The sequence below is a fragment of the Cereibacter azotoformans genome (assembly GCF_021391315.1).
Taxonomy (GTDB): Bacteria; Pseudomonadota; Alphaproteobacteria; order Rhodobacterales; family Rhodobacteraceae; genus Cereibacter_A; species Cereibacter_A azotoformans.
On record NZ_CP090023.1, the window covers coordinates 56,913 to 100,000 of the forward strand.

Consider the following 43,088-nt stretch of genomic DNA (forward strand, 5'->3'; position numbering starts at 1 on the left):
GAAGAGATCTACGAGCGCGCCGAGTTCGCGAAAGAGATCGGCACGCCCATCATCATGTCGGACTATCTGACGGTGGGCTGGTCGGCGCACACGAGCCTCTCGCGCTGGTGCCGCAAGAACGGGATGCTGCTGCATGTCCACCGCGCCATGCATGCCGTGATGGACCGCAACCCGAACCACGGCATCAACTTCCGGGTGCTGGCCAAGATCCTGCGGCTGATGGGGGGCGATCACCTGCATTCCGGCACCGTCGTCGGCAAGCTGGAAGGCGACCGGGAGGCCACGATCGGCTGGATCAACCTGCTGCGCGACCGCTTCATCAAGGCCGACCGTTCCCGCGGGATCTTCTTCGATCAGGACTGGGGGCCGCAGCCGGGCCTGTTCCCGGTCGCCTCGGGCGGCATCCATGTCTGGCACATGCCGGCGCTGGTCTCGATCTTCGGCAATGACTCGGTCCTGCAGTTCGGCGGCGGGACGCTCGGCCACCCCTGGGGCAACGCCGCCGGCGCCTGCGCCAACCGCGTCGCGCTCGAGGCCTGCGTTCAGGCCCGCAACGACGGCCGCAACCTCGAGAAGGAAGGCAAGGAGATCCTGACCAGGGCCTCCCGGACCAGCCCCGAGCTGCGCATGGCGATGGAGACCTGGAAGGAAATCCGGTTCGAGTTCGACACCGTCGACAAGCTCGACGTGCAGCACCGCTGAGGCAGAGGAGACAGGAAATGAGCGTTCAGGATTACAAGTCGCGGCTGTCGGACCCCGCGAGCCGCAAGATGGGCACCTTCTCCTATCTGCCGCCGATGACTGAGGACGAGATCCGCCGGCAGGTCGAGTGGATCGTGAAGAACGGCTGGAACCCGGCGATCGAGCACACCGAGCCGGAGTTCGCCTCGGGCACCTACTGGTACATGTGGAAGCTGCCGATGTTCGGCGAGACGGACGTGGACACGATCCTTGGCGAGCTGAAGGCCTGCCACGAGGCGAACCCCGACAACCACGTCCGCCTGATCGGCTACGACAACTTCACCCAGAGCCAGGGCGCCAACATGGTCGTCTATCGCGGCGCCGCCGTCTGAGACCGCCGCCCGCCACCCCTCCCGGTGGCGGGCCGCTTGCCCGCCGCATCCTCCCCGCGGCGGGCCCCTTCCCCCGAGGTCATCATGGACGCCATCACCCACCCGTTCCGCATCCCGGCCGAGCCCTGGTATCGCCCCGTCTCTGACGAGATCGCGCTGTTCGAGGCCGCCCACGCCGCGCGCATGCCCGTCATGCTGAAAGGCCCCACCGGCTGCGGCAAGACCCGCTTTGTCGAGCACATGGCCTGGCGGCTGGGCAAGCCCTTGGTCACCGTCGCCTGCAACGAGGACATGACGGCCTCGGATCTCGTGGGCCGCTTCCTTCTGGATGCCGACGGCACGCGCTGGCAGGACGGGCCCTTGACCTTCGCCGCCCGCCACGGCGCGATCTGCTATCTCGATGAGGTGGTCGAGGCGCGGCAGGACACGACCGTGGTGATCCACCCGCTGACCGACAACCGCCGCGTGCTGCCGCTGGAAAAGAAGGGCGAACTCCTGCGCGCGCACCCCGACTTCCAGCTCGTGATCAGCTACAACCCCGGCTACCAGGGCCTGATGAAGGATCTGAAGCAATCCACCAGGCAACGGTTCGGCGCGCTGGATTTCACCTGGCCCGAACATGGGGTGGAGGTGGATATCGTGGCCCACGAGGCGGGCGTGGACCGCGCGCTGGCCGACAAGCTGGTCGCCATCGCGGAACGCGCGCGCAACCTCAAGGGCCACGGGCTCGACGAGGGGATCTCGACCCGGATGCTGGTCCATGCCGGCCACCTGATCGCGCAGGGCGTGGCGCCGGTCGCGGCCTGCCGGATGGCGCTGGTGCGGCCGATCACCGACGATCCCGACATGCGCGACGCGCTCGACGCCGCCGTCACCACCTATTTCTAGGGGGATGCCATGACGCTCCTCGCCCCGATCCACGACCTGTCCGAGGCCGCAAGCGCGCGCCTGGCCGAGCTTGCGCCCGAGGCCGCCCGCCGCCTCTCGCCCCGCGGCCTCGAGGTCTGGCGCGAGGGGGCGGCGGCGCTGACCCGGATCGGGCGCGGAGAGGGACCGGTCTGCGCCTGGATCGAGGCCGCGCCCCCGCTTGCGCGCGAGCTGGGCGAGGATGTGCTGCCGGATCTGGCGCAGGAATGCCTGGGCCTTGCCTCGCGCACCTCGGGCGCGGTGATCGCGCAGGTTCTGGCGACGGCACCCTTGGCCGCGCGGCGGCTGGGGGATGCGGATCTGTTCCGCGCCTATCTCGGCTTCCTGAACGTGCTGCTGGCGCAGGCGCCGCGGGGGCTGCGGCCGATGCTCGACCATCTTGACGAGCTTCTGGGCGTCCTGACCCTTGGCGGCCTGCGCCGCTGGGCGCTGTGGGGGGCCGAGGCGCACCGCACCAATTACGCCGAACAGGCGCGCTACTTCGCGCTGGAAAGCGCCGAGGCCAAGGCGATCCTGCAACGCGAGCGCAAGGGGGTGCTCTTCGTCGACATCCACCGCCGGATCGGCGTCTATCTGCGCGCGCTCTGGGGCCGCGATTTCGCGATGCGCCCGACCTCGGGCGACTATGAGGCGCGCGAGGGGCTCAGGCCCTTCATTGAGGCCGGTAGGCTGCATCTGCCCGATGCCTGGGGCGACTGGCAGGGGGTGGCGGGGCTTGACCTCTACCGCGCCGCCGCCGCCCATGCCGCGGCGCATCTGGTGGCCCGGCGCGGGCCGATCGGGATGGACGGCCTCTCGCCCCTCCAGCGCGCCTGCATCGGCCTTTTCGAGGATGCCCGCGCCGAGGCGCTGGCCATCGCTCGCTTCCCCCGCCTGCGCGACCTCTGGGCGCGGTTCCACACCGGGGACGGCCCCTTGGACCGCATCGCCCGCGCGCTGCTGCTGGATGAGGCGACCAGCAACCCCCACGCCCTCTGGGCCCGCGCGGCCCTCGCGGGGGCGGACCCGTCCCAAGCCACCTCGCGCAGCTTGGGTCTTGCGCTCGCCGAGCGTCTGGGCGCCCTGCCCCCGCCCGTCGCCGCCCCCTACCGCGACGACAACCGCGCGCTGTGGGAGACGGACGAGGCCGAGTGGGACATGAGCCCCACCCCCGAACAGCGGCGGCTTTACGTCTCGGTCTCCGAGATGGTGAACGAGGTCGAGGTCGAGACCGCCGGTGAGGATGCACAGGAGGTCTGGGTCTGCGCCAGCGCGTTCTTCGACGACGACGGCACCAGCTTCAACGCCCGCGAGGGGCGCGAGCCGGTCGCCCCGCCCCGCACCTACCCCGAGTTCGACCATCGCATCGGCCTCTACCGCCCCGACTGGGCGACCGTGCTGGAAAAGCGCCCGAAGCCGGGCGATCCACAGGTAGCCGAGGCGATCCTGACCGAGAACCGCGCGATCCTCTCGCGAATGCGCCGGGTGCTCGAGGCGATGCAGCCGCAGGGCGTGCAGCGCCTGCGCCGGCTGGAGGAGGGCGACGATCTCGACCTGAACGCCGCCATCGCCGCGCGGCTCGACCTGCGGCTGGGCCGCCAGCCCGACCCGCGGGTGATGATGCGGCAGGTCCGTCGCACGCGCGACGTGGCGGTGATGCTGCTGCTGGATCTGTCGGAATCCACCAACGATCCCGCAGGCGCCGAGGGCCGCCGCCTGATCGACGTGACGCGCGAGGCGACGGTGCTCTTGGCCGAGGCCGTCCATCGCGTGGGCGACCCGTTCGCACTGCACGGCTTCTGCTCGGACGGGCGGCACAATGTCTTCTACCAGCGGTTCAAGGACTTCGGCGAGGACTGGGGGCCGATGGCCAGGGCGCGGCTGGCGGGGATGGAGGGGCGGCTCTCCACCCGGATGGGCGCCGCGATCCGCCACGCAGGCTGGCATCTCGGCCAGCAGCGCGCCGCACGGAAGCTGCTTCTGGTGCTGACCGACGGCGCGCCCGCCGACATCGACGTGCGCGACCCCGCCCATCTGCGCCACGACGCCCGTGCCGCGGTGGACGAGGTGACGCGGCAGGGCGTGCAGCCCTTCTGCCTGACGCTCGACCCGCAGGCCGACAGCTATGTCGCGCAGATCTTCGGCCCGCGCTGCTATCAGATCCTCAATCGCATCGACCGCCTGCCCGAGCGCCTGCCAAGGCTCTACGCCGGGCTCGCCCGCTGACCGGAGCCGCCGGCCGCAAGGTCTTGCCCCGGATCATCCGACGGCCATGAAGACCGACCCGGCCCCCGGCGGGCCGGGCGGCAAGGCCCTGCCGGGGCTTCGGCACCCGGGCCCTCATGCCCCGTGCGACATGTCCGCGGGCGGCGGGGCCATTGGCATCCTGCCGCAGGAGCGGCCCTGCGGGGACGGGCCGCGGCGGAAGATCCAAAGGAGTAGTCCCATGGGAGGATGACCTTCTGAATTGTTGCCGCAGGCCCTCCGCCGCTGGCACCGTTGCCAAAATTTTGCCGCATTGATCAACCCGGTCCCGACACAGGCCCCGATCCCGGCACGAGGAGCATCGTGGTGACTTACAGTCTGAACGGATCGCTGGACGACTGGACAAGCGAGAAGCAGCTCGGCACAGCCGCCATCGACGGATCGACTTACGCACTCTATGGCGATCTGGCGGGCGACAGCTTCGTCTTCGCCCTTTCGACCGATGGGGTGCCGATCGGCCAGGGCACGACGCTCTGGCTCGACACCGACATCGACCGCAGCACCGGCTACCAGATCTGGGGCTTCACCGGCGGGACCGAATACAACATCAACATCGGCCCCGACGGGATCCCGCGCCTCTACAGCGGGGCGGCCGGCGAGACTCTGGTGGCCGAGCTTCCCCACGCCACCAACGCCGACCGCACGACGCTCGAGATTGCCGTGCCGCGCGCGCTGCTGGCGGGGGCGCCCGGGGCCCTGCGGGTCTATGCCGATGTCAACGACAGCGTCTTCATCCCCTCGAGCTACGACACGATGAACCTGATCGTGGGCGGTGCCGAGACGGTCGGATCGCTGACGATCGACGGCTCGCTCGCCGACTGGGACAGCGGCAAGAGGCTCGATTCCGAGGCGACGGGCAGCCCGGGCTTCGCCCTCTACGGCGATGTGCAGGAGGACAGCTTCGTCTTCGCCATCACCAGCGACGGCATCCCCATCGGGGCGAACACGACCATCTGGCTCGACACCGACCTCTCCCCGGCCACCGGCTACCAGATTTGGGGGTTTGCCGGCGGGGCCGAATACAACATCAACTTCGGGGCGGACGGCATCCCGCGCCTCTACACCGGCGCGGCCGGCGAGACGCTGGTGGGCACGCTCACCCATGCCACCAACGCCGCGGGCACCGTGGTCGAGATCGTGGTGCCGCGATCGCAGCTGGCGGGATCGCCGCAGGCGGTGCGGGTGCTGGCCGACGTGAACGACGGCATCTTCATTCCGAACAGCTATTCGGTAAGCAACATCGTCCTCGGGAAATCGGTCGGCACGCTGACGCTCGACGGCTCGCTGGCCGACTGGACCGAGGCGCAGCGCCTCGACACGCCCGCGACCGGGGCCGAGGGCGATGCCCTCTACGGCACCGAGGAGGCGGGGCATTTCGTCTTCGCGATCTCATCGACCGCGGCGCCGATCGGGGCGAACACGACGATCTGGCTGGACACCGACCTGAACCGCGGCACCGGCTACCAGATCTGGGGATTTGCCGGCGGGGCGGACTACAACATCAACATCGGGGCCGACGGCATCCCGCGCCTCTACACCGGCGCGGCCGGCAAGAGTTTCGTCGCCGACCTCGACTTCGTGCGCAGCGGCGATGGACGGATCCTCGAGGTCGCGGTGCCGCAGGGCCTTCTCGGCGATGCGTCGGCGGTGCGGGTGCTGGCCGATGTGAACGACAGCGTCTTCATCCCGAACGACTATGCCAGTTCCAACATCATCGTCGGACAGGACCCGGTCACGGTAGGGACCGTCACGCTCGACGGTGCGCTCGACGACTGGACCGGGGCCACCCGGCTCGACACGCCCGCGACGGGTGCCGCGGGCTACGCCTTTCACGGCGACCTTCAGGGCGAGAGCTTCCTGTTCGCGATCGCCTCGGACGGGACGCCGATCGGGGCGAACACGACGATCTGGCTGGACACCGACCTGAATACCGCCACCGGCTACCAGATCTGGGGGGTCGTCGGCGGGGCGGACTACAACATCAACCTCGGCGCCGACGGGGTCGCCCGGCTCTATTCCGGGGCCGCCGGCGAGACGCTGGTCGCGGAACTGCGCTACGGCACCAATGCGGCCCGCACCGCCATCGAGATCGAGGTGCCGCGCGCCCTGATCGGCGCGCCCGGCCAGGTGCGGGTGCTGGCCGACGTGAACGACAGCACCTTCCTGCCGAACGACTATGCCAGCGCGAACCTCGTGGTCGGCGCGCCGCCGCCGACCGCCGGGCCGAACGGCCAGATGCGGGTGGCGATCGTCTATTCCGAGACGACAGCCGCCAATTTCTACGACCTGACCGCCTATGGCCAGCTGTTCATGGCGATGCAGAACCAGGCCATGCAGGCGGGCGTGCCCTTCGACATCCTGAGCGAGGCCGACCTGAAGGACGCGGCCCTGCTGGGCCAGTATGGGGCGATCGTCTTCCCCGGCCTCTCGCATGTGAAGCTCGAGGATCTGGATGCGATCACCTCGGCGCTGCAGGCGGCCAAGGCGAGCGGCGTGGGGCTGATCGCGGCCGGCAACTTCCTGACCAACGCCGCCGACGGCTCGGCCATCGCGGGCGACAGCTATGCGCGGATGAAGTCGCTGCTCGGCGTGACGCTCGATGCCTACGGCAGCACCGAGGGGCTGGTGCTGAAGGCGGCCGGCGGATCGAACCCGGTGCTCGAGGGCTATGCCCCGGGCGAGGTCGTGGGCCAGTACGGCAACATCTCCTATCTCACCTTCCGCGACGTGACCGGCACCGGCCAGACCCTGTTCGAGGAGGTCGTCACCAACGGCGGCACCAGTTCGAGCCATGCCGCGGTGATCGCCACCGGCGCCGGCGGCGGGCCACGCAACGTGCATTTCGGGACCGATGCCATCATCGGCAACAACAACATTCTGGGCGAGGTGGTCGACTGGGTGATCCAGGGCGACGGGATCGACGTCTCGCTTCAGCTGACGCGGGGGACATCGCTCTTCCATTCGCGCAACGACATGGACCAGTCGCAGGAAATCTGGGACGTGGTCGAGCAGGATCCCGGCATCTACGACGCGATGCTGCCCATCATCGAGGACTGGTACGAGCGGTTCGGCTTCGTCGGCTCCTATTATGTGAACATTGGCACCGAGCCGCCCGACCAGCAGACCAACTGGGCGGTCTCGCTGCCCTATTACCAGCGGATCCTGGCGCTCGAGAGCGAGATCGGCGTCCATTCCACCACCCATCCGCACGACACCAACGAGCTTCTGGCCGATACGCCCGAGATCCTCGCGCTCTTTGCCCGCGTCGATCCGCGCAATCCGGGGGCGGTCGATCCCGCCTCGCTGACCGCGGCCGAGCGGCAGCTTCTCTACAGTTCGCACATCTTCCAGTTCGAATATTCGCGCCTCCTGCTCGAGCAGAAGCTGGGGATCGACATCCCGGGCGCCGCGGTGCCGGGCGCGCCGGAGAAGCTTGCCACCTCGCGCGAGATCATCCGCTTCTTCGACTATCTGAGCGGCGGCTATTCCGGGGTCGGCGCGGGCTATCCGGGCGCCTTCGGCTATCTCACCCCCGAGGACCGGGGCGGGGTCTATTTGGCGCCGAACATGTCCTTCGACTTCTCGCTGATCGGCTTCCGCGACATGACGCCGGAACAGGCGACGGCGGTCTGGGCGGCGGAATATGCCCGGATCGCGAGCCATGCGACGACGCCGATCTTCCTCTTTCCCTGGCATGACTACGGGCCGACCAACTGGAATATCGGCGATCCCAGCCAGGTCTATACGCTCGAGATGTTCGAGAGCGTGATCGCGCGGGCGGCGGCCGACGGGGCGGAATTCGTGACCGGGGCGGATCTCGCCCGTCGGATCGCCAGCTTCGAGGCGAGCGACCTGCAGGTCTCGGTCTCGGGCAACACGGTCACCGCCACGGTCACCTCGAACGATGCGGGCCGCTTCGCGCTGGATTTCGACGGCAAGACCATCGCCTCGGCCGGCAACTGGTACGCCTGGAACGGCGACAGCCTGCTGGTGGTGCGCAACGGCGGCAGCTTCACCGTCACGCTGGGGACGGCGCCCGCCGACGTGACCCGCCTGGCTGAGCTGCCGCAGCGGGCCGAATTGGTCTCGGTGTCGGGCGACGGCTCGGATCTGGGCTTCACGATGGAAGGGGTCGGGACGGCGCGTGTGGTGCTGCAGGCGCAGGGGGGCGGGGCGGTCGTGGTGACGGGCGCCGACAGCGGCGCGGTCGCGGGGCAGAACCTCTCGCTCGGCTTTGCCGCGGTGGGCAGCCATTCGGTCACCGTGGATTACCGCGCCGGCGGGCTGGTGGCGGGCACGGCCGCGGCCGAGATCCTGCTGGGCGGCGCGCTGGCCGATAGCCTGCGCGGCGCCAGGGGCAACGACACGCTCTCGGGCGGGGGCGGCGCGGACGATTTCGTCTTCGCCTCGGGCGGTGGCCGGGACACGGTGCTCGATTTCGCCTCGGGCAGCGACCGGCTGGTGTTCAGCCAGTCGCTGGGAGGCTCGGCGGCCGAGATCCTGGCGCGGTTCCAGACCACCGCCGACGGGCTGCTGGCCACCTTCACCGGCGGCGAGCGGGTGCTGCTGGCCGGTCTGACCACGGGCGACCTTCAGCTGGGGGACATCTACGTCGATACGCTGCTGGCCTGACGGGCCGGACATTTTCGAGGGCGGATTTTCATCAAGAGGCACTTCATGACCAACCCGATTCACAGCCTTCGGAGAAGGCCGGGACCGGCGGGCGGCACGCCCCGGCCCCGGCCCGTCCTGCCGGATGCCGCCCCGCCCCGGCCATGCCCGGCGCCCGAAGGCCCGTCCTCCGTTCCTCGTTGGTGAAAGAGCAGCCCCATGTGTGGAATCGTCGGAATCCTCGGCCAGCGACCGGCCGCCCCCGTGATCCTCGACTCGCTGCGCCGCCTCGAATACCGCGGCTATGACAGCGCCGGCATCGTCGCGCTGGACGGCGGCGTGATGGACCGGCGGCGCAGCAGCGGAAAGCTCTCGGCCCTGGCCGAACTGCTCGAGGCGCAGCCGCTGCCCGGCAACAGCGGGCTTGGCCATACCCGCTGGGCGACGCATGGCAGGCCGGTCGAGGCCAACGCCCATCCCCATCGCGCGGGGCCCGTCGCGGTCGTGCACAACGGCATCATCGAGAATTACCTCGACCTGCGCCGCCAGCTCGAGGCCGAGGGCTGGAGCTTCGGCTCCGAGACCGACAGCGAGGTGATCGCCACGCTCTGCGCGGCCTTCCTGCGGCGGGGCCTTGCGCCCGAGGATGCGGCCGCGGCCACCCTCGCGCGGCTGCGCGGGGCCTACGCGCTCTGCCTGATGTTCGACGGGGCGGACGATCTGATGATCTGCGCCCGCCGCGGCTCGCCCCTCGTGATCGGCCATGGCGAGGGCGAGATGTTCGTGGGCTCCGACGCGCTGGCGCTGGCGCCGCTGACCGGGCGGCTGACCTATCTCGAAGAGGGCGACTGGGCGGTGCTGACCCGGCGCTCGATGGTCATCCACGACGCCGAGGGACGGCGAGCGAACCGGCCGCTGCACCAGCTCGAGGCCGGGGATTTCCTCGCCGAAAAGGGCCCCCATCCACACTTCATGCTGAAGGAGATCCACGAGCAGCCGGGCGTCGCCGCGCGGGTGCTGGGCAGCTGGACGGCGCGGGGCGACGGCTCCGTGACCTGCGACTCGGCCGGCCTCGACTGGGCGCGGGTGCCGCGCCTGACCATCGCCGCCTGCGGCACCGCCTGCTTGGCCGGCCAAGTCGGCAAGATCTGGCTGGAGCGGATCGCCCGCCTGCCGGTCGAGATCGAGATCGCCTCGGAGTTCCGTTACCGCGAGCCGCCGCTGCCCGAGGGCGGGGTGACGCTGGTCATCAGCCAGTCGGGCGAGACGGCCGACACGCTGGCGGCGCTGCGCTACGCGAAAGAGGCCGGGCAGCGGACGCTGGGGCTGGTCAACGTGCCCACCTCGACCATCGCGCGTGAGGTCGATGTGGCGCTCGCCACCCATGCCGGTCCCGAGATCGGCGTGGCCTCGACCAAGGCCTTCACGGCGCAGCTTCTGTGCCTGCTGGGCTTTACCGTCATGGTGGCGCGCCAGCGCGGGTTGCTGGACGAAGCGGGTGAGCGGCGCTGGATCGGCGCGCTCTCGAGCGTGCCGCGCCTAATCGCCGAGACGCTGGCGGCCGAGCCCGCCATCGCCGCCGCCGCGGGCGCGCTGGCGGAAGCGTCGGACGCGATCTTCGTCGGGCGGGGGCTGATGTATCCGCTGGCGCTCGAGGGGGCGCTGAAGCTCAAGGAGATCACCTACATCCACGCTGAGGGCTATGCGGCGGGCGAGCTGAAGCACGGGCCGATCGCCCTCGTGGATGCGACGGTGCCGGTGGTGGCGCTGGCCCCCTCGGACAGGCTGTTCGACAAGCTTGAATCCAACATCCGCGAGATCATGGCGCGCGACGGCCGGGTGCTTCTGCTGACCGATGCCGCGGGCGCGGCCCGGCTAGGCGGCGACGCCTGGCGGACCATCGTGCTGCCCGACTGCGAGCCGCTTCTGCAGCCCTTCGTCCAAGCGGTCGCGATCCAGTTGCTCGCCTATCACTGCGCGCTGGCCCGCGGCACCGACATTGATCAGCCGCGCAACCTCGCCAAGTCCGTCACGGTCGAATGACAGGCCAGAACAAGGAGAAATCCCATGTCTGACAGCGTCCTCCTCGCCGGCGGAGCCGGTTACATCGGCTCGCATGTGGTTACGGCGCTCGCCTCGGCCGGCTGGCGCCCGGTCATCCTGGACAACTTCGACAATTCTGAACCCGAGGTCGTGGAGCGGATCGAGGAGATCACCGGCTGCCGCGTGCCGCTGATCGAGGGCGACGTGCGCGACCGGGCGCTGGTCGAGCGCGCGCTGCGCCGGCACCGGATCGGGGCGGTGGTCCATCTGGCGGGGCGCAAGTCGGTGAATGAGTCGGCCGAGGATCCGCTGCTCTATTTCGCCGAGAACCTCAGCGGGGCGGTCTCGCTGATGACGGCGATGCGCAACTGCGGCGTGTCGCGGCTGGTCTTTTCCTCCTCGGCCACGGTCTATGGCGCGGCCGAGAAGCTGCCGGTGGACGAGACGGCGCCGACGCGGGTGACCAGCCCCTACGGCCGCACCAAGCTGATGATCGAGGAGATGATCGACGATTGCGTGGCCGCGGTGCCGGAGTTCTCGGCGATCTCGCTGCGCTACTTCAACCCGGTGGGCGCCCATCGCAGCGGCCTGATCGGCGAGGTGCCGCGCGGCCTGCCGAACAACCTCTTTCCCTATGTGGTGCGGGCCGCGACAGGCGAGCTGCCCTTCGTGCGGGTGTTCGGCGACGATTATCCGACGCCCGACGGCACGGGCCTGCGCGACTACATCCATGTGGAGGATCTCGCCCGCGGCCATGTGGCGGCGCTGCGCGTTCAGCGCGAAGGGCCGGGCCTGCCTGCCCGTCACCAGCGGATCAATCTTGGCACCGGGCGGGGCCATACCGTGCTCGAGGTGCTCGACGCCTTCGGCCGGGCCTGCGGCTTCCGCATCCCGCGCCGGATCGTGGGGCGGCGGCCGGGCGACGTGGCCGCCTCGGTGGCCGATCCGGGGCTCGCGCAGCGGCTGCTCGGCTGGCAGGCGCGGCACGGGCTCGACGAGATGTGCGAGAGCCAGTGGAATTTCCAGCAGCGCCATGCCGAGCGGCTGGAGAGGGCCCCGGCCCTGCCGCCCCTGCCGGTTGCGGCCTATATGGCCCCGGCGCATCCTGCGGAGTAGGCCCCTGATGCGATGGAGACAGGCCCTGCGGGGCATCGTCCGCACCCCCGCCCTCCTGCTGATCGCGGGACTGCCGCCGGGCCTTGCGGGGGCGCTTCCTCCGGCGCAGGCCGCCCCCTGCGCCGAGGCACCCCGGGCGGCCGAGGCACACCGCGACCGGCTGGCGGCCGCGCTGCGCGACGGGTTCGGCGTCCAGTACTGGGGCGCCGCCTATGACGCCGAGGGACTGGCCGCCGCACCACACGGGCTGCTGATCGTCGAGGCGACCCGCGTGGGCGCCGACCGCAGCGCCGACGGGCGCGAGCAGCATTTCACCCCTGCCGAGATCGCCCGGATCGGCCAGGACGGCCGCCGCCCGGTGATCGCCTATCTGAACCTGGCCGAGATCGAGAGCTACCGCCACTACCACGCCCGCACCTCGCGCGAGGAGCAGCGCTGGCATGGCCCGACCAGCGCCTCGGGCGAGCGGCTCGCGGCCTACTGGCGGCCCGAATGGCATGCGGTGCTGCGCGAGCGGGTGGACGAGCTGATGCGACTGGGCTTCGACGGGCTCTTTCTTGACGATGTGCTGCATTACTACACCCATGCTGCGGGCGAGACCCAGCCGACGCCGGGCTATGACGCCAGCGACGCGCCCGGCGATGCGCCGGCCCATGCGCGGGCGATGATGGCGCTGGTGGTCGATCTGGCCGAGCATGCGCGGCGCCAGCGCTGCGACGCGATCGTGGTGGTGAACAACGGCGCCTTCATCGGGCGCGACGCCGGCCCCGATCCGGCCACGGCGGAATCCCCCGGCCCCTTCGCGCGCTACCGCAGCGCGATCAGCGCGATCCTGGCTGAAAGCGTGTTCGACACTAACAACCGCCAGCCCACGATCGACGCCCTGCGCGAGGATTTCCTCGACCGGGGCGTCCAGGTCATGTCGATCGACTTCAAGACCCATTTCGTCGGACCCGGCGGCGAGAGCTACCGCGAGCTGGTGCGGCGGCGCGCCGCGAAGGCGGGCTTTGCGGCCTATGTCGCCGACGACGAGGCCTTCAACCGCCTCTACGAGCCGATCAGGGCCCCGGCAATCCGCTGACGGGGCTGCGCCAGGTCGAGAGCAGCGCCGCCGGCAGGTCCGGGTTGGCGCCGGGGCGGGCCATGAGATCGGCGTGGCCGGCCGTGCCGCGGAGCGATCCGGCCAGCGACAGCCAGAGCGTCCGGTCCCATTCCGACAGCGGCCGCGCGGCGGCGAGGGCGAGCAGGCGGTGGACCTCCTCGGGTCGGCCCTGCAGCCCCATGAAGGCCGCCCCCACCAGCGGCTCGGCCCGGACCAGATCCGGCGTCATCCGGTCCTGCCAGGGCAGCAGCGCCGACGGCCCCTGAAAGCGCAGGAACTGCAGCAGCGCCCGGCCGGCGATCTCCGGCTCGAGCCCCGGACCGGAGCGTTCGAGCGCGCCGCGCAGGCCGCGCAGGCCGCGCAGGTCGCCGGTGATCTCGGTGACGGTGAGCAGCGTCCGCCAGCCGCGTGCATCCATCTCCGGGGTTTCCGCGATCCAGCGCGCCTGCAGGTCGAAGGTCATCGCCCGGTGGCCGCCGCGCGCAAAGAGGGGCAGCAGCCGGTGGGCGGCCGCCGGCTCGCGCTCGAGCGCCGAACGCGCCAGCGCATAAGCCTCGGCCAGCGCGCCCCGGTTGATCAGGACCGGCAGGGCCGCCTCGAGCGGGTCGGTGTTTCCGGCGGCGGCGCACCAGGCGAGGGCGAGCGGCACCACCTCGTCGCGGCGCCCCGTTTCGAGCAGGACATCGAGCAGGCGCGGCCGCATCGCCCCGGCCAGCGGGTCCGGCCCCTCTGCGGCCGCGCGCAACAGCCATTCGACCTCCTCGGCCCGGCCCGCCCGCACCAGAAGCTGCGCGAGCCGCCCCGCCTCCCAGGGCTGGAGCTGCACCGTCGGCACGCCGGCCAGCAGCTCGAGTTCGGCCGGCTCGTCGCCCAGCAGGCGCAGCCAGTAGCCGAGCCTGTGGCGCCGCCCGGCATCCGGTTTCAGCTCCTGGGCCCGTTGCAGGTGGCGCACCGCCGCCTCGAGATCGCCGGCCATGCGCGCGATCTCGGCCAGCCGGTCGGCCAGCACGGCCTCGGCCCCCGCCCCCGCCTCCTGCGGCCGGTCCCCGGCCAGCGCCCGCTCGGCGGCGGCCGGATGGCCGGCCCTGAGCGCCAGGTCGGCCTGCACGAGGCGCAGGTTGTCGGTCAGCTCCACCCGTCCCGCCATGGCCTCGAGCCGGGCCATCGCCGCCTCGGTCGTCATCGAGCCAAGCTCGCCCTCGAGCCGGACGGTCTCGGCGGGCCGCAGCGCCAGCACCGCGAAAAGCGCCATCAGGCCGCCGCCGCCCAGCATCAGGATCCTGTCGCGCATTCGCCGCTCCTTTCAGCAGTCGCCGTCAAGTGTCACGTCGAGATCCGCGCCCTGCGGATCGGGGATCTGGATCGACAGCCGCCCCTCGGGATCGGCGATGGCGCTGCCCACGGCGTAGGACTTGCCGAGCCGCCGGACATCGATCGCGAAGCGCGTTCCGGGCCGGGCCTGCCAGTCCATCACGCCCGGCGCCCACCCCTGCAGCCGCAGGGCGATCCGGCAGCGTCCGGCCTCGAAGTCCAAGACCCGGAAGCGGCTGGAGACGAGGGCCGGACGGTCCAGGCCGCGCATTCCCAGCGGAGCGGGATCCTCGGCCAGCGCCACCAGCGGCTCGGGGTCTGACGGGTTCAGCGCGATGTAGAGCCTGTCCTCTTCGCGCACCGCCCCCAGCACGCCGCGGCTGGCCGCCAGATCGAGCGCAAGCCCCGCCGCCCGCTCGACCCGCAGGGTCTGCAACGCGCCCCGGTTCGTGATGCGCCAGGCTCGCTCGCCCTCGCGCCGCAGTCGGGCCGAGTGGAAGCCCTCGACGATGCGGACGTAATCGGCGGCGGCCACAGGCAGGACCGGCGAGGCGCGCGCCAGCCCGAGCGCCGACTCGACCGCCGTCCGCGTGCCGAAGGACAGAGCCGAACTGGCGGCAAAGCTCAGCTGGAACGGGCGCAGGCGCCGGGGGCTTCCGGTCGCCCGGACCGTGTCGGCAAAGGCGTGGAACCCGTGCTCGGGCGTGGTCCAGAAGCCGGTGTAGGCCTCGTCACCCGACAGGGCGTTGTAGACCTGCAGCTGCCCGCCCTCGCGGACGGCATAGGCCGAGAGGTTCGACAGCGCCGGGGCGAAGCGGTTGTAGATCCCGCCTCCACCCCCCAGCCCCGCCGCCCCGGCCCCGGCCACGGCCGCGAGCGCATCGGCGTGGGGGCTCGCATCCCCCGTCCAGAGATGGAAGCCCGCCGGGCGGCCCCCGGCCAGCTCGGACACCTCGGCCAGGGCGCCGGCCGTCTCGCGCCAGAGGTCGAACGGATCGCGCATGTAGCGCCGCGGCGCCTCGGCCATCCGGCCGGCGGCCACCGGCGCAGGCAGGGGCAGCGCCAGTTCCAGCGTGCGGACCGCCGCCCCGATCAGCCCCGCCGCCCCGGGATCGGCCGTCCCGCGCAGCTCGCGCAGCAGTTGCGCCTCGCGCGCGGGGTCATACCCGTCGAAGAAGGCCCAGGTCCGCACCAAGCTGTGGCCCGCGGTGCCGGGCCGGACCTGCGGCAGGGCAAGGAGCGCGCGCGCCGCGACACGCCCGCGCGGCGCCTCGGGCCCGGCGAGGGTGGCATCGAGATCCCCGGTCAGCACGCCGATGCTGACCGGAAGGTCGGGATAGGGCGCCACCAGCCGGTCGAGCAGCAGTTCCGAGCCGATGCGCGTCTCCTGCCCGAAGCGGAGCGCGGGCTCGGCCACCAGCCAGCCTTCGGGGCGCACGACCGAGAAGAAGAGCCGCCGCCCGCCCTCGGTCGTCACGTCCGGGACCGGGGCCGGCGGCTGGCCGAGCGCGGCCTCGAAGAAGGCGAAGGGATCGAGCACCCAGAAGGACAGGCCGCCCCGCGCATCGTGGCGCAGCGTGGCCGAACTGTCGGCAAAGGCGCCGCGCGGCCCCAGCACCACCAGATCGAAGGCGGGCGCGCCGGGCGCGGCCTCGACCCGGAGCAGGCTGCGCGCGGGCGGGACCGCCTCGAGCGCGGCATGGCGGCCCGGCTCGATGTCGAAGGGCGTCTCGTGGCCGATCATCGCCGCATCCATCGTCACCGTGCGCGACAGCACGCCAAGCGCGGTCTCGCCCCCCGACACCCTCAGCCCCAGCCGCGACAGATAGGCGTCGCGCTGCCCGTCATAGGCCAGTTCGGGGCGGATCCCGACATGGTCGAACGCGATCATCCGCAGGCCGCCGCAGTCGCGCTCGACCGAGGCCGCCCAGCGGGCGAAGTCCGCATCCCGCGCCAGGGGAGCGTCGAACCACGAGAGAGTCGCCGCCACCTCCGCCGGCAGGAGGGGCGGCGGCGGTCCGGCCGCCACGTCGTGATAATCGAGGACATACCCCATATGGTTCAGGATCATTTCCGCCGCCCGATGAAGGCGGGTCTGGCGCACCCCGCCTTCCCGGCCGCCGTCGTGCAGCGCGAGGATGATGCGCGGCACCAGCCGCGCGGTGTCCTCATCGCACGCTAGGGCCGGACTTGCGGAAAATCCGCCGGTCAGAAGAGCAAGGGCAACAACAAGGGCCGCGGAGGCGCCCCGGACCGGCCTTGTCGGATCGAGGAGGGCTGATCTCATGATGCAATCCAGATAATCCGGAGTCACGCCGAGGGTTTCAAGCTTATAATCCTTGAGTGGTAATACTTTCGGGTTTCACATTCCGCCGATGCCGCGATTGCCGGGCCCGGATTTTTAGCCTTAGACTGGCTTCAATATCTCGATTGGATTCTCGTCGATTACCAGAATTATTTTCGGCACTGCCGGACAGTGACAGCAGAGAGAAAGCGAAGCCATGATGCCTGAAGGTTCTCGCCGCCTTTCCACCAGCCGTCTTCTGCGCGTGGCAGCCCTCGTGGCCGGAGGTTTTGTCCTTGTCGTGGGCGCGACCCGGTTCGCCGACGAAGGGTTCCTCCAGCGCCTGCGGGCGGATTATCCACTCGTCTTCGGCCGGGTCGAGACGCTCCTCGACACGCGGCGGGCGGCCGGACCCGTCGAGCCCGCGATCCGCCCCGAGGAGGTGGTGGCGCTGACGGTCGAGCGGCCGGGCCTGCCCGCCAACTGCCTCGAGCCCGGCCCGGCCCGGGCCTCGCTCGCCGTGCCGGGCGACAGGCTTCGGATCCGCTACTTCGAGAAGGGCGGCTTCTCGACCGGCGAGGGCGGCGGAGCGGGCGCGGCGCAGACCCTCGTCTTCGAGCGGCTCGACCTGTCCGGCACCTACGAGGTGGCCTCGGACGGCAGCCTTGCCCTGCCGCTTCTAGGGCGGCTGCCCGTGCAGGGGCGCGAGCTGGTCTGCATCGAGGCGGCCCTGGCCGACGGTTACATCGGGATCCTGAACGCGCCTCTCGATGCCACGGTCAGTTTCGAGAGCCGCCCGCCGGTGGTCCTGCGCGGCCCGGTGCGCGCGCCCGGCACCTATGGCTGGACCGAGGGGCTGACGGTGGCCCGGCTGATCGCCTCGGCCGGGTCGGCGGCGATGGGCGGCTACGACAGCCTCGGCCGCCGGGTCGAGCTGGAGGCGCGGGTGCGCGAGCTGCGCGACCGGATGCTGGGCGTTGCGCTGGAACGGGCCCGGACCGAGGCCGCGATCGAGCGGCAGCGGGCGCTGAAGCTGCCGGCCTCGGAGCTTGACTACATGGGTGTGGAGCTTGGCCTGCGGCGGATCGAGGGCGAGACGCAGGCCCTCGTGGCCGAACTCGACGCCTTCGAGGCGATCGAGAGCCGCTGGCAGACCGAGGTGGCCGACCTCGGGCGCCGCCTTGCCGAGATGCGGCGCCACCACCAGATCGCGCAGGAGCAGCTCGAGGTGCTGCGCCAGCGGCGCGAGGAACTGTCGGATCTCAGCGGGCGCGGCGTGACGACCGCGGCGCGGCTCGACGCAGCCACGCTGAACCTGATGGGCAGCGAGCGCGCCATGCTCGAGACCTTCGACGCCCTGCTCGCGCTGGAATCGCAGCTGAACATCGCCCGGCTATCGCTGGAGCAGGCCCGCACCGACCGGAGCCGGCGCCTCGCGGCCGAACTGCGCGAAGAGGCCGAGGAGGAGAACCTGCTCAAGGGCCAGCTGCGCGCGGTGCAGGCCGAGATCGCCCGGGTCGATCTGGGCGACGGGCTGGTGGAGGGCTTCGTGCCCGTCGTCGAGATCGAGCGGCCGGGCCCCGAGGGCGTCCGCCGGATCCAGGCCGCGCCCGAGGACGAGGTCTTTCCGGCCGATCTGGTCACGATCTCGATCCCCGGCCGTGATCTCGTGATGCCGGTCCGCTCGTCGGAGGACGACGGCCGGTCCAGCCTGCTGCGGTAGCCCATGCAGCCCCTGAATCTTGCCCCCGCCCCCCTGCGCGGCTCTGCCGCCGAGATGCGCCTGCTCGCGCGGAACCTGATCGAGAGCGCGGCCCTTCTGATCGCGCTGACGGTGACCGAGCGGCTGCTGTTCGGCCCGGGCTTCTATGCCGGCCTCGTGCAGCATCCGTTCTGGATCGTCGTGCTGCTGGCCGCGGTCCAGGGCGGGCTCTATCCCGGCGTGGGCGCCGCAGCGCTGGCCATCCTGATGCTGGACCAGCCGCCGCGGCCCGTCGGCATGGACATCACCCAGCATTACATCCAGTCGGCGCTGCTGCCGATGCAGTGGCTGGCGACCAGCCTGTGCATCGGGCTCTACCGGCAGCTCCAGATCGAGCGCGAGCGCCACCTGCGCGAGGAGAACGCCCGGCTGCGCGAGACGGCGGACCTGCTGGCGGAGGAGCTGACGCGCACCGATGTGGCGCTCGGCGCGGCCGAGCTGCGGCTGATCGTGGCGGATCCCGAGCCGGTCCCGGGCGCGGGCCTCGCGGCCCGGACCAGGGCCGGCAGCGGCACCGGGAAGGACGGCCCATGACCGCCGCCCCGGCCCTGGCCCCTCCGACCGCCGCCGCCCCACACGCCGTCGGGCTTCTGGCGCCGGTGGCCCTGGTTGACGTGGCGCTGGCGCTCGTCTGGGGGATGGGGCTTGTCACCTCGACCGACACCATCCTTATCCATGCCGGCGTGGTGGCGGCCGCCGCCGCCGCAGGGCTGGTCTTCCGCCCCGGCCTCGGGGCCGAGATCGCCCTGCGCGCGGCGCTTCTGTTGCTGCTCGGGCCGCTCGGGGGCCTCGTCCTGCTGATCGCGGGGGCGGGACCGGCCCGGATCGCGCCCGAGGGCCTGCAGGACGAGAGCCTCACGGCCCCGCCGCGGCGGGCTGAGGCGCTGGCCGACGCGATCCGGCAGGGACGGCGGCGCCAGCCCCTGCCCGAGCCGCCCCGGCCCTTCGCGCCGCTCTTCCGCGAGGGGCCGCTCGACCGGCAGTTCCGCGCCATCTCGGTGATCTCGCGCCACTACCGGCCCGACATGCTGCCGGCCCTGCGGGTGGCCCTCGCCTCGCCCGTCCCCGGCCTGCGGGTGCAGGCCGCGGCCATCTTCGCACGGCTGCGGGGCCATTACGGCGAGATGGCAAAGGAGCTGCTGGCAGCACCGGCCGCGCCGCCCGCCCCGGCCGAGGCGCGCCGCCTTGCCGGCCGCTGCGCCGAGGCCGCGGCCTCGGGCTTCGTGGACGAGGCCGTGGCGGCGCGGCTCCGGGCGCGGCAGGCCGAGCTGCTGGATCTGGCCGGGCCGGAGGCGCCCGGCGAGGCGGCCGACCCGCCGCCCGAGGCCTCCGGAACGGCCCGCGACCCCGGCCGCCCCCTCAAGCGCCATTCCTGCGGAGGCATCGCGTGACCCCCCCAGCCGAGCCGGTGGATGTCTGCATCGTGGTCGAGGGCTGCTATCCCTATGTGGCCGGAGGGGTCTCGTCCTGGCTCGACTGGCTGATCCGCAAGCAGCCCGACCTCAGCTTCGGCGTCGTGGCCGTCACCGCCGACGACCGCCCGCGCGAGCCGAAATACCGGGTGGCGCCGAACGTCCGTTTCCTGCAGCGGCTGGCGCTGGCGCCCGACGAGCACGGCGAGGCCGAGCCCCGCCCGATCCTTGACCCCGAACCGCTCGCCGAGCTGCTCTGCCACATCCTGCGGGACGGCGACGCGGCCGCCTTTGCCGGCCTGCTGGCCCTGGCCGGGCGGCCGGTCCGGCGGGGCGGCCCCCTGTCGCGGCGCGCGCCCGCACCGCCCACCCGCGCCGATTTCATCCACAGCCGCCCGGCCTGGCAGGCGCTGACCCGCAGCTACGACCGGCTGGCGCCCCAGGCCTCGTTCACGGATTTCTTCTGGGCCTGGCAGAGCCTTGTCGGGGGGCTGATGTCGGTGGTCTTCGCCCCCCTGCCGCGGGCGCGCTGCTATCACGCGATCTCGACCGGCTATGCGGGCCTTTACGCCGCGCGGGCGGCGCTGGCGACCGGGCGGCCCTGCGCGATCACCGAACATGGCATCTACACCAACGAGCGCCGCATCGACTTGGTCATGGCCGACTGGATCACCGACCGGATCGAGTCCGGGCTGCTCGGGCTCGACCAGCGGATGGATGTGCGCGACTTCTGGATCCGCAGCTTCGAATCCTACGCGTCGATCGCCTATGCCGCCTCGAGCCGCATCACCACGCTCTATGGCGCGAACCAGACGCTGCAGCGGCCGATGGGGGCGCGGGACGAGCAGATGGAGGTGATCCCGAACGGGATCGAGATCGAGCGGTTCGGCACGCTCGGCCGCCTGCCCCATCCCCGCCCGACCGTGGCGCTGATCGGCCGCGTGGTGCCGATCAAGGACATCGAGGCCTTCATCGCGGCCGCCCCCGTGATCCTGAAGGCGGTGCCCGAGGCCGAGATCCTGATCCTCGGGCCGATGGACGAGGACCCGGACTATTTCGACCTCTGCCGGCGCCGGATCGCCGAGCTGGGTCTGGAAGAGGCGATCCGCTTCACCGGCAAGGTCGATCTGCGCGACTACCTGCCCCGGATCGACCTGATCGTGCTGACCAGCATCAGCGAGGCGCAGCCCCTGGTGCTGCTCGAGGCCGGGGCGGCCGGTATCCCGTGCGTCACCACCGACGTGGGCTCCTGCCGCGAGATCGTCGAGGGCGCGCCCGAGGAAAGCCCCAACCTCGGCATTGCCGGGCGCGTGGTGCCGCCGATGGACAGCCAGGCGATCGGCGGGGCGGTGGCGGAACTGCTGGCCGACGCCGGGGAACGCGCGCGCTGCGGGGCCGTCCTGCGCCGCCGGGTCGAGACCGCCTTCCTGTCCGAGACCTCGGCCGCGCGCTACCGCACCCTCTACGAGAGGCTTTGCACGCCATGAGCCGGACCGATCCCGCCCGCTCCGTCCTGCCCCCGCTGCGCCGGGCCGCGGCCGCGACGGTCATCGCCGCCGGCCCCTGGCTGGTGGCGGTGGCGGCGCTGGCGCTGATCTCGCGCACGATGGAGCCCCTGATGGGCGTGGCCGCGGTCGAGGACCTGCGCCTTGGGGTGGTCTATGCCGTCTGCTGCGCCTCGCTGGCGGCGGGGCCGATCGGCACCATTGCCGCCGGGCTGATCCGCACCGGGATCGACGACGGACAGGCGATGCCGGTGACCGGGATCTTCCTTGCGGCGGGGCTGCTGGCCGCGCTCTGCGCGCTGGGGCTGGGAACAGCGATCGCGCTCCTGCTCGGGATCCATCCGATCGGCAACCTTCTCGGGCTGCTGCTGCTGACGGGCGCGATCTGCTTCCTCTGGACCAGCTTCTCGGTCCTGTCGGCCCTGCGCGCCCACCGTTTCCTGATCGGCGCCTTCACGCTGGGCATGACCGCCTCGGTCGCCTGCTGCATCCTGGCCGCCCGCCATGCGCCGACCACGCCGGATCTGATCTGGGCCTTTTCGGCGGGCGTCCTGCTCTGCGTGGCGCTGGCGCTGCGCCATGTGCGGCTGCGCTTCGGCCTCGGCGACCGGCTGGCGCCGGCGCTCGGGCTGCTTCTGGGGGCGCTGGCACGGCAGCGGCTGCTGGCGGGCGGGATCCTGCTCGGAGTGGCGGCGGTCTGGATCGACAAATGGGTCTTCTGGGCCGCCCCCGTCAGCGCCTCCTCGCAGGCCGGCTACCGCCATTTCGCCGATTACGACGCCGTCATGTTCCTCGCGCATCTGGCGGTCATCCCGGCGGTCGCGGCGATGCACATGCTGCAGGAGGGACCGATCCGGCAAGCGCTGCGCTCGGTGCAGCGCGACATCCTGGGCGGCGCCGCACGGATGGCAATCCGCCGGAGCGTCGATGCCCTGGTCGCCACCGTCCGGCAGGGCATCCTTGCGATCCTCTTCGTGCAGGCCACCCTGACGCTGGCCTTCATGCTGGCCGCCCCCCTCCTGACCGAGGCCGCCCAGCTCGGCTTCAACCAGTTCCTCATGCTCCGGGTGGGGCTGTTCTCGACGCTCCTCTATTCGATCGTCTATGTCTGCTCCTCCATCCTGATAATTTGCGACCGAAAGGCGGCTTTCCTGCAATTGCAGGGCGGATTGCTCTTGCTGAATCTGCTGTTCAGCATCCTTTTCTATCTGGGAATGGGCGTTACCGCCTACGCCTTCCTGTTTGCAAACCTGCTGGTTTCTGCGATGGCCATCATTCTGGCGGTGGATATACTCCCCCAGTATGATTTCGTTATGTTTTCCCGGGCCATCTCCCGGAAAAGGGGCTGGGTCGATTCCGGGGCGCACCATCCTGAGGTTTATTAGGTGTTCAGTCCCGGCATCTGGTGGATCGGGTCGAGGATGAATCGATCTGGCTCTGAGGTCCAGACCTTGCAGATGTATTCGTAGGGCGTGAGGCCGTTCAGTGTCTTCAGCCTGCGTGCGAAGTTGTACGCTGCCATGAAGTCCGCGAGGTGGGTTCGCAACTGATGGTGGCTGCCGTAGTGGAAGCGCTTGACTGTGGCGTCCTTGATCGTGCGGTTCATCCGCTCGACCTGACCGTTCGTCCATGGATGGTTCGGTTTGGTCAGACGGTGCTCGATCCCATTCGCCTCGCAGATCATGTCGAAGCGCATCGGCCGGGAGTAGATGGTGTTCCGGTTCCGGGGTTGCTCGGCGAACTGGATGCCATTGTCAGTAAGAACCGTGTGGACCTGATAGGGCACGGCTTCGAGCAAGTGCTGGAGGAACTCCCAGGCAGTCTTTCTGTCAGCTGTTGCAACGAGTTGAGCAACGGCGAACTTGGACGTCCGGTCGATGCCGACGAAGAGGAAGAGCTTCCCTTCGCCGGTCTGCACCTCGGCGATATCGATGTGAAAGAACCCGATGGGGTAGCGCTTGAACTTCTGCCGCTTTGGCTTGTCGCCCTCGACATCCGGAAGACGCGAGATGCCGTGACGCTGCAGGCAACGATGCAGCGCCGACCGTGTCAGGTGCGGGATCGAGGGCTGGAGAGCATAGAGGCAATCATCCAGCGGCAGCAGCGTGTGCCTTCGGAAGGCGACGACTGCCGCCTCTTCGGCCTCGGTCAGGACGGTGGACCGCGGTTCCGACGGCCCGGTCTTCATGTCCTCGACTGTCGCCCGCTTGCGCCACTTCGCCACCGTCTTGGGGTTGATGCCCAGTTCCCGGCTCAGCTGCGCGAGCGAAGCTTGCGATCGCTGTATTGCAGCTCTGACGGCGTGCGTGGTCGTGGCGCTCCCGTGACGAACTTGTCCCATAGTGCTTCCTTCCATTCCTGCGAAAGGATCGCACCATCAAACCGTGGGATCAAACACCTAGTGGGCGTTCAATCAACCTGAGGCGGAAGAGTCCTTTGATATCGTCCTTTTAAGGGTTCACGAAAACTGCGGCCAATGGACCGCAAGTGGCCGTTATTGCTTACTCCGACGGCAAAATATCTTGATTGATAACTTTTGTGGTTGCCACACTCCTTCGAATTAATACGATGGGAGCGTATTGACGGCATTGTGGGGACCGATCTTGCTCACCAAGGCCATGGAAAGAGTTGAGAGTCGCAAGTTGTTCTGGCTCGTTGACGGGCATGCTCTGCGCAGAGCGAGCCTTTGTGTCTTCCTGATGCCCTGGGCGCACAAGCGGCGGCTGGGTCTGCGCCAGTTCGCGGACCCGGCAGAAGCGGAGGGCGGGGAGGTGCCCGAGATCTGCCTGCTGAGCACCGGCTCGCGGTCGCTGCGGGACGAGGGGGTGCGGCGCAGCCTGGACGGGATCGCCTCCGCCGCGGGCGATGTGCCGGTCATCCTGATGCCCGAGCGCATGGACGAGGAGGATGTCCGCGACGCGCTGCGCCTGGGGGTGCGCGGCCTGCTGCCCACCAGCATGGAGCCCCGAGTCGCCATTGCGGCGCTCGATCTGGTGCTGGCAGGAGGCTGCTACTTTCCCGTCGAGGTGCCGGCGGGACAGCCGTTCCCGCTTCCCTCCCCCGGGCCTGCCCCCGGCTTGCGCGAGGCGCCCCTGGCCGCCGAGGGCCTCGACATGCCGCTGACCGACCGGCAGAACGAGGTCCTGCGCTCGCTCGGGGCGGGGGCCTCGAACAAGGAGATCGCCCGCCAGCTCTCGATCTCCGAGGCGACAGTCAAGATCCATGTGCGGCACCTGATGCGGAAATACGGCGTCAGCAACCGGACGCAGGTGGCCATCCTCGCGATGCAGAAGACCGCGGAGGTGGCTGACCTGCGCAGCCCGCGGCGGGCCTGAAAGCGTCCGCCCCGGACCATTGAGCCCCCGGACCCACCGGTCTGCAGGACGGATCCGGGGCCGGCCACCGGCCTTCTGGCGAACGGGAGAAGCGGATGTCGCGACTGTCTTCTGTCAAGAGCTGGCTCTACCATCTGGGCGATATCGACGCCCGGCGCGCGCAGGCGATCGGCGCCTCGAACGCCGATCTCGTCGTGACCGAATGGGCCAGCTACCGCGACGGCGAGGCCCCCTACGGGCGCGCCCTGCTCGACCGGATGCGCGGCGGCGATCCCGACCGGCTGATCGTCAGCTATCTCTCGATCGCCGAGGCCGAGGATTACCGCTACTACTGGCAGGACAGCTGGGCGAAGACGCCGCCGCACTGGCTCGGGGCGGAAAATCCCGAATGGGCCGGCAACATGAAGGTCCGCTACTGGGAGGCGGGCTGGCAGAAGATCGTGCTCGGCTATCTCGACCGGATCATCGACCGGGGCTTCAACGGCGTCTATCTCGACATCATCGACGCCTTCGAGTTCTGGGAGGAGACGGCGCCCCGCTCGGGGATCGACTACCGTCAGGAAATGGCGGATTTCGTCCTGCGGTTACGCACCCATGCGCTCGAACGGCTGGCAAAGGTCGACCCGGACCGGGATTTCGTGATCCTCGGGCAGAACGGGCTTGATCTGATCGGCAATGCCACCTACCGGACCGCGGTCGATGGCGTGGCCGCCGAGGATGTGCGCTTCCATTATCCCAACGGCCGGCCGAAGAGCTTCACGCCCCAGGACGATGGCGAGGCCGCCTGGGCGCTGCAGCAGCTTCTGCGCGCCGAGCGGGCGGGGATCGAGACCTTCGTGGTGGAATATGTTCCGCCCGCCGCGCGGGCCGCGGCCGCGGGGCCGCTGGCGGGTCTGGCGAGCGAAATGACGACGATGGGCAGCCGGCTGTTCGTGGCGGCCAACCGGGATCTGGACGGGCTGCCGGCCCAGCCCCGGGCGGCCTTTGGCGGGCTTTTTCCGACCTTCGGACCGGAGGCGCCCGATCCCAGGCCGCTTTCGGGCACCTCCCGGCCCGACCGGCTGACCGGCGGCGCGGGCTCCGAGAGGATCTCGGGCGGGGCGGGCAACGACAGGCTGGACGGCCGCGGCGGCCGGGACGTGCTGCAGGGCGGCACGGGCGACGACCTCCTGCGCGGAGGACCGGGGGACGACGGGCTGCTCGGCGACGCGGGCCGCGATCGGCTGGAGGGTGGGGTGGGCCACGACAGGCTTTATGGCAGGGCCGGCAACGACGTGCTTCTCGGCGGTGCGGGAGATGATGTGCTGCATGGACAGGCGGGGGCCGACAGGCTTCACGGCGGTGCGGGGGCCGATGTCTTCGTCTACCGCAGGGGGGACGGCGGGGATCTGATCCTCGACTTCAACCGCGCCCATGACCTGATCGACCTGCCGCTGCATCTGGATCACCGGATGCGCGCCGTCCAGGGGGACACGCTGATCGACTTCGGCGGCGGGGACCGGCTGACGGTACGCGGGATCCTGCCCGACGCCATCGACGATTTCCTGATCTGACCTTTCGGGACCTGCCCTGCCGCGAGGCGCGGCAGAGGCCACCGATCCGGTCAGGTCACTCCGCGATCATGGGGTCTAGGTCGGGCGACGTCAGCCGCCCAGCAGAGTCAGGGCGATCTAGCCGGGGCTGGAACCGGCCGGTGTGCCCAGCTCGGCGCGGATCAGGAAGGTCTTGATCAGCTTGTCCCGCACATCGGCATCCGCGAACTGCGAGACCGAATTGCGGCCGAACATCGCCTCGGCCTTGTCCCTGTAGACCGCGAGTTGCCGGTCGAGGTCGAGGGCGGCAAAAGCCTTCGGCAGGCCGAAGGCACCATCGAAGACGGCGCGCATCGAGGTCGAGCCCACGACGCTGTACCCCTTGGCGCTCTGACTCTTGGCGGTCAGCGCCCCCCCGGGACCGCTCCGTTGCACGAGACGAGACCTCGTAACACGGGGTGTCGCTTGACACCTGTCGGCCGTCAGCGCTTGGCCGGCCCCGCGGCACCTTCCGCTGCGTCGAGCGATGCTGCCCCAGCACCCGGCACAGGACCCGCTCGGATACGCCGAGCTTCCGGCGGACATGGTCGGTGCAGACCCGGCGGCGAGCCGGGCTCAGAAGTTTCGCTGAGGCGGACCTTCGGTTCCCGAGGCGGCCTCCTTCAGGATCAGCTTCTCGAGCGTGAGATCCGAGACCGCCTTCCGCAGCCGCTCGTTCCCCATTTCCAGCTCTTTGAGCCGCTTCACCTGATCAGTCTTCAGGCCGCCGAACTCCTTGCGCCAGCGGTAGTAAGTGAACTGGGTCACGCCGATCGACCGTACGGCCTCGGCCACCGACCGGCCCTAACGACACCAGCACGTCGACCTGCCGAAGCTTCGCGACGATCTCCTCCGGCTTGTGCTTCTTCTGCGCCATTTCTCGTCCTCCATCCGGCTCGAAAGCCTACCTCAGGGAGGACCACTTTGCTGGGGGCAGGCCACGGAGGCGGCCCTCTGGTGCTTTCTCGCGCCGCGGCCGGGCTGGCAGACCTTCGTTCTGGCCGAAGGGGCGGGGCTCGTCTTCACCTCGGCCGCGGGCTGCCAGGTGCTGGGCCGGCTCGTGCCGGAATTCGCCTCGCTCGGCATCGCCACCGCAGCGGACGGGACCAACCGGCTGGCCGTCGCCTCTCCGGCGACGCTCCTCACCCATGACGGGGCGGGGCACCAGCTCAAGATCAACAAGGCGCTCGCCGGGGATACGGCGAGCCTTCTCTTCCAGACAGGCTGGTCGGGGCAGGCCGAGATGGGCCTGGCGACGAGGATGACTTCACCGTGAAGGTGAGCCCTGACGGCGAGTCCTTCCGCACCGCCATGCGGGTGGAGCGGGCCAGCGGCCGGGTGGCGCTGCAGCAGGGGCTGAGCGTGCGGGCAGCGTCACCGGGACGGCGGTGCAGGCCTCGCCCGCGGAGCTATGGCAGAATCTGGCTAATGGGGGCTGAGAAGTCGGCGTATCGTGGCGGGTGTCGAAGCCTGCCAGAACCTCCAGATGGAGCGATACGCCTGTGTCCGAAGATACCAACATCCTCCCGTTTCACCAGCCGGGAACGGTCCTTGACCCGCTGACCGAGATCGCGCGCGAGGGCGCGCGTCGCATGCTCACAGCGGCGCTGAAGGCCGAGGCCGACGCTTTCGTCGCGGGTTTTGCCGAGGATCTCCTCCCCGACGGTCGTCGCCGTGTCGTGCGGCATGGCGCCGGTCCAAAGCGCGAGATCCAGACCGGGATCGGCACCCTTCCGGTTCAGCGTCCGAAGGTCCGGGACCGCGCCGATGTGCCGCCGGAGGAGAAGATCCGGTTCAGCTCGGCCATCCTGCCGAAATGGGCGCGGCGGTCGAAGAGCCTCGACGCGCTGCTTCCGGCCCTCTACCTGCGTGGCCTCTCGACCGGGGACGTCCAGGACGCCCTGGCGGCCATTCTCGGGGCAGAGGCGCCGAACCTGTCGCCCGGGGTGATGTCGCGCCTCACGGCGGACTGGCAGGACGACCTCGACCGGTGGCTGCGCCGCGACCTCTCCCCGGACCATCCGCGGCATCCTGTGTCAGCTGCGCGGGGGACCCTGATGACACTCCGGACACTGCTTCTTGCGGCCCTCGCGGCTCTCGCCCTTGGCGCCCGGACCGATGCGGCCCCCGAGGCAATCTACGGCCCCGGTCCTCGGGCGCTCGACAACCGCGAGGTCTTCGCGGCCGGGAACCTGCCGCTCTGGCAGGACCTGGACCGCGCGGGCGTCGAGGGGATCGTGCTCAACCCCACGTTCCTGATGGCTTACGATTTTCGGGGAATGAACCAACGCGGGGACGAGGTTCCCCGGCCAGAGGGGTCTTACCTGACCGATGCGGATCTGGCTTCGCTGGCGCAGATCGTGAGCCGGACCGGACTCGACATTACCTATGCGGCCGGGATCGCGTTGTCGGGCGATCGGTGCGATCCTCGTCTTGCGCCCGAGGAACTCGGCCGTGTGGCCGCCCGGTTCGAGGTCGAGCGCAATGTGATGCGGCTGATCCGCGCCGGCGTTCCGGTCTCGGCGATCAATGTCGATGGGCCGATGCTCCGGCTCCTGCCGGATTCGGACAAGCCGGCGAGTTGTCGGCGCACAGCCGGCGCGGGGTTCGATCTTCCGCCGGCGGCGCAGATCATGCAGGCCTACATGGTCGAGATGCGCGACCGGGTCGAGGCGGCCCAGGGCGGTCGGCCGGTCGAGATGCGGTGGCTCGTGAACCTGCCGAACTGGCAGGCGGGCCAGATACCCCGGCTCGGCAACGGCGAAGCGGTTCCTACGACCGATCTTGCCCGCGCATTCCGGTCCTTCGCGCAGGTCCAGGCAGAGAACCGTCTGCCCGGCCGGCCACTCGAGATCTCGGAGATCGTGATCGACTATCCCTATGCCTATGCCCGGCAGAACTTCAGCCATTTCAGTGTCCGGGTCCGGAACCTCTGGAACGCGTCGCGCGACATCAATCCCTCGGGTCGCCAGCCGCCCCTGGGCTTCATCGTCAACAGCCGCAGCTACCCCCACCCCTGTCTGGAACGCGAAGGCAGGCCGGACGCGGCCTTCCTGACCTTCCGCCGTGGAGACGGGGCCATCAGCGAAGCCTGCCAGCGGGCGCAGATCGGAGAGGACACGGCGGCGAATGCGGAGGATAGGGCGCTTGACAATGACGCCGACTATCTCCGCCACAGCTTTGTCTATGCGGACGCTCTGAAGCCGGGGGGGGAACTTGCCAAGCGGCTCGTCCTGCGCGACGGGACCCGCATCGCCGATCACATCGCCCATTTCTACTACCAGTCCTGGGGGGTGAACCCGCTCAGCAATGCCTGGTACATGGACAGGGCCATCGCATTTGGATCAGGTCTCGGGCAACTGCTTGAGAAGGCTGAGAAGGAATTCGTCATCCCACCCCGCCCGCTTCAGCTTGATCGACAGCGAACTCTTGGACCCGTCTCGCCGGGCCACGTCCAGCGCGCGGCGTCGAAGGACGGCGATGTTGTCCGGCCCGTTATCCTTGCGGTTGCGCGCGGCGTCCTCGCGGAACGACACGTCCAGTTGCCAGTGCAGCGCGTTCTCGATGGCCCAGTGGGCGCGCACGGTGGCCAGCAGGACCTCGGGCGTGGGCAGCCACGAGAGGGCGAACCAGCGGGTATCGGACTGGATCTTGCCCTCGCTCTCGCGGGTGGCCTCGATCCGGCCGAACGCCTTCAGCCGAGGAAAATCATGATGCTCCGCCAATCCCTTGGCCGAGACCACCGTCGCCGTCCGCGTCTCGCGGCGGCCGTGCCCCGTCTCCTCCTGGCGGGCCACCGAATGGTCGGGCGCCAGCTTGCCGAAGCACGAGCGGGCGTCGGACAAAAGTGAGTCCTGGTTGGCCTTCAGCGAGAGGCACCAGTCGCCGCCCCGGGCGTTGATCGCTGCAACCGTGCGGCGATTGCAGTGCAGCGCATCGGCCGTCACCACCTTGCCCTTCAGCGCGATCAGTCCCAGCACCTCGAGCGCCGCCTCCAGTTCGCCGCCCTTCTCGGTCGGCACCGAGGCGAGCGTCAGGCGCAGCCGCGCGGCGTAGGCCGAGACCATCATCCGCGTCCGTCCGCCATCGCCCCGGTCGCGCGAGCCGCGCAGGACCTTTCCGTCGATGGCAATCACGTCGCCCTTGCCGAGGAGGCCCGCGATCTCGGCGAGCACCCGCCCGAAGGCCGCGTCGAGCGCCTTCGGGTCGATCACCCGAAACACGGCCGAGAATGTGTCGTGCGAGGGGATGGCGTGGCGGAGCTTCAGGAAATCCCTGAAAATACGCTCCTTTGCGCGGCCGAAGGCGGCCATCTCGGCGCAAGAGGTCGCTCCGCAGAGCACGGCTACAAAGGCCACCACGAGCAGCTCCGCAAGGTCGTGGCGGGCGTTGTCGGCGCGCGGATCAGGGATGTCGTCGAAGGCGGAGAGGAAGATCTGCATCGGGCGCGGGCCTCCGGAGCGGGTTGTCTCCGCCCGAGAATCCATATCACGCCCGAGCGCAAGCGCCTTCGATCAAGCCTCGGACAAACGCGATTCCCCTGGGTACATGGAGCGGCTGATCGAGCGTCTGGAAGACAGCGGCCGATAATGCCAATGAAGGAGGGTGGGCAGATCCTTCCACCTGCCCGAGACCTCAGTGTGATAACGCGGCTTCTGCAGAAAGAACTTCCTTGCCTTATCATCTTGTCCATGTCGGCAAATGCGCCGGAGAGTCCGTCATCCGCAGCCTTCAGCCACAGGTTCCGGACTTGCAGATCTATCATGTCTTTGACGCCAACCTGCGTCTGGCCAACGCGGTCTTGCGCCGCGATCCGTCCGATATTTTCATCGTCCTGACTCGCGATCCGGTGGATCGTTTCGTTTCGGCCTTCGAATGGGATCTCCATTCCAAAAGCGTGGATGGTGACGGGCGGCGCCTGCAAAACGAGATCTGGGGCCGGATCTTTGGCGCCTTCCAGAATGCGAATGATCTGGCGGAAGCACTGACAGATCCTGCGGCGGATCGGCGCCAAATGGCCGTGTCGGCGCTCACGGCCAGCAAGCTCCACATGCAGTTCGATCTGGGCTGGTACTTGCCGCCGTACATCGGAGCCGAACTTCCGGCCGGGCGCACCCATCTGATCCGCACCGAGCGGATAGGCTCCGATCTGGCACGTTTTCTCGCGTCACAGGGGCTGCGGGAGGTGAAGGCTCCAGTTACGAAGAATTCCTACAAGCATCGGCTTCCGCCCGAGCGGGTAACGAAGACAATGAGCGAGCTTGCTCGCCGAAATGTCCGGCTTGCAAGCCACGCGACCTATGCCACTCTTGCCCTCATCGAGAGTCGCTTGGCCGATCCCGAGGCAGCGGTTCTCAGCTGATTTGGAAGTAGGCCTTCAGTAGCAAGGCTGCGGATTGTTCATCAAGGAATTGCTCGGCAACCCGCCGGTTCGAATGGTGATAGCGCTCCATAAGCATCCGCCGGTTGCTTTCGTCATAGAAGGGGCTGTTGTCGCCGTCGGTGTCGACGCCCCGCAACTCCCGAGCCAGGCGTCGTGCCGCGTCAGGGGAGACCGTTGCTGCCTGCATGACTTTCCGGGTTCCGGCGGCCGTCAGTGAAGGGTTTCTTTGTGCCGGGGCTCTGTCTGGCCAGTGCGGCAGGCCGAGGAGCCGCTCGATGTCTCCCACCACATCAGAGCCCACCACCTCCGGGTGATAGAGCCGTACCGTGATCGCCTCGTCTCCGAAGACGGCTCTCCACGGCTGGAGGCGGCTTTCAAAGTCGAACCCTTTCGAGAACCGCTCGAGAAAGAGGTTCGGATCCGGGAAGGCGCCCGGCTGGGCCGACTGACGCTGACGGAACGAACTTGCCAGGAGATCGTCCTGCCGGCGGATGTAATAGACCACCCGCAGCTCGTGCCCGGCAAAAGCCCTGGCGATCTGCGTGACCTTCCTTTTCGAAGCGTGGCACAGATGCTCGGAAGAGAGCAAGACTGGAATGTTCACCGAAGCCAGGCGCTGCGAGAGCTGTTGGAGCATCTGGATGATTTCCGGGCCGTAGGCCGCCTCCTTGAGCGGGAAAAGCCCATGATGGGCCATCTGGTCGCCACGCCCCCGCACGGGATAAATCACGTCGCGGCGAAGGCGGCTGCGGTCGGCCATTGCACACTGAATGGAGCTGGTACCTGTTTTGCCATGCCCGATATGAAGCCAGATGCGTGCCATGCCTTCTTGTCCTTTGCGACCAGCCTGTGCCCCGGTTGATGGACTGCGGGACCCTTGCAGGGCAAGCCCTCCACTCGGGGCATTGCGCTGAAACAGGCCGATCTGTGCGGCTTGGGCTACTTGCCCGAATAGTCGCGATACCAGGCGACGAAGCGCGCAATGCCCTCGCGGACATCCGTCTGCGGGCGGTAGCCGGTGAGGCGGTGGAGGAGCCCCGCATCGGCCCAGGTCGCGGGCACGTCGCCCAACTGCATCGGCATGTAGTTGCGGATCGCGCGGCGCCCGAGGCTCTCCTCGATGGCCTCGATGAAATCCAGCAGCCGCACCTTGTCGGAATTGCCGATGTTGACGATGCGGAAGGGGGCGGCGGGCGAGAGGCTGTCGCCCTCGACCGCCGTCTCGGGGCCTCCGGGCACGGCCTCGATCAGAAGCCGGATCGCCCGCACCAGATCGTCCACATAGGTGAAGTCGCGCCACATCTCGCCGTGGTTGTAGATGTCGATCGGCCGGCCGTCGAGGATCGCGTCGACGAACTTGAACAGCGCGAGGTCGGGCCGCCCCCAGGGGCCATAGACGGTGAAGAAGCGGAACATCGTGACCGGCACCCCATGCACATGGGCCCAGGCGTGGCCCATGCTTTCGTTCGCCTTCTTGGTGGCGGCATAGATGGTGAGCTGGTGGTCGGCCTTGTCGGTCTCGCGGAAGGGCATCTCTTCGTTCGCCCCATAGACCGACGAGGTCGAGGCCATCATCAGGTGGGCCACCTTCAGCCGCCGCGCCGCCTCCATCACGCTGAAGGTGCCGATGATGTTGGCATCGAGATAGGCTCGCGGGTTCTCGACCGAATAGCGCACGCCGGCCTGGGCCGCGAGATGGACGATCACCTCGGGGGCGAACTCATCGGCCACCCGGTCGAACAGCGCCTGATCCTCGAGCAGGCCCTCGGTGGCCGAGAAGTGCGGATCCTGCAGCAGCATCGCATGGCGGCGGCGCTTCAGGGCCACGTCGTAATAGTCGGTCATCCCGTCGTAGCCATGGACGCGGAAGCCTTCGGCGAGCAGCAGCCGCGCGAGATGGTAGCCGATGAAGCCGGCCGTGCCGGTGACGAGGATGCGTCTCACGAAGACCTCTCTTGCCGAAGGACCGTTCGGGCGCGACCATAGCGGCGGCCGGCCGGCTTCGGAAGCCCGCCCGACTCTCGGAGGGCCCGTGGTCAGAGCCGGTCGGCCAGCAGATGCTGCGCCACGGCGCCCGCGCGGTAGCCCAGCCCCTTCGCCCACCGCAGCGGGACGGCGCGCGCCTCGCTGACCGGCAGCGGCAGGGCCTCGGCCGGCAGCTCGCCCAGCACATGGGCGGCGATCGCCTTGCCGAAGACGGTGCCCGGCCCGATGCCGCGGCCGTTGTAGCCGCTGATCGAGATCGCTTGCGGACCGGGCAGGTGCAGCCGGGGCAGATGGTCCGGCGTGAGGCCGATCCGGCCGAACCAGTGCTCCTCGAAGCCGATGCCCCGAAGCTGCGGGAAGATCCGGTGCATCGCCCGCAGCGCCCAGTCGCGGTGCACCGCGAATTCCGGCCGGGTGAGCTGGCCGACCGAGCCGAACACCAGCCGCCCCCCCGCATCGGGCCGGAAGGAGGACAGGACCGGCCGGGTGTCCCAGCAGCCCTCGCGCCCGGGCAGGATGGTGGCGCGGATCGCCTCGGGCAGGGGCGGCGTCGCCATGTTGAAATAGGGCAGGATCACCTGCTCGCGGCGCAGCCCCTCCGGCCCTGCCGAGCTGTAGGCGTCGGTGGCCAGCACCAGCCATGCCGCGCGCACCCGGCCGCCGGGGGTGGTGGCCACCCAGTCCGGCCCCTGGCGGGAGATCCCGGTCACCGGGCTCCGGCCGTGGATCCGCGCGCCCGCCCGCAGCGCGGCACGGGCGAGCCCGCGGACATAGGCCAGCGGCTGGAGGGTGCCCGCGCGGCGATCCAGCAGCGCGCCGGCATAGCTGCCCCCGCCCAGCCTCTGCCGTGTCTCGGCCGCGTCGAGCAGCGTCACCGGCGCGCCGCGCCGTCCCCATTGCCGGGCGCGCTCGGCCAGTTCGGCCAGCCCGGCCGGGCCCACGGCGCAGTGGAGCGTCCCGTTCGGCACCGCCTCGCAGTCGATGCCATGGCGGCGGACCAGCGCGAAGACCTCGGCCGGCGCCCCTCCCAGCAGATCGAGAAGCCGCGGTCCGTGCACGGGGCCGAGCACCCGCGGCATCTCGTCGGGCATGGTCCAGAGGCCCGCGTTCACCAGCCCGACGTTGCGTCCCGAGGCGCCGAACCCCACCTCGACCGCCTCGAGCAGGATCACCCTCCGCCCGGCCTCGGCCAGATGCAGCGCGGCTGAGATCCCGGTGAAGCCGCCGCCCACCACCACCACATCCGCCTCGGCCGGGCCTGCGAGCGGGGGGGGCGCGGGCATCGGAGGGGCGGTCTTTTCCCAGAGGCCGTGGGATCGGGGATCGTTCAGCATGATGCGCTCCGGCTGGTCGTGCGGCAGGGCCGCCTTGCCGGACCATGCCGAAGCGGGCCCCTGTCGCCAAGGCCTTGCCGCAGGAAACGCCGGATCACCGGCGGCGGCAGGTGTGGGGCCCGACGAGTCGGACGGGCCCGCAGCCGGGGCGGCGCGTCCGCGCCGGTTCGTCGGGGCCGCGCGCTGCGACAAAGCGTCTTTGGCGGGGCGCGCCCCAGACCCGTCCGCCGCCCGTCCGAAGCGGCACGTCGGGCGGGACATCCGGCCGGGCCCCTGGTCGCGCAAGAGAGCAACATACTGTCTAACAATGATTTATTTCCCATTCCCCTCCCCGTTCGGGCCAGGATGAGCGCCTCGGGGCCGGGATCGGCCGCCCACCCGCGCCCGCTCGCTTCGGGAACGGGGGGCTGACAAAAGGGATCTTTAGATTTTCCTGAAGGCTCTTTGGGTAATTTGAAATATTCATGAAATTCATACTGACGCACTTTCCGCCCCGACAAGGCAGGAGGAGCCATGACGATCGAGCTTGAGGATCTGGGGCTGACACCCGAACTCGCGGACGTGATGCAGCGGCTGGCACGGGTGGGGGGGCAGATCGCGCGCCTCATCTCGCGCAACGGGCTCGAGACGGACCTGGCGGCGGGCGTGGGCACCAACGCCGGAGGCGATGGCCAGAAGGCGCTCGACGTCATCGCGGACGACGCCTTCCGCGCGGCGCTCGCGGGGTCGGCGGTGGCCCATTATGCCTCCGAAGAGCAGGACGAGGTGGTGACACTGGGCGAGGGCGTGCTCGCGCTTGCCATCGACCCGCTCGACGGCTCGTCCAACATCGACGTGAATGTCTCGATCGGCACGATCTTCTCGATCTTTCCGGCCGCCGAAAGCCCGGAGGTGAGTTTCCTGCGCCCCGGCACTGAGCAGATCGCGGCCGGCTACATCATCTACGGGCCGCAATGCGCGCTGGTCTGCAGCTTCCGGCGGGGGGTGCATCACTGGGTGCTCGACCTCGATGCGGGGATCTTCCGGCGCATGGCCGACATCCGGCCGCTGCCGGCGGAAACCTCGGAATTCGCGATCAACGCCTCGAACTACCGCCACTGGCCGAAGCCGGTCCGCGCCTTCATCGACGATCTGATGGCCGGCGCCGACGGGCCGCGGGGCAAGAACTTCAACATGCGCTGGATCGCCTCGCTGGTGGCCGAGACGCACCGCATCCTGATGCGGGGCGGGGTGTTCCTCTATCCGGGCGACGACCGCAAGGGATACGAGCGCGGCCGCCTGCGCCATGTCTATGAATGCGCCCCCATCGCCTTCCTTATCACCCAGGTGGGCGGCGGGGCCAGCGACGGCTGCGACCCGATCCTGACGGCCCTGCCCGACCGGCTCCATGCCCGCACCCCCTTCGTCTTCGGCTGCGCGGGCAAGGTCGCCTGCGTCGCCGCCTATCACGATCTGCCGGGCCAGGAGACATCGGCGCTCTTCGGCACGCGCGGCCTGTTCCGGAGTTAAGAGTGTCGAAAAAGTTTCCCATCATTTCCGTGGTCGGCTCGTCGGGCGCCGGCACCTCGACCGTGAAGAACACCTTCGAGCAGATCTTCCGGCGCGAGGGGGTGAAGTCGGTCTCGATCGAGGGCGACGCCTTCCACCGCTACAACCGCGCCGACATGAAGGCCGAGCTTGAGCGCCGCTATGCGGCGGGGGACGCCACCTTCTCGCATTTCTCCTACGAGGCCAACGAGCTGAAGGATCTGGAGCGGGTGTTCCGCGAATATGGCGAGACGGGGCGCGGGCGCACCCGCCACTATGTCCATGACGCCAACGAATCCGAACGCTACGGCGTGCCGCCCGGCCATTTCACCGATTGGGCGCCCTTCGAGGAGGATACGGACCTTCTCTTCTACGAGGGGCTGCACGGCTGCGTGGTCAATGACGAGGTCAACCTCGTGCAGCACGCCGATCTCAAGCTGGGCGTGGTGCCGGTCATCAACCTCGAATGGATCCAGAAGATCCACCGCGACCGGGCGCAGCGCGGCTACACGACCGAGGCCGTCACCGACGTGATCCTGCGCCGGATGCACGCCTACGTCCATTGCATCGTGCCGCAATTCTCCGAGACGGACATCAACTTCCAGCGCGTTCCGGTGGTGGACACCTCGAACCCGTTCATCGCGCGCTGGATCCCCACGCCGGACGAGAGCCTGATCGTGATCCGGTTCAAGAACCCGCGCGGGATCGACTTCCCCTATCTCACCTCGATGATCGCGGGCTCGTGGATGAGCCGGGCGAACTCGATCGTGGTGCCGGGCAACAAGCAGGATCTGGCGATGCAGCTGATCCTGACGCCGCTGATCGAGCGGATGGTGCGCGAGGCGCGCCGCGCGCGGGCCTGAGGCGCGCAACAGGCGCCCGGCCGCGGCCGGGCCGGAACGGCAGAGCGAAGGAGGCATGCCATGAAGGATATCGAGGTCTCGCAGGAGACGCGGATGGCCCATGCCATCCGGGCGCTGGCGATGGATGCGGTCGAGAAGGCGAAGTCGGGCCATCCCGGCATGCCGATGGGGATGGCCGACGTGGCGACCGTCCTCTTCAACCGCTTCATGACCATCGACCCGGCGGCGCCGAAATGGCCCGACCGCGACCGCTTCGTGCTCTCGGCCGGGCATGGCTCGATGCTGCTCTATGCGATCCACCACCTGCTGGGTTACGCGGACATGGACATGGACCAGATCCGGTCCTTCCGCCAGCTCGGCGCGCGGACGGCGGGGCACCCGGAATATGGCCACGCCGACGGGATCGAGGTGACGACCGGCCCGCTGGGTCAGGGGATCGCAACGGCCGTCGGCATGGCGCTGGCCGAGCGCATGAAGGCCGCCCGCTACGGCGAGGCGCTGGTCGATCATTACACCTATGTCATCGCGGGCGACGGCTGCCTGATGGAGGGCATCTCCCACGAGGCGATCGACATGGCGGGGCATCTGGGCCTTGGCCGGCTGATCGTGCTCTGGGACGACAACCGCATCACCATCGACGGCGACACGGCGATCTCGACCTCGACCGACCAGATGGCGCGCTTTGCCGCCGCGGGCTGGCATGTGCAGGCCTGCGACGGCCACGCGCCCGAGGAGATCGCGGCCGCCATCGAGGCCGCGCGGCGCGACCCGCGCCCCTCGATGATCGCCTGCCGGACGGTGATTGGCTTCGGCGCGCCGAACAAGCAGGGCGGCCATGACGTCCACGGCGCCCCGCTCGGCGCCGAGGAGATCGCCGCGGCCCGTGCCTTCCTTGGCTGGGAGCACGCGCCCTTCGAGATCCCCGCAGACCTCTACGCCGCCTGGCACGGGATCGCCGAACGCGGCGCGGCCGCGCGGGCGGCCTGGGAAGCGCGTCTCGCCGCCAGCCCCGCGCGCGCGGCCTTCGAGGCGGCCGAGGCGGGCGACACCTCCGCACTTCCGCCCGCCATCGCGGCCTACAAGGCGAAGCTGTCGGCAGAGAAGCCCAAGGTCGCGACCCGCAAGGCCTCCGAGATGGCGCTCGAGGTGGTGAACGCGGCGCTGCCCTTCTCGGTCGGCGGCTCGGCGGATCTGACGGGCTCGAACCTCACCCGCTCGAAGGGGATGGTCTCGGTGACGCCGGGCACCTTTGGCGGCAGCTACATCCACTACGGCATCCGCGAGCACGGCATGGCGGCCGCGATGAACGGCATCGCGCTGCACGGCGGCCTGCGCCCCTACGGCGGGACCTTCATGGCCTTCGCCGACTACTGCCGGCCCTCGATCCGGCTGTCGGCGCTGATGGGCGTGCCGGTGACCTATGTCATGACGCATGACTCCATCGGCCTCGGCGAGGACGGACCGACCCACCAGCCGGTCGAGCATCTGGCGAGCCTGCGCGCCATCCCGAACCTGACGGTGATCCGTCCCGCCGATGCGGTCGAGACGGCCGAGGCCTGGGAAATCGCCATGACCGCGACCGCGACGCCGACGCTCCTGGTGCTGTCGCGCCAGAACCTGCCCACGGTGCGCACCGAGCACGGCGAGGAGAACCTGACCGCCCGCGGCGCCTACCTGCTGCGCGACCCCGCGAACCGGCAGGTGACGCTGATCGCCACCGGCTCGGAACTGGAACTGGCCCTCGCCGCCGCCGACCGGCTGGCCGAGGAGGGGATCGCCGCCGCGGTCGTCTCGGCGCCTTCGTTCGAGCTGTTCGCGGCCCAGCCGGCCGACTACCGGGCAAAGGTCCTGGGCACCGCGCCGCGCGTGGGCTGCGAGGCGGCGCTGCGGCAGGGCTGGGATCTGTTCCTCGGGCCGCAGGACGGCTTCGTGGGCATGACGGGCTTTGGCGCCTCGGCGCCCGCGCCCGCGCTTTACCAACATTTCAACATCACGGCCGACGCGATCGTCGCGGAAGCCAAAGACCGGATCTGAGGGAAGAGGGATGACAGTCAAAGTTGCCATCAACGGCTTCGGCCGCATCGGCCGCAACGTGCTCCGCGCCATCGCGGAATCGGGGCGCACCGACATCGAGGTGGTCGCGATCAACGATCTGGGGCCGGTCGAGACCAACGCGCACCTGCTGCGCTTCGACAGCGTGCACGGCCGCTTCCCGGCCACCGTCACCACCGGCGAGGACTGGATCGACGTGGGCCGCGGCCCGATCAAGGTGACGGCGATCCGCAACCCGGCCGAGCTGCCCTGGGCGGACGTGGATGTGGCGATGGAATGCACCGGCATCTTCACCACGAAGGAGAAGGCCGCGGCGCACCTCCAGAACGGCTCGAAGCGGGTGCTGGTCTCAGCGCCCTGCGACGGCGCGGACAAGACCATCGTCTATGGCGTGAACCACGCCACGCTGACGGCCGAGGACATGGTGGTGTCGAACGCCTCGTGCACGACGAACTGCCTCTCGCCGGTCGCCAAGGCGCTCAACGACGCGATCGGCATCGCCAAGGGCTTCATGACCACGATCCACAGCTATACGGGCGACCAGCCGACGCTGGACACGATGCACAAGGATCTCTACCGCGCGCGGGCCGCGGCGCTGAGCATGATCCCGACCTCGACCGGGGCGGCGAAGGCCGTGGGCCTCGTGCTGCCGGAGCTGAAGGGCAAGCTCGACGGCGTGGCGATCCGGGTGCCGACGCCGAACGTCTCGGTGGTGGATCTGGTGTTCGAGGCCGCGCGCGACACCTCGGTGGAAGAGGTCAACGCCGCCATCGAGGCCGCGGCCGACGGCCCGCTGAAGGGCGTGCTGGGCTACACGAAACAGCCCAACGTCTCGTCGGACTTCAACCACGACCCGCATTCGTCGGTGTTCCACATGGACCAGACCAAGGTGATGGAGGGCCGGATGGTCCGCATCCTCAGCTGGTACGACAACGAATGGGGCTTCTCGAACCGGATGGCCGACACCGCCGTGGCGATGGGCCGGCTTCTCTGACCAAGCCGGGGGGCGCTGCCCCCCGGACCCCCCGGGATATTTCGGCCAGAATGAAAGGGCCGACAGGCAAGGACTTCACCAATGGCACTGATCACGCTTCGCCAGCTTCTCGACCACGCCGCCGAACATGGCTATGGCGTCCCCGCCTTCAACATCAACAACATGGAACAGGGCCTCGCGATCATGGAGGCCGCGCGCGCCTGTGACGCGCCGGTCATCATCCAGGCCAGCCGCGGCGCGCGCGGCTACGCCAACGACATCATGCTGGCCAAGATGATCGAGGCGCTGGCCGCGATCTATCCCGAGATCCCGCTCTGCATGCACCAGGACCACGGCAACAACGAAGCCACCTGCATGACCGCGATCCGGCACGGCTTCACCTCGGTGATGATGGACGGCTCGCTCAAGGCCGACGCCAAGACGCCCGCCGATTATGACTACAACGTCGACATCACCGCCCGCGTGAGCCACATGGCCCATTGGGTCGGCGCCTCGGTCGAGGGCGAACTCGGCGTGCTGGGCAGCCTCGAGACGGGCGAGAGCGAGGCCGAGGACGGGCACGGGGCGGAAGGCAAGCTGGATCACAGCCAGCTGCTGACCGACCCGGATCAGGCGGTGGACTTCGTGAAGAAGACGCAGGTGGACGCGCTGGCCATCGCCTGCGGCACCTCGCACGGGGCCTACAAGTTCAGCCGCAAGCCCGACGGCGAGATCCTCGCCATGTCGGTGATCGAGGCGATCCACAGGAAGCTGCCCGACACTCACCTCGTGATGCACGGCTCGTCCTCGGTCCCGCAGGAGTTGCAGGACATCATCAACGAGTTCGGCGGCGCCATGCCCCAGACCTTCGGTGTCCCGGCCGAGGAGATCGTGCGCGGCATCAAGATGGGCGTGCGCAAGGTCAACATCGACACCGACTGCCGCATGGCGATGACCGGCCAGTTCCGCCGCATCGCGCAGCAGTCCCCTTCCGAGTTCGACCCGCGCAAGTTCCTCAAGCCCGCGATGGATGCGATGCGCGACCTCTGCAAGCTGCGCCTCGAGGCCTTCGGGACCGCGGGCCAGGCCGGGAAGATCAAGATCATCCCGATGGACGATATGGCGAAACGCTACGCCAGCGGCTCGCTTGCCCCCAAGACCGCCTGAACCGCCTCGTGTGAAAGGATACGATCATGGACCAGTCCAACCGCTACGCCCGGCTTGACCTCAGGGAAGCCGATCTGATCGCCGGCGGCCGTCACGTTCTCTGCGCCTATGTCATGAAGCCCAAGGCCGGCTACGGCTACCTTGAAACGGCGGCCCATTTCGCCGCCGAAAGCTCCACCGGCACCAATGTCGAGGTCTCGACCACCGACGACTTCACCCGCGGCGTCGATGCGCTCGTCTACGAGATCGACGAGGCGCGCGAGCTGATGAAGATCGCCTATCCGGTCGAGCTGTTCGACCGCAACATCATCGACGGGCGGGCGATGCTCTGCTCGTTCCTGACGCTGACGATCGGCAACAACCAGGGCATGGGCGACGTCGAATACGCCAAGATGCACGACTTCTACGTGCCGCCCTGCTACCTGCGCCTGTTCGACGGCCCCTCGATGAACATCGCCGACATGTGGCGGGTGCTGGGGCGCAGCGTGACCGACGGCGGCATGGTCGTGGGCACCATCATCAAGCCGAAGCTGGGCCTGCGGCCCAAGCCCTTCGCGGACGCCTGCTACGAGTTCTGGCTGGGCGGCGACTTCATCAAGAACGACGAGCCGCAGGGCAACCAGACCTTCGCGCCGCTGAAGGAGACGATCCGTCTGGTCGCCGATGCGATGAAGCGGGCGCAGGACGAGACCGGCGAGGCCAAGCTCTTCTCGGCCAACATCACCGCCGACGACCATTACGAGATGGTGGCGCGCGGGGAATACATCCTCGAGACCTTCGGCGAGAACGCCGACCATGTGGCCTTCCTGGTGGATGGCTATGTGACCGGCCCCGCGGCCATCACCACCGCGCGGCGCCAGTTCCCGCGCCAGTTCCTGCACTATCACCGCGCGGGCCACGGGGCGGTGACCTCGCCGCAGTCGATGCGCGGCTACACCGCCTTCGTGCTCTCGAAGATGGCGCGCCTGCAGGGCGCCTCCGGCATCCACACCGGCACGATGGGCTTTGGCAAGATGGAGGGCGAGGCCGCCGACAGGATCATGGCCTTCATGCTGACCGACGATGCGGCCCAGGGGCCCTTCTACCCGCAGGACTGGCTGGGGATGAAGGCCACGACGCCGATCATCTCGGGGGGCATGAACGCGCTCAGGCTGCCGGGCTTCTTCGACAACCTCGGCCATTCGAACGTGATCCAGACCTCGGGCGGCGGCGCCTTCGGCCATCTCGATGGCGGCACGGCGGGCGCGAAGTCGCTGCGCCAGGCGCATGACGCCTGGAAGGCGGGCGTGGATCTCGTCACCTATGCCCGCGAGCATCGCGAACTGGCCCGCGTCTTCGAAAGCTTCCCGGCCGATGCCGACCGGTTCCACCCCGGCTGGCGCGAGAAGCTGCAGCTCGCCGGCGCGGCCTGAGGCTCTTCGCCCGCGCTCCCGTCACACCGGGGGCGCGGGCCCTCTGGCACCCTCGACCCGGACGGCCGGCCTTGCGCTGCATCAAGGCGGGATCC

32 protein-coding genes and 2 pseudogenes (1 of these 34 only partly in view) are annotated in these 43,088 nt (G+C 69.5%); 24 read left to right on the forward strand and 10 right to left on the reverse strand.

The window, feature by feature from the left end; translation table 11 throughout:
- From LV780_RS19645 to LV780_RS19680, 8 genes are all read left to right on the forward strand, one after another.
- Positions 1-702, forward strand: the end of a protein-coding gene (locus LV780_RS19645) for a form I ribulose bisphosphate carboxylase large subunit (protein WP_117345160.1). The gene continues 720 nt to the left of window position 1, outside the view; the window shows 702 of its 1,422 coding nt (coding positions 721-1,422); its start codon lies beyond the left edge, outside the window; it ends in the stop codon at positions 700-702.
- A gap of 17 nt (positions 703-719) precedes the next feature.
- Positions 720-1,073, forward strand: a complete 354-nt coding sequence (locus LV780_RS19650; protein WP_117345161.1) for a ribulose bisphosphate carboxylase small subunit — start codon at positions 720-722, stop codon at positions 1,071-1,073.
- 84 nt (positions 1,074-1,157) lie between these two features.
- Positions 1,158-1,961 carry a CbbQ/NirQ/NorQ/GpvN family protein gene (locus LV780_RS19655; RefSeq protein ID WP_117345162.1) on the forward strand — a complete coding sequence of 268 codons (804 nt, stop codon included), beginning with the start codon at positions 1,158-1,160 and terminating at the stop codon, positions 1,959-1,961.
- Between the two features lie 9 nt (positions 1,962-1,970).
- The gene (locus LV780_RS19660) at positions 1,971-4,205 is read left to right on the forward strand and encodes a nitric oxide reductase activation protein NorD (RefSeq protein WP_233864280.1); all 2,235 of its coding nucleotides are present in this window, start codon (positions 1,971-1,973) and stop codon (positions 4,203-4,205) included.
- A gap of 345 nt (positions 4,206-4,550) precedes the next feature.
- Positions 4,551-8,876, forward strand: coding sequence for a hypothetical protein (locus LV780_RS19665; RefSeq protein WP_233864282.1), 4,326 nt, complete (start codon positions 4,551-4,553; stop codon positions 8,874-8,876).
- Positions 8,877-9,074: 198 nt separating this feature from the next.
- Positions 9,075-10,898 carry a glutamine--fructose-6-phosphate transaminase (isomerizing) gene (glmS, locus tag LV780_RS19670; protein WP_117345164.1) on the forward strand — a complete coding sequence of 608 codons (1,824 nt, stop codon included), beginning with the start codon at positions 9,075-9,077 and terminating at the stop codon, positions 10,896-10,898.
- Between the two features lie 24 nt (positions 10,899-10,922).
- Positions 10,923-12,014, forward strand: a complete 1,092-nt coding sequence (galE, locus tag LV780_RS19675; RefSeq protein ID WP_117345165.1) for a UDP-glucose 4-epimerase GalE — start codon at positions 10,923-10,925, stop codon at positions 12,012-12,014.
- Positions 12,015-12,021: 7 nt separating this feature from the next.
- Entirely contained in the window at positions 12,022-13,095 is a 1,074-nt protein-coding gene (locus LV780_RS19680) for an endo alpha-1,4 polygalactosaminidase (RefSeq protein WP_117345166.1), read from the forward strand.
- Here LV780_RS19680 and LV780_RS19685 read toward each other — a convergent pair.
- Both LV780_RS19685 and LV780_RS19690 read right to left on the reverse strand, forming a co-directional pair.
- Positions 13,073-14,407, reverse strand: a complete 1,335-nt coding sequence (locus LV780_RS19685; RefSeq protein WP_117345167.1) for a tetratricopeptide repeat protein — start codon at positions 14,405-14,407, stop codon at positions 13,073-13,075. The genes LV780_RS19680 and LV780_RS19685 overlap by 23 nt on opposite strands.
- Positions 14,408-14,419: 12 nt before the next feature.
- Complete coding sequence (locus LV780_RS19690; protein WP_233864284.1) at positions 14,420-16,579, reverse strand: polysaccharide deacetylase family protein; 2,160 nt, start codon at positions 16,577-16,579, stop codon at positions 14,420-14,422.
- Positions 16,580-16,931: 352 nt separating this feature from the next.
- On the opposite strand from LV780_RS19690, the gene LV780_RS19695 reads away from it, so the two are divergent.
- From LV780_RS19695 to pelG, 5 genes are read left to right on the forward strand one after another with little or no spacing between them, the layout of a single operon-like run.
- A complete protein-coding gene (locus LV780_RS19695) occupies positions 16,932-18,434 on the forward strand; it encodes a polysaccharide biosynthesis/export family protein (protein WP_233864286.1) in 1,503 nt (500 codons plus the stop codon).
- A gap of 3 nt (positions 18,435-18,437) precedes the next feature.
- Positions 18,438-19,007 carry a hypothetical protein gene (locus tag LV780_RS19700; protein ID WP_117345171.1) on the forward strand — a complete coding sequence of 190 codons (570 nt, stop codon included), beginning with the start codon at positions 18,438-18,440 and terminating at the stop codon, positions 19,005-19,007.
- Positions 19,004-19,864 carry a hypothetical protein gene (locus LV780_RS19705; protein ID WP_117345172.1) on the forward strand — a complete coding sequence of 287 codons (861 nt, stop codon included), beginning with the start codon at positions 19,004-19,006 and terminating at the stop codon, positions 19,862-19,864. Before LV780_RS19700 ends, LV780_RS19705 begins: the two co-directional genes overlap by 4 nt.
- Positions 19,861-21,372: a GT4 family glycosyltransferase PelF gene (pelF, locus tag LV780_RS19710; protein ID WP_117345173.1), complete on the forward strand. Its 1,512-nt coding sequence runs from the start codon at positions 19,861-19,863 to the stop codon at positions 21,370-21,372. Before LV780_RS19705 ends, pelF begins: the two co-directional genes overlap by 4 nt.
- A complete protein-coding gene (gene pelG / locus LV780_RS19715) occupies positions 21,369-22,775 on the forward strand; it encodes an exopolysaccharide Pel transporter PelG (RefSeq protein ID WP_117345174.1) in 1,407 nt (468 codons plus the stop codon). Before pelF ends, pelG begins: the two co-directional genes overlap by 4 nt.
- Here the strand turns inward: pelG and LV780_RS19720 are convergent.
- A complete protein-coding gene (locus tag LV780_RS19720; protein ID WP_011907123.1) occupies positions 22,772-23,731 on the reverse strand; it encodes an IS481 family transposase in 960 nt (319 codons plus the stop codon). The two genes, pelG and LV780_RS19720, sit on opposite strands and share 4 nt — an antisense overlap.
- Before the next feature lie 301 nt (positions 23,732-24,032).
- Between LV780_RS19720 and LV780_RS19725 the strand changes: the two genes are divergently transcribed.
- Together LV780_RS19725 and LV780_RS19730 are read left to right on the forward strand one after the other, a co-directional pair.
- Complete coding sequence (locus LV780_RS19725; RefSeq protein WP_233864288.1) at positions 24,033-24,725, forward strand: response regulator transcription factor; 693 nt, start codon at positions 24,033-24,035, stop codon at positions 24,723-24,725.
- 95 nt (positions 24,726-24,820) lie between these two features.
- Positions 24,821-26,278 carry an MJ1477/TM1410 family putative glycoside hydrolase gene (locus tag LV780_RS19730; protein ID WP_117345176.1) on the forward strand — a complete coding sequence of 486 codons (1,458 nt, stop codon included), beginning with the start codon at positions 24,821-24,823 and terminating at the stop codon, positions 26,276-26,278.
- Between the two features lie 117 nt (positions 26,279-26,395).
- On the opposite strand, the gene LV780_RS19735 is transcribed toward LV780_RS19730, so the two are convergent.
- Both LV780_RS19735 and LV780_RS19740 read right to left on the reverse strand, forming a co-directional pair.
- Positions 26,396-26,692 (reverse strand): DUF1217 domain-containing protein, encoded by a 297-nt coding sequence (locus LV780_RS19735; RefSeq protein ID WP_233864289.1) that lies wholly within the window; start codon positions 26,690-26,692, stop codon positions 26,396-26,398.
- A 58-nt stretch (positions 26,693-26,750) separates the two neighbouring features.
- Positions 26,751-27,173: pseudogene (locus LV780_RS19740) on the reverse strand (transposase); the annotation flags it as partial.
- Here LV780_RS19740 and LV780_RS19745 point away from each other — a divergent pair.
- Together LV780_RS19745 and LV780_RS19750 are read left to right on the forward strand one after the other, a co-directional pair.
- Positions 27,156-27,572, forward strand: coding sequence for a hypothetical protein (locus LV780_RS19745; RefSeq protein WP_117345177.1), 417 nt, complete (start codon positions 27,156-27,158; stop codon positions 27,570-27,572). The pseudogene LV780_RS19740 and the gene LV780_RS19745 sit on opposite strands and share 18 nt — an antisense overlap.
- A 226-nt stretch (positions 27,573-27,798) precedes the next feature.
- Positions 27,799-28,311: pseudogene (locus LV780_RS19750) on the forward strand (transposase); the annotation flags it as partial.
- Between the two features lie 21 nt (positions 28,312-28,332).
- Here LV780_RS19750 and LV780_RS19755 read toward each other — a convergent pair.
- Positions 28,333-29,568 (reverse strand): hypothetical protein, encoded by a 1,236-nt coding sequence (locus tag LV780_RS19755; protein WP_233864296.1) that lies wholly within the window; start codon positions 29,566-29,568, stop codon positions 28,333-28,335.
- Positions 29,569-29,640: 72 nt separating this feature from the next.
- Complete coding sequence (locus tag LV780_RS19760) at positions 29,641-30,738, reverse strand: ISAs1 family transposase (protein ID WP_117344983.1); 1,098 nt, start codon at positions 30,736-30,738, stop codon at positions 29,641-29,643.
- A 230-nt stretch (positions 30,739-30,968) separates the two neighbouring features.
- On the opposite strand from LV780_RS19760, the gene LV780_RS19765 reads away from it, so the two are divergent.
- A complete protein-coding gene (locus LV780_RS19765) occupies positions 30,969-31,658 on the forward strand; it encodes a hypothetical protein (RefSeq protein WP_117345178.1) in 690 nt (229 codons plus the stop codon).
- Here the strand turns inward: LV780_RS19765 and LV780_RS19770 are convergent.
- The 3 genes from LV780_RS19770 to LV780_RS19780 all read right to left on the reverse strand — a co-directional run bounded on the left by LV780_RS19770 (position 31,651) and on the right by LV780_RS19780 (position 34,999).
- Positions 31,651-32,502: a hypothetical protein gene (locus LV780_RS19770; protein WP_233864290.1), complete on the reverse strand. Its 852-nt coding sequence runs from the start codon at positions 32,500-32,502 to the stop codon at positions 31,651-31,653. The two genes, LV780_RS19765 and LV780_RS19770, sit on opposite strands and share 8 nt — an antisense overlap.
- A 116-nt stretch (positions 32,503-32,618) precedes the next feature.
- Positions 32,619-33,623: an NAD-dependent epimerase/dehydratase family protein gene (locus LV780_RS19775; RefSeq protein ID WP_117345179.1), complete on the reverse strand. Its 1,005-nt coding sequence runs from the start codon at positions 33,621-33,623 to the stop codon at positions 32,619-32,621.
- A gap of 92 nt (positions 33,624-33,715) precedes the next feature.
- Positions 33,716-34,999 (reverse strand): NAD(P)/FAD-dependent oxidoreductase, encoded by a 1,284-nt coding sequence (locus LV780_RS19780; RefSeq protein ID WP_233864291.1) that lies wholly within the window; start codon positions 34,997-34,999, stop codon positions 33,716-33,718.
- A gap of 513 nt (positions 35,000-35,512) precedes the next feature.
- Between LV780_RS19780 and LV780_RS19785 the strand changes: the two genes are divergently transcribed.
- The 6 genes from LV780_RS19785 to LV780_RS19810 all read left to right on the forward strand — a co-directional run bounded on the left by LV780_RS19785 (position 35,513) and on the right by LV780_RS19810 (position 42,993).
- On the forward strand, positions 35,513-36,508 hold the full coding sequence (locus LV780_RS19785; protein WP_117345180.1) for a class 1 fructose-bisphosphatase: 996 nt from the start codon (positions 35,513-35,515) through the stop codon (positions 36,506-36,508).
- A gap of 2 nt (positions 36,509-36,510) precedes the next feature.
- Positions 36,511-37,389 carry a phosphoribulokinase gene (locus LV780_RS19790; protein WP_011911071.1) on the forward strand — a complete coding sequence of 293 codons (879 nt, stop codon included), beginning with the start codon at positions 36,511-36,513 and terminating at the stop codon, positions 37,387-37,389.
- 60 nt (positions 37,390-37,449) lie between these two features.
- The gene (tkt, locus tag LV780_RS19795) at positions 37,450-39,423 is read left to right on the forward strand and encodes a transketolase (RefSeq protein WP_117345181.1); all 1,974 of its coding nucleotides are present in this window, start codon (positions 37,450-37,452) and stop codon (positions 39,421-39,423) included.
- Between the two features lie 10 nt (positions 39,424-39,433).
- Positions 39,434-40,435: a type I glyceraldehyde-3-phosphate dehydrogenase gene (gap, locus tag LV780_RS19800; protein ID WP_117345182.1), complete on the forward strand. Its 1,002-nt coding sequence runs from the start codon at positions 39,434-39,436 to the stop codon at positions 40,433-40,435.
- A gap of 81 nt (positions 40,436-40,516) precedes the next feature.
- Positions 40,517-41,581, forward strand: a complete 1,065-nt coding sequence (gene fba / locus LV780_RS19805) for a class II fructose-bisphosphate aldolase (RefSeq protein ID WP_117345183.1) — start codon at positions 40,517-40,519, stop codon at positions 41,579-41,581.
- A gap of 26 nt (positions 41,582-41,607) precedes the next feature.
- Positions 41,608-42,993 carry a ribulose-bisphosphate carboxylase gene (locus LV780_RS19810; protein ID WP_117345184.1) on the forward strand — a complete coding sequence of 462 codons (1,386 nt, stop codon included), beginning with the start codon at positions 41,608-41,610 and terminating at the stop codon, positions 42,991-42,993.
- Positions 42,994-43,088: the final 95 nt, after the last annotated feature.

What these genes read in the sequence shown, in the direction of transcription:
- LV780_RS19770 (WP_233864290.1), bottom strand. Translation starts at nt 32,502, where the DNA reads ATGGCACGCATCTGGCTTCATATCGGGCATGGCAAAACAGGTACCAGC.
- LV780_RS19655 (WP_117345162.1), top strand. Translation starts at nt 1,158, where the DNA reads ATGGACGCCATCACCCACCCGTTCCGCATCCCGGCCGAGCCCTGGTAT.
- LV780_RS19760 (WP_117344983.1), bottom strand. Translation starts at nt 30,738, where the DNA reads ATGCAGATCTTCCTCTCCGCCTTCGACGACATCCCTGATCCGCGCGCC.
- LV780_RS19780 (WP_233864291.1), bottom strand. Translation starts at nt 34,999, where the DNA reads ATGCTGAACGATCCCCGATCCCACGGCCTCTGGGAAAAGACCGCCCCT.
- LV780_RS19680 (WP_117345166.1), top strand. Translation starts at nt 12,022, where the DNA reads ATGCGATGGAGACAGGCCCTGCGGGGCATCGTCCGCACCCCCGCCCTC.
- LV780_RS19685 (WP_117345167.1), bottom strand. Translation starts at nt 14,407, where the DNA reads ATGCGCGACAGGATCCTGATGCTGGGCGGCGGCGGCCTGATGGCGCTT.
- LV780_RS19695 (WP_233864286.1), top strand. Translation starts at nt 16,932, where the DNA reads ATGCCTGAAGGTTCTCGCCGCCTTTCCACCAGCCGTCTTCTGCGCGTG.
- LV780_RS19650 (WP_117345161.1), top strand. Translation starts at nt 720, where the DNA reads ATGAGCGTTCAGGATTACAAGTCGCGGCTGTCGGACCCCGCGAGCCGC.
- LV780_RS19700 (WP_117345171.1), top strand. Translation starts at nt 18,438, where the DNA reads ATGCAGCCCCTGAATCTTGCCCCCGCCCCCCTGCGCGGCTCTGCCGCC.
- gap (WP_117345182.1), top strand. Translation starts at nt 39,434, where the DNA reads ATGACAGTCAAAGTTGCCATCAACGGCTTCGGCCGCATCGGCCGCAAC.
- tkt (WP_117345181.1), top strand. Translation starts at nt 37,450, where the DNA reads ATGAAGGATATCGAGGTCTCGCAGGAGACGCGGATGGCCCATGCCATC.
- LV780_RS19755 (WP_233864296.1), bottom strand. Translation starts at nt 29,568, where the DNA reads ATGGGCGATGTGATCGGCGATGCGGGTCCCGTCGCGCAGGACGAGCCG.
- LV780_RS19720 (WP_011907123.1), bottom strand. Translation starts at nt 23,731, where the DNA reads ATGGGACAAGTTCGTCACGGGAGCGCCACGACCACGCACGCCGTCAGA.
- LV780_RS19705 (WP_117345172.1), top strand. Translation starts at nt 19,004, where the DNA reads ATGACCGCCGCCCCGGCCCTGGCCCCTCCGACCGCCGCCGCCCCACAC.
- fba (WP_117345183.1), top strand. Translation starts at nt 40,517, where the DNA reads ATGGCACTGATCACGCTTCGCCAGCTTCTCGACCACGCCGCCGAACAT.
- LV780_RS19810 (WP_117345184.1), top strand. Translation starts at nt 41,608, where the DNA reads ATGGACCAGTCCAACCGCTACGCCCGGCTTGACCTCAGGGAAGCCGAT.
- LV780_RS19660 (WP_233864280.1), top strand. Translation starts at nt 1,971, where the DNA reads ATGACGCTCCTCGCCCCGATCCACGACCTGTCCGAGGCCGCAAGCGCG.
- glmS (WP_117345164.1), top strand. Translation starts at nt 9,075, where the DNA reads ATGTGTGGAATCGTCGGAATCCTCGGCCAGCGACCGGCCGCCCCCGTG.
- LV780_RS19785 (WP_117345180.1), top strand. Translation starts at nt 35,513, where the DNA reads ATGACGATCGAGCTTGAGGATCTGGGGCTGACACCCGAACTCGCGGAC.
- galE (WP_117345165.1), top strand. Translation starts at nt 10,923, where the DNA reads ATGTCTGACAGCGTCCTCCTCGCCGGCGGAGCCGGTTACATCGGCTCG.
- pelG (WP_117345174.1), top strand. Translation starts at nt 21,369, where the DNA reads ATGAGCCGGACCGATCCCGCCCGCTCCGTCCTGCCCCCGCTGCGCCGG.
- LV780_RS19730 (WP_117345176.1), top strand. Translation starts at nt 24,821, where the DNA reads ATGTCGCGACTGTCTTCTGTCAAGAGCTGGCTCTACCATCTGGGCGAT.